This is a genomic window from Brachybacterium tyrofermentans, assembly GCF_014897585.1.
GTDB classification, from domain to species: Bacteria; Actinomycetota; Actinomycetes; order Actinomycetales; family Dermabacteraceae; genus Brachybacterium; species Brachybacterium tyrofermentans.
In genome coordinates, this window is sequence record NZ_JABUXW010000001.1 from 115,343 (window position 1) to 173,013 (window position 57,671).

The 57,671-nt window shown below is 70.3% G+C and carries 50 protein-coding genes (2 of these 50 running past the window's edge); 14 read left to right on the forward strand and 36 right to left on the reverse strand.

Features of this window, described 5'->3' with window-relative positions:
• On the reverse strand, positions 1-385 hold the 5' end (the start) of the coding sequence (locus tag INT49_RS00445; protein WP_193115765.1) for a PHP domain-containing protein. The gene continues 467 nt to the left of window position 1, outside the view; the window shows 385 of its 852 coding nt (coding positions 1-385); it begins with the start codon at positions 383-385; its stop codon lies off the left edge, out of view.
• A gap of 429 nt (positions 386-814) precedes the next feature.
• On the opposite strand from INT49_RS00445, the gene INT49_RS00450 reads away from it, so the two are divergent.
• Positions 815-1,759, forward strand: coding sequence for an endonuclease domain-containing protein (locus tag INT49_RS00450; RefSeq protein WP_226849563.1), 945 nt, complete (start codon positions 815-817; stop codon positions 1,757-1,759).
• 288 nt (positions 1,760-2,047) lie between these two features.
• Here INT49_RS00450 and metE read toward each other — a convergent pair whose 3' ends face one another.
• Both metE and INT49_RS00460 read right to left on the reverse strand, forming a co-directional pair.
• Positions 2,048-4,381, reverse strand: a complete 2,334-nt coding sequence (gene metE, locus INT49_RS00455; protein ID WP_193115766.1) for a 5-methyltetrahydropteroyltriglutamate--homocysteine S-methyltransferase — start codon at positions 4,379-4,381, stop codon at positions 2,048-2,050.
• Complete coding sequence (locus INT49_RS00460; protein ID WP_193115767.1) at positions 4,378-5,316, reverse strand: methylenetetrahydrofolate reductase; 939 nt, start codon at positions 5,314-5,316, stop codon at positions 4,378-4,380. The genes metE and INT49_RS00460 overlap by 4 nt, the downstream gene beginning before the upstream one ends.
• A 279-nt stretch (positions 5,317-5,595) precedes the next feature.
• On the opposite strand from INT49_RS00460, the gene INT49_RS00465 reads away from it, so the two are divergent.
• Positions 5,596-6,042 (forward strand): adenylyltransferase/cytidyltransferase family protein, encoded by a 447-nt coding sequence (locus INT49_RS00465; protein ID WP_193115768.1) that lies wholly within the window; start codon positions 5,596-5,598, stop codon positions 6,040-6,042.
• A gap of 225 nt (positions 6,043-6,267) precedes the next feature.
• Here the strand turns inward: INT49_RS00465 and INT49_RS00470 are convergent, their stop codons facing one another.
• The 7 genes from INT49_RS00470 to INT49_RS00500 form a co-directional block, all read right to left on the reverse strand.
• Positions 6,268-7,791: a sugar transferase gene (locus INT49_RS00470; protein WP_319021458.1), complete on the reverse strand. Its 1,524-nt coding sequence runs from the start codon at positions 7,789-7,791 to the stop codon at positions 6,268-6,270.
• Between the two features lie 322 nt (positions 7,792-8,113).
• Positions 8,114-9,190: a transglycosylase family protein gene (locus INT49_RS00475; protein ID WP_193115769.1), complete on the reverse strand. Its 1,077-nt coding sequence runs from the start codon at positions 9,188-9,190 to the stop codon at positions 8,114-8,116.
• A 184-nt stretch (positions 9,191-9,374) separates the two neighbouring features.
• Positions 9,375-10,166: an ATP-binding cassette domain-containing protein gene (locus INT49_RS00480; protein ID WP_441446241.1), complete on the reverse strand. Its 792-nt coding sequence runs from the start codon at positions 10,164-10,166 to the stop codon at positions 9,375-9,377.
• 4 nt (positions 10,167-10,170) lie between these two features.
• Positions 10,171-12,117 (reverse strand): SIP domain-containing protein, encoded by a 1,947-nt coding sequence (locus INT49_RS20945; protein ID WP_319021459.1) that lies wholly within the window; start codon positions 12,115-12,117, stop codon positions 10,171-10,173.
• Between the two features lie 74 nt (positions 12,118-12,191).
• Complete coding sequence (locus INT49_RS00490) at positions 12,192-13,265, reverse strand: FecCD family ABC transporter permease (protein WP_319021460.1); 1,074 nt, start codon at positions 13,263-13,265, stop codon at positions 12,192-12,194.
• The gene (locus INT49_RS00495) at positions 13,262-14,341 is read right to left on the reverse strand and encodes a FecCD family ABC transporter permease (RefSeq protein ID WP_193115771.1); all 1,080 of its coding nucleotides are present in this window, start codon (positions 14,339-14,341) and stop codon (positions 13,262-13,264) included. The genes INT49_RS00490 and INT49_RS00495 overlap by 4 nt, the downstream gene beginning before the upstream one ends.
• Positions 14,338-15,408 (reverse strand): ABC transporter substrate-binding protein, encoded by a 1,071-nt coding sequence (locus INT49_RS00500; protein ID WP_193115772.1) that lies wholly within the window; start codon positions 15,406-15,408, stop codon positions 14,338-14,340. Before INT49_RS00500 ends, INT49_RS00495 begins: the two co-directional genes overlap by 4 nt.
• A 164-nt stretch (positions 15,409-15,572) precedes the next feature.
• Here INT49_RS00500 and INT49_RS21490 point away from each other — a divergent pair, with 164 nt between their 5' ends.
• From INT49_RS21490 to INT49_RS00520, 4 genes are read left to right on the forward strand one after another with little or no spacing between them, the layout of a single operon-like run.
• Positions 15,573-16,796, forward strand: a complete 1,224-nt coding sequence (locus tag INT49_RS21490) for an AraC family transcriptional regulator (protein WP_193115773.1) — start codon at positions 15,573-15,575, stop codon at positions 16,794-16,796.
• Complete coding sequence (locus INT49_RS00510; RefSeq protein WP_193115774.1) at positions 16,793-18,085, forward strand: alpha/beta hydrolase-fold protein; 1,293 nt, start codon at positions 16,793-16,795, stop codon at positions 18,083-18,085. The genes INT49_RS21490 and INT49_RS00510 overlap by 4 nt, the downstream gene beginning before the upstream one ends.
• Before the next feature lie 31 nt (positions 18,086-18,116).
• Positions 18,117-18,569 carry a hypothetical protein gene (locus tag INT49_RS00515; RefSeq protein WP_193115775.1) on the forward strand — a complete coding sequence of 151 codons (453 nt, stop codon included), beginning with the start codon at positions 18,117-18,119 and terminating at the stop codon, positions 18,567-18,569.
• Positions 18,566-19,483, forward strand: coding sequence for an HTTM domain-containing protein (locus INT49_RS00520; RefSeq protein WP_193115776.1), 918 nt, complete (start codon positions 18,566-18,568; stop codon positions 19,481-19,483). Before INT49_RS00515 ends, INT49_RS00520 begins: the two co-directional genes overlap by 4 nt.
• A gap of 15 nt (positions 19,484-19,498) precedes the next feature.
• On the opposite strand, the gene INT49_RS00525 is transcribed toward INT49_RS00520, so the two are convergent.
• The 6 genes from INT49_RS00525 to INT49_RS00550 all read right to left on the reverse strand — a co-directional run bounded on the left by INT49_RS00525 (position 19,499) and on the right by INT49_RS00550 (position 26,222).
• Positions 19,499-20,818 (reverse strand): hypothetical protein, encoded by a 1,320-nt coding sequence (locus INT49_RS00525; RefSeq protein ID WP_193115777.1) that lies wholly within the window; start codon positions 20,816-20,818, stop codon positions 19,499-19,501.
• Between the two features lie 130 nt (positions 20,819-20,948).
• Positions 20,949-21,335, reverse strand: a complete 387-nt coding sequence (locus INT49_RS00530; protein ID WP_193115778.1) for a hypothetical protein — start codon at positions 21,333-21,335, stop codon at positions 20,949-20,951.
• Positions 21,271-22,302, reverse strand: a complete 1,032-nt coding sequence (locus INT49_RS00535) for a hypothetical protein (RefSeq protein ID WP_193115779.1) — start codon at positions 22,300-22,302, stop codon at positions 21,271-21,273. Before INT49_RS00535 ends, INT49_RS00530 begins: the two co-directional genes overlap by 65 nt.
• 130 nt (positions 22,303-22,432) lie before the next feature.
• Positions 22,433-23,731: a hypothetical protein gene (locus INT49_RS00540; protein WP_193115780.1), complete on the reverse strand. Its 1,299-nt coding sequence runs from the start codon at positions 23,729-23,731 to the stop codon at positions 22,433-22,435.
• A 40-nt stretch (positions 23,732-23,771) separates the two neighbouring features.
• Complete coding sequence (locus INT49_RS00545; protein WP_193115781.1) at positions 23,772-25,202, reverse strand: MFS transporter; 1,431 nt, start codon at positions 25,200-25,202, stop codon at positions 23,772-23,774.
• A gap of 78 nt (positions 25,203-25,280) precedes the next feature.
• Positions 25,281-26,222, reverse strand: coding sequence for an NAD-dependent epimerase/dehydratase family protein (locus tag INT49_RS00550; protein WP_193115782.1), 942 nt, complete (start codon positions 26,220-26,222; stop codon positions 25,281-25,283).
• Positions 26,223-26,287: 65 nt separating this feature from the next.
• Here INT49_RS00550 and INT49_RS00555 point away from each other — a divergent pair, with 65 nt between their 5' ends.
• Positions 26,288-27,028, forward strand: a complete 741-nt coding sequence (locus tag INT49_RS00555) for a TetR/AcrR family transcriptional regulator C-terminal domain-containing protein (protein WP_193115783.1) — start codon at positions 26,288-26,290, stop codon at positions 27,026-27,028.
• 75 nt (positions 27,029-27,103) lie between these two features.
• Here the strand turns inward: INT49_RS00555 and INT49_RS00560 are convergent, their stop codons facing one another.
• Entirely contained in the window at positions 27,104-28,411 is a 1,308-nt protein-coding gene (locus tag INT49_RS00560) for a M48 family metallopeptidase (protein WP_193115784.1), read from the reverse strand.
• Between the two features lie 230 nt (positions 28,412-28,641).
• A complete protein-coding gene (locus INT49_RS00565; protein WP_193115785.1) occupies positions 28,642-30,117 on the reverse strand; it encodes an aldehyde dehydrogenase family protein in 1,476 nt (491 codons plus the stop codon).
• Positions 30,118-30,319: 202 nt separating this feature from the next.
• Between INT49_RS00565 and INT49_RS00570 the strand changes: the two genes are divergently transcribed.
• Both INT49_RS00570 and INT49_RS21350 read left to right on the forward strand, forming a co-directional pair.
• The gene (locus tag INT49_RS00570; RefSeq protein WP_193115786.1) at positions 30,320-30,949 is read left to right on the forward strand and encodes a hypothetical protein; all 630 of its coding nucleotides are present in this window, start codon (positions 30,320-30,322) and stop codon (positions 30,947-30,949) included.
• 46 nt (positions 30,950-30,995) lie between these two features.
• Positions 30,996-32,141 carry a MauE/DoxX family redox-associated membrane protein gene (locus tag INT49_RS21350; protein WP_193115787.1) on the forward strand — a complete coding sequence of 382 codons (1,146 nt, stop codon included), beginning with the start codon at positions 30,996-30,998 and terminating at the stop codon, positions 32,139-32,141.
• A gap of 68 nt (positions 32,142-32,209) precedes the next feature.
• Here the strand turns inward: INT49_RS21350 and INT49_RS00580 are convergent, their stop codons facing one another.
• The 4 genes from INT49_RS00580 to INT49_RS00595 form a co-directional block, all read right to left on the reverse strand.
• Positions 32,210-33,607 carry a sugar nucleotide-binding protein gene (locus INT49_RS00580; protein ID WP_193115788.1) on the reverse strand — a complete coding sequence of 466 codons (1,398 nt, stop codon included), beginning with the start codon at positions 33,605-33,607 and terminating at the stop codon, positions 32,210-32,212.
• A gap of 64 nt (positions 33,608-33,671) precedes the next feature.
• A complete protein-coding gene (gene rfbB, locus INT49_RS00585; RefSeq protein WP_193115789.1) occupies positions 33,672-34,673 on the reverse strand; it encodes a dTDP-glucose 4,6-dehydratase in 1,002 nt (333 codons plus the stop codon).
• Between the two features lie 31 nt (positions 34,674-34,704).
• Complete coding sequence (gene rfbA, locus INT49_RS00590) at positions 34,705-35,589, reverse strand: glucose-1-phosphate thymidylyltransferase RfbA (RefSeq protein ID WP_114383118.1); 885 nt, start codon at positions 35,587-35,589, stop codon at positions 34,705-34,707.
• Positions 35,590-35,751: 162 nt separating this feature from the next.
• Entirely contained in the window at positions 35,752-37,473 is a 1,722-nt protein-coding gene (locus tag INT49_RS00595) for a choice-of-anchor G family protein (protein WP_193115790.1), read from the reverse strand.
• Between the two features lie 269 nt (positions 37,474-37,742).
• Between INT49_RS00595 and INT49_RS00600 the strand changes: the two genes are divergently transcribed.
• Positions 37,743-38,312, forward strand: coding sequence for an arsenate reductase/protein-tyrosine-phosphatase family protein (locus tag INT49_RS00600; protein WP_114383087.1), 570 nt, complete (start codon positions 37,743-37,745; stop codon positions 38,310-38,312).
• On the opposite strand, the gene INT49_RS00605 is transcribed toward INT49_RS00600, so the two are convergent.
• The 3 genes from INT49_RS00605 to manA form a co-directional block, all read right to left on the reverse strand.
• Positions 38,299-39,270, reverse strand: a complete 972-nt coding sequence (locus tag INT49_RS00605) for a hypothetical protein (RefSeq protein ID WP_147273461.1) — start codon at positions 39,268-39,270, stop codon at positions 38,299-38,301. The two genes, INT49_RS00600 and INT49_RS00605, sit on opposite strands and share 14 nt — an antisense overlap.
• A gap of 152 nt (positions 39,271-39,422) precedes the next feature.
• Positions 39,423-39,704: a hypothetical protein gene (locus INT49_RS00610; protein WP_193115791.1), complete on the reverse strand. Its 282-nt coding sequence runs from the start codon at positions 39,702-39,704 to the stop codon at positions 39,423-39,425.
• A 47-nt stretch (positions 39,705-39,751) separates the two neighbouring features.
• Positions 39,752-40,954: a mannose-6-phosphate isomerase, class I gene (gene manA, locus INT49_RS00615; RefSeq protein ID WP_114383081.1), complete on the reverse strand. Its 1,203-nt coding sequence runs from the start codon at positions 40,952-40,954 to the stop codon at positions 39,752-39,754.
• A 67-nt stretch (positions 40,955-41,021) separates the two neighbouring features.
• On the opposite strand from manA, the gene INT49_RS00620 reads away from it, so the two are divergent.
• Positions 41,022-41,855 carry a nucleotidyltransferase family protein gene (locus INT49_RS00620; protein WP_114383079.1) on the forward strand — a complete coding sequence of 278 codons (834 nt, stop codon included), beginning with the start codon at positions 41,022-41,024 and terminating at the stop codon, positions 41,853-41,855.
• On the opposite strand, the gene INT49_RS00625 is transcribed toward INT49_RS00620, so the two are convergent.
• Both INT49_RS00625 and INT49_RS00630 read right to left on the reverse strand, forming a co-directional pair.
• On the reverse strand, positions 41,755-42,297 hold the full coding sequence (locus INT49_RS00625; RefSeq protein WP_096196844.1) for a VanZ family protein: 543 nt from the start codon (positions 42,295-42,297) through the stop codon (positions 41,755-41,757). The two genes, INT49_RS00620 and INT49_RS00625, sit on opposite strands and share 101 nt — an antisense overlap.
• 2 nt (positions 42,298-42,299) lie before the next feature.
• The gene (locus INT49_RS00630) at positions 42,300-43,802 is read right to left on the reverse strand and encodes a sugar transferase (protein WP_179303765.1); all 1,503 of its coding nucleotides are present in this window, start codon (positions 43,800-43,802) and stop codon (positions 42,300-42,302) included.
• A gap of 265 nt (positions 43,803-44,067) precedes the next feature.
• On the opposite strand from INT49_RS00630, the gene INT49_RS00635 reads away from it, so the two are divergent.
• From INT49_RS00635 to INT49_RS00645, 3 genes are read left to right on the forward strand one after another with little or no spacing between them, the layout of a single operon-like run.
• Entirely contained in the window at positions 44,068-45,036 is a 969-nt protein-coding gene (locus INT49_RS00635) for a glycosyltransferase family 2 protein (RefSeq protein WP_096196842.1), read from the forward strand.
• A gap of 59 nt (positions 45,037-45,095) precedes the next feature.
• A complete protein-coding gene (locus INT49_RS00640) occupies positions 45,096-45,875 on the forward strand; it encodes an alpha-1,2-fucosyltransferase (protein ID WP_179303764.1) in 780 nt (259 codons plus the stop codon).
• Positions 45,875-46,843 carry a glycosyltransferase family 2 protein gene (locus INT49_RS00645; protein WP_114306145.1) on the forward strand — a complete coding sequence of 323 codons (969 nt, stop codon included), beginning with the start codon at positions 45,875-45,877 and terminating at the stop codon, positions 46,841-46,843. Before INT49_RS00640 ends, INT49_RS00645 begins: the two co-directional genes overlap by 1 nt.
• Before the next feature lie 4 nt (positions 46,844-46,847).
• On the opposite strand, the gene INT49_RS00650 is transcribed toward INT49_RS00645, so the two are convergent.
• The 9 genes in view from INT49_RS00650 to INT49_RS00690 are tightly spaced (each overlapping or abutting the next) and all read right to left on the reverse strand, a layout consistent with a single transcriptional unit that may run on beyond the window.
• Positions 46,848-47,978: a glycosyltransferase gene (locus tag INT49_RS00650; protein ID WP_193115792.1), complete on the reverse strand. Its 1,131-nt coding sequence runs from the start codon at positions 47,976-47,978 to the stop codon at positions 46,848-46,850.
• Positions 47,971-49,854: an ABC transporter ATP-binding protein gene (locus INT49_RS21495; RefSeq protein ID WP_114306144.1), complete on the reverse strand. Its 1,884-nt coding sequence runs from the start codon at positions 49,852-49,854 to the stop codon at positions 47,971-47,973. The genes INT49_RS00650 and INT49_RS21495 overlap by 8 nt, the downstream gene beginning before the upstream one ends.
• Positions 49,851-50,984, reverse strand: a complete 1,134-nt coding sequence (locus INT49_RS00660) for a glycosyltransferase (RefSeq protein ID WP_114306143.1) — start codon at positions 50,982-50,984, stop codon at positions 49,851-49,853. The genes INT49_RS21495 and INT49_RS00660 overlap by 4 nt, the downstream gene beginning before the upstream one ends.
• Positions 50,984-51,937, reverse strand: coding sequence for a glycosyltransferase family 2 protein (locus INT49_RS00665; protein ID WP_181868807.1), 954 nt, complete (start codon positions 51,935-51,937; stop codon positions 50,984-50,986). Before INT49_RS00665 ends, INT49_RS00660 begins: the two co-directional genes overlap by 1 nt.
• A complete protein-coding gene (locus INT49_RS00670) occupies positions 51,934-52,995 on the reverse strand; it encodes a glycosyltransferase family 4 protein (protein ID WP_114306141.1) in 1,062 nt (353 codons plus the stop codon). The genes INT49_RS00665 and INT49_RS00670 overlap by 4 nt, the downstream gene beginning before the upstream one ends.
• Complete coding sequence (locus INT49_RS00675; RefSeq protein ID WP_114306140.1) at positions 52,992-54,227, reverse strand: ABC transporter permease; 1,236 nt, start codon at positions 54,225-54,227, stop codon at positions 52,992-52,994. Before INT49_RS00675 ends, INT49_RS00670 begins: the two co-directional genes overlap by 4 nt.
• A complete protein-coding gene (locus INT49_RS00680) occupies positions 54,224-55,327 on the reverse strand; it encodes a glycosyltransferase (RefSeq protein WP_114359444.1) in 1,104 nt (367 codons plus the stop codon). Before INT49_RS00680 ends, INT49_RS00675 begins: the two co-directional genes overlap by 4 nt.
• Positions 55,318-57,567, reverse strand: a complete 2,250-nt coding sequence (locus INT49_RS00685; RefSeq protein ID WP_114306138.1) for an N-acetylneuraminate synthase family protein — start codon at positions 57,565-57,567, stop codon at positions 55,318-55,320. The genes INT49_RS00680 and INT49_RS00685 overlap by 10 nt, the downstream gene beginning before the upstream one ends.
• Positions 57,564-57,671, reverse strand: the 3' portion of a protein-coding gene (locus tag INT49_RS00690) for an acylneuraminate cytidylyltransferase family protein (protein ID WP_193115793.1). The gene runs 600 nt beyond the window's last position; 108 of the gene's 708 nt are visible here — the last part of the coding sequence; its start codon lies off the right edge, out of view — the gene reads right to left on this strand; it ends in the stop codon at positions 57,564-57,566. Before INT49_RS00690 ends, INT49_RS00685 begins: the two co-directional genes overlap by 4 nt.

Consider the following 57,671-nt stretch of genomic DNA (forward strand, 5'->3'; position numbering starts at 1 on the left):
GATCGAAGCGGCTGAGGTCGAGCTGCTGGCGCGCGGCCCCGGTGCGCAGGTGCGGCTGGCCGAACTCCAGTCCTGTCCCGATGCGCAGCTGCGGGAACGTCGCGCGGCACCGGTCGATGCTCTCGAAGTAGCCGTCGACGTCGAAGCGCGGGATGGCGACGATCCCGTCGTCCCCCAGCAGGTGCGACTCATGATCGCCGAAGTCCTCGGGATCGCTGAACCAGGCGTCCTCGAGGTCGAGGTGCTCCGTGAAGAACAGCGCCGGCAGGCCGATCCGCACCGCACGGGCACAGGTCGCCTCCATCGTGCCGCGGGCAGAGGAGGTGGGGCCGCCGGTGTCCCAGGAGAACTCGCTGTGCACGTGGCTGTCTGCGGGGAGGGTCATGCGCCCAGCCTGCCACGGTCGCGAAGGCGGGGCCAGTGCCGCCGGGGCGCCTGACCGTGCCCTGCCCACGCCCTTGCCCCTTCCCCTTCCCCTTCCCCTTCCCCTTCCCCTGAGAGGCTGGCGTCGCAGGAACCCATGACCGGACAGTGGACTCTATGGATCGGCGAACCGCCAGACGGAGTTGACCGATCCATAGAGTCCCCTGCCCCCTCGGCACCCCTCCGGCACCTGGACCGTCACCGGCCTGCGCGTCCCCTGGCCTGTAAAGTCGCCGCCACGTGCGCCCGCGGCCAACGCCACCGCCCCGCCGCCATCACCATCGCCATTGCCACCGCGTCGACCTTCCTCCCCATTCGGCGTCGGCCGCCACTGTCCACAATCGAACGACCGCTCCGGCGGCGCTGTGCCCCGCGATGTTCGGATCTCCTCATGCGCATCCGCGGGATCATCCATCGCACCGACCTGCCCGGGCACGACATCAGCCAGAAGCAGCTCGCGGAGTGGCTCCGATCCGGCGCCGTGCAGAGCATGCAGCCCTGGTATCTGACCTCGGAGGCACCGGCGGATCTGGTGAGCATTCTCCGCACAGGCACACGTCCCACGTGCCTCGACGCCGCTGCACTGCATGGGCTCTGGGTGCCTCCGAGCCTGAAGTCCGTCCACGTGTTCCGCCCTCGTCAGGGCCGCGGACGGCGGAGCGCAGGGCGAGGGAGGACCACCGCGCCGGAGGCCGTGCCCGTACCGAAGGCAACGCCGGTCCGTCGGCGGAAGGGGAAGATCGTGTGGGGCCCGGAGAAGACGCTGCCGCTGTCGCATCACGGCCCTGCCCTGCGCACATGGCCCAGTGCGCATCCGGTCCCGGACCTCTCACTGGTGCTCCAGCATGCGGCCCGATGCCTGCCCCTCTCCCAGGCAGCGACCCTCTTCGAATCCGCCCTCGACAGGAAGGAGCTCGCACCGAGGGAGGCCGAGCGCGTCATCTCCGCCCTGCCGCAGAGGCTCCGGCGGGGGTTGGCGCGGATCCGTTCCGACGCGGGCTCCGGCACGGAGACGACCGTCAGGTGGTGGTTCGAATCGCTGGGCGTGGCCGTGAGCACGCAGGTCTCGATCGCGGGCGTGGGTCGTGTGGACCTGCTGCTCGGACAGAGCTGGGTCATCGAGTGCGACAGCCGCGAGTTCCACGACAACCCCGAGCAGTACGCACGGGACCGAGCGCGAGACCTCGCCCTGCAGGCCCTCGGCTATCGGGTCACGCGGTTGACGTGGAAGCAGGTCTTCGTGACCTGGGCCTCGACGCAGGAGCGACTGCTGAGCATCCTCCGACGGGCGGACCACCACCGCCCACCCGACTTCAGGCTCAGCCTCACCGCCTGACCCCCGGGAGAGCCGAGCATCACCAGGCCCAGGCACGAACACAGGCACGACGGCCCCTGCTCCGTCGAAGTCCTGGCGTAGAGAGCGAAGCCTGCGGCACCGGCACCGGCACCGGCACGACACCGGCACCGGGCCATCCGGGAGAGGGACTCTATGGATCCGCCAACCCGCATAGGCGGTTCGCGGATCCATAGAGTCCCGTGTTCTGGGGAGGCCGCCATCGGACAGGCCGGGCACGGACCCGGACAGCGGAGCGGGGCGCCGGCGAGACAGACCCGCCTGGCAGGGTCAGGCGCCGGTGGGGATTCCGGCCTCGGCGCGCACCTCTAGCGTGGCCTGGACGAGGTGGCGCAGGCTGGCCTCGGTCTCGGCGTAGCCGCGGGTCTTCAGGCCGCAGTCGGGGTTCACCCACAGCCGCTCCGGGCCCACGGCCGCGCGGGCGCGGCGCAGCTGGTCGGCGATCTCCTCGGCGCCGGGCACGCGCGGGGAGTGGATGTCCCAGACGCCCGGGCCGATGCCGCGGGGGAAGGCACCGGGATCGATCGCCTCGAGGATCTCGCCGCGGGAGCGGGCTGACTCGATCGAGGTGACGTCGGCGTTCAGGGCGTCGATCGCGCCGACCACCACGTTGAACTCGCTGTAGCAGAGGTGGGTATGGATCTGCGTGGCCGCCTCGACCCCGGAGGTGGCCAGGCGGAAGGAGCGCACCGACCAGTCGAGGTAGTCGTCGTGCTCGGCCGTGCGCAGGGGCAGCAGCTCGCGCAGGGCGGGCTCGTCGACCTGGACGATGCTGATCCCGGCGGCCTCGAGGTCGGTGACCTCGTCGCGCAGGGCGAGGCCCACCTGGGCGGCGGTGTCCCCGAGGGGCTGGTCATCGCGCACGAAGGACCAGGCCAGGATGGTGACGGGGCCGGTGAGCATGCCCTTGACGGGGCGCGGGGTGAGCGACTGGGCGTAGGTCGCCCAGCCCACCGTGATGGGCGCGGGACGGTGCACGTCGCCGAACAGGATCGAGGGGCGGGTGCAGCGGGAGCCGTAGGACTGCACCCAGCCGTGCTCGGTGGTCGCGAAGCCCTCGAGGTTCTCGGCGAAGTACTGCACCATGTCGTTGCGCTCGGGCTCGCCGTGCACCAGGACGTCCAGCCCCAGCTCCTCCTGAAGGGTGATCACGCGCGCGATCTCCTCCTTCATGGCCTGCTCATAGCCGGCATCGTCCAGAGTGCCCTTGCGGTGGGCGGCACGGGCGGCACGCACCTCCCCCACCTGCGGGAAGGAACCGATGGTGGTGGTGGGCAGGTCCGGCAGGCCGAGGGCCTGACGCTGGGCCTCGGCCCGCTCCTCGTAGGCGACGCGCTCGGTGTCCGCGGACGTGACGGCGGCGGCGCGCTCGCGCACGGAGGGCACCTGCACGCCGTCGAAGGCGCGCGGCACGGAGCGCGGCCCATCGACCGCTCCGGGCTCGATGCCGCCGGCGGCGAGGGTGACGATCTCGATGATCTTCTCGTCGGCGAAGGCAAGGGTGGCCACGAGCTCGGCAGACAGCGAGGTCTCGAGCTCGAGCGTGTGCGGGACGTGCTGGAGGGACACGGAGGTCGACACGGAGATCGCGTCGGCCGCTCCCCCGGCCTCGGTGACGCGGCGGCGCAGCTCGGCCAGGCGGGCAGCGGCCGTCGGCAGCTCGGTGCGCCACACGGAGCGTCCCTCGACGAGGCCCGCGACCAGCTGCGTGGAGCCGATCCCGGCAAGCTGCTGAGCGCTGGGCAGCTCTCCGCGGGTGAGGTCGAGGTGCACAGCTTCGGCGCCGGTGGCGAGCAGCGCGGGCAGCAGATCGCCGATGCCTCCGTAGGGGGTGGTGACCAGCAGCTGCGGACGCGGCACCGTCTCGACGAGGCGGCCGATGGAGCGCTGCAGCGCGTCGGCGAGCTCGGGCTGGGCCAGGCGCTGATCGGCGGCGAGGGCGGGCTCGTCGAGCTGCACCCAGCCGGCGCCGGCGGTGTGCAGCGCATTCAGGAGCTCGGCGTACACGGCGACGACATCGTCCAGGCGGTCCAGCGGGTCGAAGCCCTCGGGCGCGCCGTCCTGCGCCTTGGCCAGCAGGAGCAGGGTCAGCGGACCCACCAGCACGGGACGGGTGCCGGTGCCGTCCTCGAGGGACTCGGTGAACAGGTCGACGATCCGGGTGGAGGCGAGATGGAGGTCGGTATCGGGGCCGATCTCGGGCACCAGGTAGTGGTAGTTGGTGTCGAACCACTTGGTCATCTCCAGCGGCGGCTGCTCCGCGGTGCCACGGGCGAGGGCGAAGAGCCCGTCGTCGTCGATCGTGCCGTCCGCACCCAGCACGGAGGCGAAGCGGTCCGGGATGATCCCGACGGCGAGCGCGGCGTCGAGCACCTGGTCGTAGAGGGAGAACGACTCGGGCGCGGCGCCGGCGGCGTCGAGGCCCAGCTCGGCCAGGCGCGCGCGGGTGGCGCGGCGCAGCTCGCGGGTGCGGCGGGCGAACTCGGCGTGGTCGATGCGCCCTGCCCAGTAGGCCTCCTCGGCCTTCTTCAGCTCTCGGGCGGGGCCGATGCGGGGGTAGCCGACGGGGGTGGCGGCGGGCAGCGGGGCGATCTGAGCGGTCATCGGGTCTCTCCTTGGGTGGTGGACCAGCGGTCCAGGTCGAGGTGATCGAGCACGTCGAGCGCGTCGCCGTGCGAGTTGAAGGTGTAGAGGTGCACGCCGGGGGCCCCGGCGTCGAGCACCCGACGGGCGAGGTCGACGGTGAAGCGCACGCCGATGCGGCGTCGCTCGACCTCGTCGGAGGCGATCTCCAGCTGGTGGAGGAGGTCGCGGGGCGCTTCGACACCGCTGATCGCGGCGAGGCGCTCGAGGCGGCGCGGGTTGGTGGCGGGCACGAGGCCGGGCACGATCGGCATCCGGATCCCCGCCTCGCGCGCCCGGGCGAGCAGACCGCAGTAGACGGAGGCATCGAAGAACACCTGGGAGATGGCGAAGTCCGCGCCTGCCCGCTCTTTGGCGACCAGCACCTCGGTGTCGTGGCTGGTGGTGGGTGATTCGGGATGACGATGCGGATAGGCGGCCACGCCGATGCTCACGCGGCCGCCGGCGAGGGTGGCGGTGCGCTCGTGCTCGATGGTGCGGATCAGCTCCACCAGGGGCCGCGCGAAGGGGATCTCGTCGTCCTCGAGGCTGTGCCCCTCGGACTGGTCGCCGCGCAGTGCGAGGATGCCGCGCACGCCGCGGTCCAGCAGCGCGTGGATGATCGTGGAGAGCTGCGCCCGGGTGGAGCCGATCGAGGTGAGGTGCACCAGGGGCCGCAGGCTGGTCTCGGCCAGCACGTGCTCGGTGACTTCGATGACGCGCGCGAGATTGCCGTGACGAGCACGGCTGGTCACCGAGACGTAGTCGGGTCCCGTCGCCTCGAGCTGCGCGATGGTCTCGCGCAGCCGCTCGAAGGACACATCGCTCCGCGCCGGGAACAGCTCGTAGCTGAGCGCAGGACGATGGCGCACCGGGGCGGTGCGCTCGAGCTCGGGCAGCGTCGTGGTAGCGGACATGACCGGAAAGCTACGAGCCTCCCGCGATCGCGGGAAAGAAAGATGTGCGCCTATGAACATCCTCGGCGAGCTGGTTCTCGCAGAGTCGCGCGGGTTCATACAGGACGCCGCAGAGCGTCATCCGGAGACTCATTCAGCCGCGCTGGTGCTGCGTCCGGCATGCCAGACCTTCCCCACGAATCGCGATGTCCGATTTACCCCTTTTTCCCTTTATGCCGGGTAGACTTGGGGGATGACCGGCACCTCAGCAATGTCGGCGGGACGGACCGGGAGGTCACTATGCGGATCGGATACGCAGCAGGAGCGTTCGACCTCTTCCATGTGGGGCACCTGAATCTGCTCCGCCGTGCCAAGCAGCACTGCGATGTGCTGATCGCCGGCGTGGTGAGCGACGAAATGCTGCGCGAGGTCAAGGGCATCGAGCCCGTGATCCCCACCGGAGAGCGTGCCGAAATCGTGCGCAACCTGCGCTTCGTGGATCGGGTCTACGTGGAGACCACCCCGTCGAAGCTCGATGCCTGGCGAGACATGCGCTTCACGCACTTCTTCAAGGGCGACGACTGGCGCGGCACCCCCAAGGGGCTCCTGCTGGAGGAGCAGTTCGCCGAGGTGGGGGTCGAGGTGCGATACCTCCCCTACACCGTCCACACCTCCAGCACCGCCCTGCGGCGGGCGCTCGCCGCGATCACCGCCTCCGCTGAGCTCCAGTCAGCCGGAGTCAGCTGAATCCTCCGACCAGCACTCCGCAGCATCCGGGACCCCGGTGATGACATGTTCATCACCGGGGTCCCCTTCCTCCGCACATGAGACGCTCGAGCCCCTTCGGGAGCCGCCGGCACCGTCGCCCACTCCCCCCGGCCCAGCCCTGCTCAGGACAGCGGAACGCCCCCGCATGAGGGCTCAGCACTTCCCTCACGCGAGGGCGTCACCTCGCCCCGGGGAAAGCGTCGCTCAGTACGCCCCTCGGGAGGCCAGCACGGCGCGCGCAGTGCGCACCAGGATCAGGAGGTCCTGCATGAAGGACCAGTTGTCGACGTAGAACAGATCCAGTCGAACGGTGTCATCCCAGGAGAGGTCGCTGCGACCGGAGACCTGCCAGAGCCCGGTGATCCCGGGCCGCACGGCCAGGCGCCGGTGCGCGTCCCCGTCATACCCGCTGACCTCCTGGGGCAGGGCGGGCCGCGGGCCGACCAAGCTCATGTCACCCCGCAGCACGTTCCACAGCTGGGGCAGCTCGTCGAGGGAATAGCGGCGCAGCAGCTTGCCCACCCGGGTGATGCGGGGGTCATCGGACATCTTGAACAGCACGTCGTTGCCGCGGTCGCGCGCGAGCTGCTCGAGCTCGGCCCGGCGGGCCTCCGCATCGACCACCATGGAGCGGAACTTCAGGAACTCGAAGGGTTCGCCGGTGCGGCCCACGCGCTGCTGACGGAAGATGACCGCGCCGCCATCGCCGAGGTGCACGAAGAGTGCCACGATGAGGAGCACCGGCGCCAGGATCAGCAGCAGCAGAGCGCTCGCGGCGATGTCGAACAGCCGCTTGCTCCAGCGCAGCGCCTTGCGGGCGCGCGGCAGGTCCATGTGCACCAGCGGGAGTCCGGCCACAGGCCGCATCCGGATCCGGTCGCCCGAGATCTCGCTGATGCCCGGGACCACGATGACTCCGACCTCGATCCCTTCGAGCTCCCAGGCGACGCGACGGAACTCCTCGGCGCTCGCCGACGAGCCGGCGGTGAACAGCACGACGTCAGGCTGCTGCGCGCGCACCAGATCCAGCAGCTGGGACTCGTCGCCGAGGATCGGCACGCCGGCGCCCTCGCCGCGGCGCGCATCGCTGATCGGGGTGATGGCACCGACCACGTCGTAGCCCAGCCAGACCTCTCGGGTCAGGGTGCGCACGATGCCGCGCACATGCCCGGTGGAGCCGACCACGAGCACCTGCGAGCGCAGGTGCCCCCGGGCGCGGGCAACGTTCACGCAGCGCCGGGCCAACACCCGTACCAGCAGCAGGAGCAGGGGACCCACCAGGAACAGGGCGACGAAGTAGGGGCGGGAGAGCGGGATATCCGCAAGGAAGAGCACCGCACCGGTGAGCCCCACCGCTCCGAGGCTTCCCACCAGCACGTTGCGGTAGATCTCGGGTCCAGCGGACACCAGTCGGGGGTTCGACGCGCCGGAGATCAGAATGGCGAGCATCCAGGCGGTGGCGATCACCACCGATGTGCGCACCACGTAACCGGAGAGGTTCGGAGCGGAATCCAGGAACGCGAGGTTCTGCCGGATCAGGACCGCGATCACGCAGGCCACCGCGAGCGCCAGGAGGTCCGCCGCGACGATCATGGAGACGACCAGGCGGTCATCGCTGCGGTCCTTGCGGCGAGGACGCGCGGACCAGGTGGAGGCTCGCAGCGGAGATCGACCGCCGAGCAGAGGGACCGAGGGTCCAGCAGCTTTGACTGTCTGCGGTAATGCCACGTGCACCTCTCAGCGATCGGAGCCGGGATGGAGCGGTCAGGCCCAGCACCGGGAGCGGGTCCGTCCGCACCATCGCGACCCACACCCATCTGATGTCCGTTTTGCCCTGCTTGTCCGGCTTGTCTGAAATGCGACTATACCTCTCCTCGTGGAGGAATGGGAGATGCACTGCACTCTGCGCCGCGAGGAGACCCCTCGGAACGAGGGGTTACGGCCACAGGGACGTCCTGGAAAGAGACAGCACGACGCAGCGCGCCAACCCCGAAGGGTCGGCGCGCTGCGTCAGGTGTCGGAGCTGAGCGGGGCTCCCGCCTGCGGCGGCTCAGCCGTTGAGGTGCTCCTGCAGCGCCTTCACGGTGGAGTAGCTGGTGCGGAAGTCCCACACGCCGTTGCTGCCGTGGCCGATCGCGGCACGGAGCTTCGCCGTCGTCTCGGCGCCGATCTTCCCGTCGGCGGTGGCACCGATCTTGGACTGCAGGGCCTTGATGTCGGCGGTCGAGAGCGAGCCGTCCTGGCTCACGCCCACCCAGGCCTCGAGCGCACGGGTGGTGGCCGGACCGAACTTCCCGTCCACGACGAGTGCGCCGCTGCTCGGCGCCGAGGGAGCCGGGGCGGTCGGTGCCGAGGGCGCGGGGGCGCTCGCGGCCGGAGCTCCGCTGTTGAGGAAGGACTGGAGCGCCTTCACGGTCGCGTAGTTCGAGCGGAAGTCCCAGGCGCCGTTGCCGCTCAGGCCCATCGCCGCACGGAGCTTGGTGGTGGTCTCGGCGCCGATCTTCCCGTCGGCGGTGGCACCGACCTTGGACTGCAGCGCCTTGATGTCGGCGGTCGAGAGCGAGCCGTCCTGGCTCACGCCCACCCAGGCCTCGAGCGAGCGGGTGGTCGCCGCCCCGAACTTGCCGTCGACCGCGAGTGCGCCGGGGCTGGTGCGCACGTCGTCGCGGGAGGCCGAGTCCTCGCGGCCGCCGGGCTGGGCGTTCGCATCCGCGCCACCGTTGGACCTGGTGAGACCTGCCCGCTTGCCGCAGGTGGGCCACGCTCCGGGGCCCTGCTCATGCAGGGTGCGCTGGGCGATGGCGATCTGCTCGGACTTCGTGGCCTGGTTCGCCTGGCTCGCGAACTCGTGGCCGCCGAAGGCCTTCCAGGTGGAAGGGGAGAACTGGAGCCCTCCGTAGTAGCCGTTGCCCGTGCTGATCGACCAGTTGCCGCCGGACTCGCACTGGGCGACCTTGTCCCAGACACCGGTATCGGCGGTGGCGACCCCGGCCCCGGAGATGCCCAGGCCGGCCGCGATCACGGCGCCGCCGGTCGCGGCCGCCATCTTCGGGGCCACGCGGAGGCCGTGGAAGTACACCGCGGAGCCGTCGGCACGATGGGTGGGGACACGGGCGGGTGCAGGCATTCGGGGGCTCCTGAGGACGGCCACGGGGGAAGGGGCGGGGAAGAGTGCGGCCGACGACGGGCGTCGACCCTCCCCCACCGTGCCCGTCCCACCAGCACTTCCGGTCAGTTCGATGCCAAGTCCGAGCCATTGCTTGGTGAAACTTTTACCGAGAATGGCACCTCGGAGAATGACACCCGGGGAATTATCGAGTACAAACCGTCGGGACCACCATGGGGGTGCCGGAGGCGGGATCGGGCACCACGAGGCAGTCCAGCGAGAAGACGTCCCGCAGCAGCGCGGGGGTGACCACGTCCTGCGGTGCCCCGGTGGTCACCACCTCGCCCTCGTGCATCACCACCAGGTCGGTCGCGTAGCGCGCGGCCTGGTTGAGGTCGTGGAGGACCACGACGAGGGTGCGCCCGTGCTCGTGGAAGCCCCGCAGCAGCTCGAGCAGCTCGTACTGGTGGGCGATGTCGAGGAAGGTGGTCGGCTCGTCCAGCAGCATCAGCTCGGTCTCCTGTGCGAGCAGCATCGCCACCCAGACCCGCTGCCGCTGGCCACCGGAGAGCTCGTCCACGAGGCGGTCGGCGAGCTCGACGGTGCGGGTGGCGGCCAGGGCGCGCTCGACGGCGGCGTCGTCCTCGTCAGTCCAGCGGCGCACCAGGCTGCGATGCGGGAACCGACCCCGCGAGACGAGGTCGACGACGGTGATCCCGTCGGGGGCGAGCGCGGTCTGGGGCAGCAGACCCAGCCGGCGGGCGACGTCCCGGGCGCGCAGGCGGTGCAGATCCTTCCCGTCCAGCACGATGCGGCCCGCCGACGGGGTCAGCACCCGCGCGAGCGACCGCAGCAGCGTCGACTTGCCGCAGGCGTTGGGGCCGAGGATCACGGTGAAGGAGCCGGGCCGGATCTGCAGGTCGAGGTCGCGTGAGATCGCCCGCTCGCCGTAACCGAGGGTCACCTGCTCGACGCCGAGCACCGGGCGTTGCCCCACGGGTTCAGGCGAGGACGCGGACATCGAACCCCCATCCCACGCTCGAGGCCGAGACGACCTCGAGACCGGCCCGGCGCACCAGCTCGTCGCGCTCGGCGCGGGTGCGCAGCCCCGCTTCGCCCCGGGCGAACGCGAGCAGATCGTCCTCGCACTCGTGCTCGTCCAGCGCCTCGTCCTCGAGCGCCTCGCCCACCAGCACCACGCGCCCGCCGCCGCAGGCCGCCCTTGCGGCGCGCAGCACCGCGATCGCGGCATCGTCCGGATAGCGGTCCAGCAGGTCCACCAGGAGATGAGCGTCCGCCGGGCTCGGCGACGGGGCGAACAGCCCCTGCTCCTCGACGGTGACGGCGGCGCCGGCGAGCCGTTCGCGCATCGCCTCGGCGTCCGTCGGATCCACCAGCACCGACAGCTCTGCCGCAGGTCGCGCACGGCGCAGGGCAAGGGCGATCTCGTCGGCCCCACGCCCCGAGATCCGCAGCGCGGACCAGTCGGCGAGCGCCTCCGCCTCCGCGAGCGGGCCGGCCAGGAAGACGGCACGGTCGGCCTCCGCCCGCAGCCGGTCCTGCCGCCGCTGGTGCCGGGTCGACGCCTCGACGATGCCGAGCCCCTCCAGCACCTGCTCGACGTCGGCGCCGACTCCGGTGCGCACGGCACGCAGCAGGCCGAGGATCGCGAGCTGCTCGAGCCCGTGGGGGCCGTCCAGCCGCAGGCGGTCCTCGTACCATTCGTCGCTCATCTCGAGCCCGCGGGCGGTGAAGACCCAGCACCAGGTGCCGGATGCCTCCCTGTCACGCCTGTCACGCTGCACGATCCCGATGGCCTCGAGATAGCGCAGCAGATGCGACAGACCGCTCTCGGAGCAGCCGCTGCGTGCGGCGAGCTCGGCGGTGGTCGCCGGGCCGTCGGCGAGGTGGGAGCCGAGGCCGATCGTGGCGGCGATCCGCAGCGCCATCGGGCCCACCAGCTCGGCGGCGTGGAGCAGATCCTCGTCCTCCTGGGGCTCGGCCCCGGGGGCCGACTCCTCCGGACCGGTCGCGGCCGCCGCAGCCGTCGCGACCTTCTCGATGGAGCCGTCGCCCGACGGCTCGGCACCCCCGGGGAGGGCTCCGCCGGTGGCCTCCGCGGGGCCCGAGGAGTCCGCGGCGGCGGGCCGGCGCCAGTACCCGGTGACGTCGAGCTGCTCGGGGTCGAGCTGCTTCTCACGGCGCAGCCAGCGGCGGAGCGGGGCGAGGGTCAGAGCCTCCCCCGCCGCCCAGGCGAACACCGTGCCCGGCCACCAGGGGGCGGCGCGGACGGCGTCGAACAGGAGGCTGGTGGACCCCGCCGGGGCGCCCTCGCGCACCAGCCAGGTGAGCTCCACCCCCTCCGGCACCGTCAGCTCCTGACGGTGCGAGTCCTCCCCCACCTCGACGAACACCTGCGCCCGTGCCCCCTCGGGGAACTCCTCGAGCCAGCGGCCGATCGCCGGCAGCGCGGTCTCGTCGCCCACGATCAGCGACCAGTCCGCCCCGCGGGGATGGGTGCCGGACATCTTCGGGCCGGCGATCTGCACGCTGTCCCCGACCTGCACCGTGCGCGCCCAGGCCGCTGCGGGCCCGTCCCCGTGCAGCACCAGGTCCACGTCCAGCTCCTGAGCGCCCTGGTCCCAGCGCCGAGCGGTGTAGGTGCGGGAGATCAGGTGAGGGTGGCGCGGCCAGTCGAGCACGCCGTCGAGCTGCGCGGGCACCAGGGCGACGGGCTCCTCGGGATGGCGCAGGAACAGCTTGAACTCGTCGTCGAAGCCGTCGGAGCGGAAGGCCTGCACGCGGTGGCCGGAGGGGGCGGTGTGCGCCGCCAGGCCGGGGCCGCCCAGGGTGACGCGGCGCATCGCCGGGGTCACGTCGACGGCGGCGCGCACCACCAGCTCGCGGGTGGTGATGGGGTAGAAGGTCCAGTCTCGCAGGGAGCGCACAGGGGTTCCTCTCGAACGGGGCGGGGTCAGGGATCGGCAGGGGCAGGGCGGGAAGGGAGGCGCAGGGGCGGGGGTCAGGGGCGCCGTCGGCGCCTCTCGCGCAGGATCAGATGGAGCAGGTAGCAGCCGCCGACCACGACGGTCACCAGGCCCACGGGCACCGGCTGGGGCAGGGCGTGCTGGCCCACCAGGTCGGCGGCGCCCAGCAGCACCGCGCCCAGCAGGGCGGTGGGCACGAGCGGGGCATCGCCCTGTCCCGCGAGGCGCCGGACGATCTGGGGCGCCACCAGGGACACGAAGGCGATCGGCCCGCAGGCCGCAGTGACCACGGCGGTCAGCGCCACGCCCGCGACCACGGCGACGGCCCAGACGCGCCGCCTCACCACCCCGTGAGCGAGGGCGACATCGTCGCCCAGCTCGAGCTCCCGCAGGGCCGGGGCGACGGTCGCGACGAGGGCGAGCAGCAGGCCGATGGCGAGCGTGCCCCACCGCAGCATGGTCGTGTCGACGCTCGCGAGGGACCCGGCTCCCCAGATCGCGGCGCCGAGGGCGATCTCGCGCCGCGCGACCAGCAGCAGATAGGAGTTCAGCGCGCCGAGCATGGAGGAGACCGCGATGCCGACGATGATCAGGCGGAAGCCCTGCATCCCGCGGCGGTGGGCGAGCACATAGATCACCAGCGCCGTGGCGATGCCGCCGGTGATCGCCCCGGCCGCGACCTGCAGGTAGCCACCGCCGAGCACGAGCAGCACCAGCAGCGCCCCGGTGTACGAGCCGGTGGAGAAGCCGATGATGTCGGGGCTGGCCAGGGGATTGCGGGTGAGGGACTGGAACACGGCGCCGGAGACGGCGAGCGCGGCGCCGAACACGAGGGCGGCGAGGGCTCGCGGGAGGCGCCAGTCCCGGACGATGACCGTGGTGATCTCGTCGCCCCGCCCGGCGAGCGCAGCGAACACCTGCTGCCCGGAGAGGCGGTAGTCCCCGAGCATCAGGGCGAGCAGGCTCACCACGGCCCCCGTCAGCAGCAGCACGGCGGACAGGCGCAGCGCCCGGCGCTCGAGGCGGAGCCGCACCGGGCCCAGGGCGAGGTGGAGGAAGCGGTCCCGGTGCGCCGAGAGCACGGCCGGGCGGCGGTCGAGGTCGGTCACAGCCCGCTCAGCCTCCTGCGCGCGCGCACCAGCACGATCAGCACCGGGGCGCCGACGAAGGCGGTGACCACCCCGGCGGGCATCTCCGCGGGCGCCACCAGGACACGTCCGAGCACGTCCGCGGCCAGCAGCAGCACGGCACCGCCGAGGGCGCTCAGCGGCAGCAGCCGCACCTGGTCCGGGCCCACGCACCAGCGGATCACGTGCGGCACCATCAGCCCCACGAAGCCGATCGGGCCGCAGATCGCCACCGCGCTCCCGGCCAGCAGGGTGATCGCCGCGATCACCGCGACGCGCACGGCGCGCACGGGCACGCCGTGGGCGATGGCCACCTCGTCCCCGAGCGCGAGGGCGTTCAGCGAGCCGGCGCAGGCCAGGGCCAGCAGCCCTCCGAGGCCGAGATACGGGAGCATCGGCAGCAGGTGGGCGGTGCCGCGGTTCTCGAGGGTGCCCACCGTCCAGGAGCGCATGGCGTCGAAGGTGTCGGGATCGGCGAGGGTCACCATCCCGGTGATGCCGCTGAGCACGGCGCCGAGGGCGAGGCCCGCCAGCACCAGGCGCAGCGGGTCGGGGCCGGAGCGGCCGGTCGCGCCGATGAGGTGCACCGCGACGGTGGTGAGCAGCGCGCCGGCGAAGGCGAACCAGGCATAGCCGCTGATGCCCACCACGCCCGTGAGGGCGATGCCGAGGGTGACGGAGAAGGCGGCGCCCGCGTCGACCCCGAGGATGCCGGTGTCGGCGAGAGGGTTGCGGGTCAGGGCCTGCACGAGCGCCCCCGCGACACCGAGGGCGGCGCCGACGGCGAGGGCGGTCAGGCTGCGCGGCACCCGCATGGACAGCACGATGTAGCGCTCGTCGGGATCCACGACGAGTTCCACCCCCAGCTCAGCGCGCAGCACGTCCAGGACGGCCACCTCCCGCGCCCCGACCGCGATCGAGCAGGCCACAGCCAGCAGCAGCAGGACGACCAGCGCCGCTGCGGTGAGGCCGACGGCCCGCCGACCGCGGCGGCGGGCCGGCCGAGCTGGGGCACCGCGGTGCGGCCGTCCCGGCGCCGCCGTGGTCGCCGTGCTCACCCGAGGACCGGCGCGACGGCCTCGGAGAACTTCGCGACCGTCCAGGGGGTCGAGAGCGCATTGGGGTAGTCGAAGCCCCAGGCGATGGGGAGGGTGCCGTCCTCGTCGGGCTCGATGATCGCGACCCGTCCCTCCTGCACGGCCGGCAGGGACTGGTACAGCTGGTTGGCCTCGAGCCACGCCTGTGCCTCCTCGGGCGTGCCGTGGCCTCCATGCTGGGCGATCACCACGAGATCCGCCTCGATCATGTCCAGGTTCTCGAGGCTGACGTCGCCCTGGGCGGCGGCGAGGGCGTCGGCCTGCGGCTGCGGGGCGAAGCCCCAGGACGTGGCGACCTCCTCGACGACGGAGCCGGTGTAGTTCGAGACGGAGATGCCGGCCTGCTCGCCGCGGTTGAGCACGAAGGAGAGGGTGGTGCCCTGCCATTCGGGGTGGGCGGCAGCGGTGTCCACGGCGAGCTGCTCGGTCTCCTCGACGACGCGCTCGGCGGTCTGCGCGAGGTCGAGGGCGAGGCCGACCCGACGGATCACGTCCCGCCAGTCGTACTCCCAGGACTCCTGGTCCTCGTAGGACTCCATGGTCAGGACCGGGGCGATCTGCGCGAGCCGCTCGAAGTCCTGGTCGAGGCTGCCGTAGGTGGTCGCGACGATGAGATCGGGGGCGGCGGCGAGGAGCTGCTCGAGGGGCAGGCCGGCATCGGCCCAGATGTCGTACTCCTCGACCTCGTGGCCCTCCATCGCCTCGCGCTGCCACGGGGTCAAGATCTCATCGGTGATCACCGGGAAGGCGCCGAGGGCGAGCACGGCCTCGAGGTCCTGGATGCCGGAGACGACCGCGATCCGGGAGGGACGCTCCTCGAGGGTGGTGGTGCCGAAGGGGGAGACCAGCTCGAGCGGGTAGGTGGTGGCGCCCTCACCGGCGGGCACGCGCGAGGCGTCCGGGGCGGCGGCGTCCTCCGCGGCCGCGGCGTCTCCGTCGGCGCCGGTGCCGCAGGCGGCGGCGAGGCCGCCGAGTCCGGCGGCGCCGAGGGCGGTGAGGGCATGACGGCGGGTGAGGTGCAGGGGCACGATGGGTCCTTCGCTCGAGAGGGTGCGCTGGGCGGCGGTCGACGCGCAGCCCCTAGTAAGGTAAGCCTCAGCTACATCGGTGGGACCACACGGAGGAGGCCATCACGTATCCGATCGCGACACCGGACCGCGGCGGCGCAGCGGCGACCACCCTGCCGCGCACCGTGCGCCTCCGCCCGCGCGTGCACGCCGAGGCCGATCTGGTGCTGTGGTGCCGCACCGGGTGCGCGCGCGTCGGAGTGTCCGACGCAGTGCCCGGTGCAGAGGAGGCACGCCCTCTCGCGGTGCCTGCCGACAGCGCCCTGCTGCTCCGCGCGGGGCAGCGGCACACCGTCGAGGTCCCCGCCGGGACGCTCCTGCATCCCGTCTTCCTGCCGCCGCGCGGCGCGCCCGGGACCGGTTCGCCGACAGGGAGCCCGGTGGTCGAGGTGGACCGGGGCCTCGCGGCCGCGCTGCTGGCGCTCTCCGTGGCGGGCACGACGGATCTGCGCCCCGCGGAGTCCCGCCTGCGGGCACTCGGAGAGGCGGTCCGCTCGCGGATGGCCGGCGGGGCCTCGCACCGGATGCGCCCTCCTCCCACCTCGCACATCGAATGGGTCACCAACCGGGACGAGCACGTGCTGGTGATCGCCGCCTTCGGGCCGGCCACCGTGATGGTCCGCGATGTGGCCGGGGGCTGCGCCGCGGTGGACCTGGCCGAGCACATGGCGCTCGCGGTGCCGCCGGGGGTGCCGCACCGGATCCTCACCCGGGAGGCGGGTGTCGCTCTGCCCGTGTTCCATCACGGGACCGGGCTCTCCCTCGACGGGGCGGAGGGGCGCATCGAGCTCATGTACCTGCCGGCGCGGACGCGGCTGCGCGCGGAGCATCATGCGGTCGCCGGCTCTTCGGCGCTGCGACCTCCGGGCTTCGACGAGACCGCGCTGCCGCGAGCGCTGGCCGGCCTCGTGCAGCGCACCGGCGTGCTGCGCCTCGACGGCGGCGCCCCGGCACCGGTGGACCTGCTGCGCGAGCGGGTGATCCGGGACCCGGCCGGGAGCTGGTCGCCGGCGACCTGGGAGCGTCTGGAGGGCGGCGCGACCGCGCCCTGCCCCCACCGTCGCACGCTCGAGCGCGCCGTCCGGGAGGCGACCGGCACCGGGTTCGTGAGCTGGCGGAACCAGGTGCGGGCGGAGCAGGCGGAGGATCTGCTCGCCGCCGGGATGCCGGTGAAGACGGTGGCCCGACGCATGGGCTTCGCCCACGCCAGCGGCTTCTCCCGCGCCTTCCGCCAGGTCACGGGTGCCGCCCCGGAATCGGTGACCCGCAGGACCGTCCCCGGGGATCTCGCACCGCCCCTCCCCCCTCCCGTCCCGCCCTGGCGGGCCCAGACCAGGAGCCGCCCATGACCCCCGCGACCGAGGACCAGCTGTTCCCCGCCGAGCTGTGGGAGCCGCTGCCCCGTCCTCCCGGACGCGAGGAGCCGACGCCGATCCGTCGGCGCGACGACACCGCGCACGGCAGCGCGCACGGCAGCGCGCACGACGCCGCTGACGGGGCGGGTCCGCACCTGCTCCGGCGCGAGGGCGAGGGCGCCCTGGTGCGCATCCGCCACACCGCAGAGGCGGCGAGCGCGGTGGCGCTGCAGGCGAGCGGCTGGTGGCACCCTTCCCCGGCGGATGCCTGCGAGCTGCGGCCGCAGGGGAACGGCCGCTGGGAGGGCGTGTTCGAGGTCCCCGCGGACTGGCGTGCGAGCTATGGGTTCGCAGTGCACCGCGGGCCCGGCGAGCCGCCGTGGCGCAGCGCCGGCATGAAGGCACCCGGCGTGGAGGTGGTGCCCGACCCGGGGAACCCGCGCCGGCACCGGGCCGGACGCGGCGGGGCGGCGCGCTCGGTCATCGCGCTCCCCGACGACGCACCCTTCGCGCCGAGCGCCGCGGAGACGGAGGGTCCCGGCCCCCGGGTGCTCCCGCTCGCCTCCCCGAGCGACGGGCCGCGCACCCGGTGGTGGGCCTCGCGCCCGGGGGACGCGGGCTGCGAGGGCCTCGACCCCGAAGCTCCGCTGCCCCTGCTCATCCTCACCGACGGCGCGCAGCACGTGGAGCATCTGGACACGCCGACGCTGCTCGCCCGAGGCGTCGCCGCCGGGGTGCTGCCGCCGCTGGCTGCGGTGTTCGTGGACTCCGGACCACAGCGCGGCGAGGTGCTCGGGGTACCCGGCGGGCATGCCCGGTGGATCGCGGAGCAGCTGGTGCCCTCCCTGCGTGCGTACGGTCTCGGCACGGGCCGGGGACGCGCGCGCGTGCTCGTCACCGCCGATCCCGCACGCACGATCGTCACCGGCTCCAGCTTCGGCGGCCTCACCGCACTCTTCGCCGTGGCCCGCGCCCCGCAGCTGATCGGGGCGGTGATCGCGCAGTCGGTCTCGCTGTGGCGCTATCCCGCGGGCGCCCTGACCGCGCCGCTGCTGCGCGCAGCCGCGCGCAGCACGTCGGGACCGCTGCGGCTGCGGCTCCAGGTGGGCCGGTACGAGGGGGACATGCCCGCCCGCTCCCGAGCGCTGCACGAGGGACTCGTCACCGGCGCCGCGCAGCACGGCACCGCCCTGGACGTCACCCTGGACGCACACAGCGGCGGCCATGACTGGGCCTGGTGGCAGCCGACGATGCTCCATGAGGTCGCCGCGCTGCTGCGCTGAGCACGCCGGGCCTTCCCGATATCCTCGACACGTGCCGCCCCCCGTCCGCCTCGCCCCCGCCGCCATGGCCTGGCGGCTGCTGGCGGTGCTGCTGTGCGTGGGGGTGCTGACGGTGGGCGGGCTGACCCGCTCGAACGATCTGTTCCCCTTCGGGGTCCTGGACCAGTTCTCCTCCGGCACCGACCCCGACGGAGAGGTGGTCAACACCTGCCTGCAGGGCATCCGCGGCGACGGAGAGCCCTTCGACATCCGCTTCGGACCGCGGAGCGTGGGCATCGAGCGGGCCGACGTGGAGAACAATCTCCCGGCGATCGAGTCCGACCCGCAGCTGCTGGCCCCGCTGGCCGCCGAGTACGACCGGCGTCACCCCGAGCAGGAGCCGCTGGATGCGCTGGTGCTGTGCCAGCGGATCACGTCCCTGCAGGGCGGCACCGCCCATGGCGAGGAGGAGCTCGTCGAGGTGGTCCGTTGGAAGGCCCCATGAGCACCACCTCTGCTGCGGCCTCCCGACCCTCGGGGGGCACCCGGCCCCGGTTGCGGTCGATCCTGTTCCCGGCCCTGCCCCTGGCCCGGATCAGGGTGCTGCGGGTGATCATCTACGCCTTCGTGGTGCTGGATGTGCTGACCTTCTCGCGCGATGTCCTCTCCCACGCGAACAACGCCGGGTTCTACACGCCGCTCGCGCTCGCGCGGCTGCTGCACCTGCCGGCGGTGACCACGCCGCTGGCGTACACCCTGCTGGTGCTGATCCTCGCCGGGTGCGCGGCGGCGATCGCGGGCCGGCGGCCGCGGCTGTCCGGCGCCGTGGTCGCACTCGCCTTCTGGCTGTGGATGCTCTACAGCAACTCCTACGGCTACATCGCCCACGACCACATGGCGCTGATGGTCGCGGTGGCGGTGCTGCCCACCGTCGCGGGGGCCGAGAGCACCGGCCCCGCGGGCACGCTTCCCCCGGCTGCCAGTACCAGTACCAGTACCAGTGAAGCGGCAGGCTGGGCGCTGCGCGCGATCCAGCTCGCGGTGATCGCGACCTACTTCTTCTCGGTGGTCCCCAAGCTCCTGTACTCCGGATCGCTCGCGAACTGGGGCAACAGTGCGATCCTCACCTGGGCCTCGATCCGTCGCGGCAGCGCCCTGGCGCACTGGCTGGTGGAGGTGACCCCGTGGGTGTTCGTGCCTGCGCAGTGGGCCGGGCTCGCCCTCGAGGCGCTCTCCCCGGTGGTGCTGTTCCTGCGCGGGAGGGCCCTCTACATCGCCGTCGCGCTCTACCTCGGCTTCCATCTGTCCACGCTGGTGCTCCTGGGGATCCACTTCCTGCCCACCGCGATCTGCTGGGCGGCGTTCCTGCCGCTCGAGCGGCTGCGATGGCCGGGACGCAGAGCACAGCACTCCCGCTGAGCCCTGGCCGCCCGGTCACTCTCCGTCCTGGCAGACCGCGACCGACTCCCCCTCGAGGGGCCACGTGACGGTCTCGCGACTCCCGTCGTCCACGTCGATGCAGGTGACGATGTTCAGGAGGAGGCCCTGGGACAGCGCGATGTGCAGCTCCCCCGAGGGATCGAGCACGACGATCCCGTCGATGACGAAGGGAACGATCTGCGACGTCCCCGCGCTGCCGTCGGCGCCCGGCGCGGAGGTGAACACCGCGTACCCGGTGTCGCTCGTGATGTTCCAGGACGCGCTGATCCAGCGATCGATCTGGTAGCTCGACGGAGAGGTGACCTGCCAGGTCCCCGGCACTGCGGAGGGCTCCTCGGCATCCATGACCCCAGCGCTCCCGACGGGTCCATCGGGGCGGTCGTCGGTGAAGGCGAAGAAGGGGCACTCCGGCGGGGCCGCCACCGTGGCGGCCGCGCATTTCTCGAGGGTCGCCTCGACCTGTGCGGTGACCTCCTCGAAGCCCTGCGTGGAGAGCTCATAGCCCAGCACCGCCCCGGCTCGGCGCAGCTGCTCCCTCTGCATCGGGATGGAGACCTTCTCGACGACCGGGAACAGGCGCTCGCTGCGTGCGGGCAGCCCCAGTTCGTAGCTGCCCGGCAGCAGGCGCAGGATCAGGAGCTGCTGGCCGTACATGCCCTCCCGGCTCGGCTGCCCCGACAGCGGGATCGGGACCGCGTTGATCAGCAGCTCCCGGACCCCCTCCGGCACGGTAACCACGAACTCCGTCGCCACCACCGGTACGAGCTCCCACGTCGCCGGGGCGAAGGAGCTGGTGGCCTGGGAGCGCACGGTGAAGCTGGCCTGCTCGACACTCGTCCCCGAGCTCAGCGACGCGGTGACCGTGGCCTGCCCACCGCCGGTCTCGACGGCATCGATCGTGTAGGAGGTGATCCTGTCGGTCGCGGCACGCAGCACCTCCTCCGTGAGGGCGATATCGCTCGTCTCCGCGGAGTCCGCGAGGTGCTCGCGCACGGTCGCGACATCGCCGGCCACGAGCGCATCGAGAAATGCCCTCACCGGATCCTCCGGCGAGGCACCACCGATCAGCAGCCGCGGCAGCACCAGCACGAGGACGAGCACCGCGCAGATCGCACCGGCGAGCGCGACTCCGCGGCGGCGCGTTCGCCTACCGGAGCCAGGATCGGCGGCGCTGACACGTCCTGTGCCACCGCCGGTCCCGGTGGCGGGAATCTCGCCGGTGCCAGGCCCGCGCAGCGCGGCCGGCTCCCCCTCGGGCCGGGTCCAGCCCAGCGGGAGGGTCCGCCCGGTGGGGGCAGATTTCGACTCTTTCACGGTGCTCCCGGCTCTGGCTGTCGGACGGCTCCGGCCGACAGCGGGATGGGCACTGCCGGCGAGCGGTCCTCGATCGCGCAGCAGAATGTCCCAGGATACTCGGCCCGTTCATCGAGGGTTCCCGGAGACTTCACCGGGGCAGAGGTCGGTTCCCGGCGTAGCTCCAGGCCGAGAGCTCATATCCGCCGTCCACTCGGCGGATGCTCGCGCCGAAGAGCGCGGAGGTGGCGTGGACCGAACCCGGCATCGGCTCCGACGGCGTCGCCGCGCCGCCGTCCGGGGCGACGGCCGGCACGGCCAGGGACGGCGCTGACGGAAGCAGTGAAGTGGACGGCGTGGACGGCGTGGCGGGCGGTGAGGACGATGGTGAGGAGGCCGGTGCTGCCCGGACCGTCGGCGGCGGCGCAGAGCGGTCGGCGGGCGTGCTGACGGTGAACTCCGCGACCAGGTGCTCACCGCGGAACTTGAAGCTGTCCCCCAGCATGTTCACATAGTCGATCTCGGGCTGCCGGGTCACGCTCCAGGAGCCGACCGTCCCCTCCGGCAGGTCCACCGCGATCGGGCATCCCGCCGGCCGCGGGGAGGTGCTCTCGGTGCACTGCGCGATCTCGCTGCGGATCACAGATCTCACGCGCCTCGGCGGGCAGGCTGAGCCCGTAGTCGATGTCGATCATGCCGGTCTGCCACTGGCCGAGGACGGGCGGCACATAGATCACGCGGGGACGGGAGGTCAGGGGCGGCTGCGGCGGGGGCAGCTCGATCGCGTAGCTGCCGGGCAGGACATGCAGGACCACGCCGATCCGGTTCGCGCCGCGCTCGCTGAACAGCACCTCGGGGATCTCGAACTGCTGGCCGTTCAGCAGGAGGGAATCGGTCCCGGTCAGCGGGCTGACGGTCAGGATCGGCAGGTGGATGGGCTCCAGCTCCCAGGTGACCGGGGAGAAGGGCCCCGCGCTGGTCGCGTGCAGAGCCAGCACGGTGCGGTGCTCCTCGCGGCGGTTGCGGAGGGTGGCGGTGACCTCGGCCGAGGTGCCGTGGAGGTCGACCCGGTCGATCACATAGCCGGCGATGCCGCCCGCGGTGGCCCGGTGGACCGCGGCGCTGATCGCGATATCGAGGGTCCCCTCCACCGGGCGCACGTGGCGGCGCACCGTCTCCATGTCACCGGAGATCACGGCGTCGAGGTACTCCCGTGTGACGTCGTCGGGGCCCTCAAGTCGCAGCAGCAGCCAGGGCAGGGCGATGGGGAGGAGCCCGATCACGGTGATCGTCGCGATCGTGGTGCGCAGCCGGGACCTCGTGCGGATCCTCCGGCGGCGCGGCACACTGCCCTGGTGGCGGAGCGAGATCTCCGCACCGAGCCGCTCATCGGCGCTCCCCGGGCGGGGCGGGGTGGTCTGTGAAGCGGCCGCATCGATGCTGCCGGCAACGGGCCATCCCGTACGGATGATCCGGCCGGGCGTCTGCTTCCGCTCCGGGATCACATCGCGCTCCGAGGCCAATCTCTCGCGTGGAGGAAGAGTACCGCGAAGGCCTCCCGAGCGCACCGGGCACATCGGATCAGTACGGGCGCATCGGGTCAGTGCGGGCCAAGCCGGGTCAGCTCGATGAGGCTCAACCGCAGGCGTCCCAGGAGCTGGAGGTGACCTCGGCATCGTCGATGACGACGACCCCGTCGAAGTGACCGGTCTCCTCGTCGACGCAGTAGGCGTAGCTGAACGAGGCCGTGCTGCGCAGGGCCACGGCGAGCTCTCCGTCACCGTCGATGGTGACCGTGCCATCGACCTCGAAGGGCACCGTGATCGCAGCCGCCGCCCCGGCCTCATCCTGCACACCCCGGTCGGTCGCTGGATCCTCGGCCGACAGATCATCCGGAGTGAACTGGGCCGTCCCCTCCCCGTGCACCATCCATAAGAAGGAGTCCCCCGGGTGCACCTCGACGCGGGGCGGGTCCGTGAGGGTCCAGGTGCCCTGCGAGGCGGTGTTCGTGGAGGGTCCTTCCGGACCATCGGGCTCCGAGGCTGCGGGCTCTGGCGCAGCGGGCTTCGAGGGATCGGGCACCGCGAACGGACAGCCCTCGGGCGCCGACGAGGTGTCGGTCGCGCACTCCTCGAGCGCCGCGTCGATCTGGTGCTGCACCTCCTGCAGCCCGTCCTCGGCGAGGGTGTGCTGCAGGCCGTGGACGGGCTTGCGCCAGGTCCGGAAGGCGGGTGGGGCCTCGAGGGCGATCGGCTCTGCCTCCAGCCAGCGCCGCGACTCGGGCAGGGAGATCTCGTAGGTCCCGGGCAGGAGCTGCACCGTGATCCGTGACTCGTACGGAACGCCGGTGAGGCCGAGCTCGGCGACTGGGAAGGAGACGCCGTTGATCCCGACCTCCTGTGCCCCGAACGGCACGTCGATCACGAACTCGGGAAGTGCCACCGGCGCCAGCTCCCAGGCCAGAGGCGAGAAGGGGCCGGCGTCGGTGGCGGTCAGGGTGAAGGTGACCTCGCTGCGGGCCGCTGGGGTGTGGAGCGAGGCGGTGACGGTCGCGGTGTCGGCCGCGACCTCGACCTGCTGGATCTCGAACGACTCGAGGCGGTCGCGGGCCTCGCCGAGGACCTGCGCGGTGAGTGCTGCGGCGCTGGCGTCCGGGGCATCCTCCGTCTGTGCAAGCACGGTCTCCAGGTCGCCGTCGACCACGGCCTGGAGGAATTCGCTGATCACCCGCTCCGGCCCTGCGGTGCTGCTGAGCAGCCGCGGCAGGCCGACGAACAGGGCGACCACCAGCGCGAGCACGCAGCCGATCGCGAGCAGCCGCCGTGTACGGCGGGACCGGACTCGGAGGGCGGAACCCGACGGGCCAGCCATCGCCGCCCCATCGCCCCAGCCGAGCGGCAGCGCACGCCCCACCGCACGCTTACGTCCTCGCACCCCCATGCAATCCTCCCCGCGGGCCGCTTCCGGCGGCCTGCTACAGCGCGCCCTTGCCCGCCTTCTCCCGGGCGCGGTCGGCGAAGCTCACACCCATCGCGGCCAGGGTGAGCGCCATGATAATCACCAGCGCGATGGTGAACGCCTCGAGCCAGGAAGTGCCGCCCAGGGTGAGGGAGAAGATGATCCCGGGGATCATCGCGGTGCCGATCGCGGCGCCGGTGCGCTGGCCCAGCTGCAGGATGCCACCGGCGACGCCGCCGAAGCGCGGGTCCACGGAGTTCAGGGTGAGGGTCTGGTTCGGGGAGATGGTCATGCCCTGGCTGAGGCCCATCAGCATCAGCGGTGCGGCGAGCCACCAGAAGGGCACCGATCCGTTCTCCACGAACCCGGCCAGCAGGCCGGTGCCCAGCAGGCCGCAGAAGGCGACGCCGAAGCCCACGATGACCATCCGTCGGCCGAAGGTGAGCACATAGCGCCCGGCGATCTGCGACGAGATCGCCGCCGCGATCGAGGAGGGCAGGCCCATCAGCGAGGCCTCGAAGGCGGTGTGCCCGAGGTGCATCTGCAGGTAGAGCGGCACGATGATCCACACGCTGGTGGCGCCGAGGAAGTACACCGAGACCACGAGGATGCCGTTGCGGAACGCCTGGTTGGAGAAGATCGCGGTGTCCACCATCGGGGGCCGGCCCCCGCGCTTGTAGCGCTTCTCCCACGCCCACCACAGGCCCAGCACGAGCAGCCCCGCCGGGAACGACAGCCACACCAGGGCTCCGGCCCCGCGCTCGAGGAAGGGCAGCATCACGCCCAGGATCGCCAGGCACAGCAGGACCGTGCCGATGGGGTCGAGGTCCGGCCTGGACTTCCCCCGGGCCTTGTCGTCGGGGATGTACTTGAAGGCGCCGAGGATCGCGACCAGACCGATCGGGATGTTCATGAGGAACATCCAGCGCCAGCCCTGGTCGGGACCGAGGATCTGGATCAGCAGGCCACCGATCACGGGGCCGATCGCGGTCGCGACGGCGACCGTGGTGGCCAGCAGTGCGAAGGCGCGGGCACGGTCCTGGCCGCGGAAGTGCTGCTGGATGAGGGCGACCGTCTGCGGGTTCAGCAGACCGGACCCGAGGCCCTGCAGGATGCGGGCGATGTTGAGCGTCTCGACCGACGGGGCGAGGCCGCTGAGCAGGGAGCCGAGCGTGAAGATCCCGACGCCGATCACGAACATGCGGCGCCTGCCGGTGGCGTCCCCCGCACGACCGGCGGGCACGAGGAGCATGCCGAAGGCGAGCGCGTAGCCCGAGATCACCCACTGCAGGCCCCCGGAATCGGCGTCGAGGCTCTCGCCGATGGCGGTGAGCGCGACGTTGATGACGCTCACGGCGATCAGCGCCATGAACAGAGGAGCGAGGAGGACGGCGAGCAGGGGCTTGCGACGCACCGGAGGAGTCGGCGCGCTGGGGTCGGGAATCACCGCACCAGCCTATGCAGTGACTGCAGATTTGAGGAGGGAGAGGTGAGCAGAGGGACAGCGCACCAGCTCCGACCACGCTCAGTCCGGGACGACGACGGCGCGCGAGCGACCTGTGTGCGCCCACGCCTCCTCGATGCTGCCGAACGGGTAGACGGTGTACGGCACCGGCAGGGTGCCGTCGGCGATGTGCGCCAGGAGGCGGGGCAGCTCGGCGTGAAGTCGCTCCGTCGAGAACGACCCCAGGCCGCTGCCGCTGAGGCGCAGGCGCCGGCTGCGCAGCAGCGAGGCCGGGACGGATGCCTCCGCCCCGGCGAGCGACCCGATCTGCACGTAGGAGATGTCTGCGGCGCCCTGCCCCGAGCCACCGCGGCCCAGCGCGGCGAAGGCGGCCTCGGCGACCGGGCCCCAGACGTAATCGAGCACAAGATCCGGCACCCCGGCGGCGAGGGTCTGCTCGAGTGCACGGGGGTCGGCGAGGTCGGCGGTCTCCACCCCGGCCTCACGCAGCGACTCCAGGGATCCCGCATCGCGTCCCGCACCGATGACTCGCTGCGCACCGAGCGTGAGGGCGGCCTGCGCGGCCATGCTCCCTGCCATTCCGGTGGCGCCGAGCACGAGGACCGTGCCCAGCGCGCCCCGCTCGTCACGATGGACCGTGAGCGGTATCCACCCGGACATCCCCGGGTTCATCCCGGCGGCGACGGCCAGCGGGTCGGCGTCCGTCGGCAGATCGAGGGTGATCGAGGGGGCGAGTCGCTGCGCCATGGTGCCCCAGGGCGACCGCGTCCCGGCGGCGTACACGAGGTGGCCGCCGCCTGTGCGTGCGACGGCGTCGACGCCCGGCACGAGGGGGTACTCGTGGGAGCTGCCGTAGTGCGCGCCGGTCGCGAGCGCCCGGACCACCTGGTGCAGGCCCGCTCCGACGAGCTCGAGGGTCTCGTGACCGGAGTGCGGATCGGGGTCCGGGAAGTCGGTGCTGACGGGCAGGGAATCGGCCGACGCGAGAGTGATGGCACGCATGAATTGCTCCTTAACTAAGTTCAATAGGTCGTCAGTGTGCGCTTAACGTTGTTAAGGTGTCAAGCATGGCCAAGGGAATCACTCGTGAACGACTGGTGGCGGCGGCCCTCGACGTGCTCGACGACGGCGGCATCGACGCGGTGACCGTGCGCGCCGTCGCGCAGCGCCTCGACGTCAAGGCGCCCGCCCTGTACTGGCACGTGCGCAACAAGCAGGCGCTGCTCGATGAGATGGGCACCGAGATCCAGCGCCGGGTGCAGACCTCCCTGCGAGGACTCATCCCCTCCAGGAGCTGGCTCGACGACCTCGACCGGTACGCCCGCGTGCTGCGCGCCGAGTACCTCGCCCATCGCGACGGGGCCCGCAGCTTCAGCGGTACGCGCCTGACCGATCCCGGTGTGCTGCGTGAGCAGGAGCCCTGGCTGGAGGGCTGGACCCGCGGAGGCCTGGCCCTCGAGGACGCCCTCGACGCCGTCCAGACCATCACGGCCTTCGTGGTCGGCTTCGTGATCGAGGAGCAGGAGCGCGCGCAGTCCGACGTCTCCGACCCGACCCGCTACGACCCCGAACGCCGGGACTCGGCCGTCGGCGACGATGCCCCGTTGGTGCGCGCCGGCGGCCACGTGCGGGGAACGCCGGACGAGCAGTTCGACCGCCAGCTGGCGATCGTGCGCGCCGGGCTGGTCGCGGCGATCGGAACCGTGGATCCCGTCGGCGCACCGGAGACGGAGTCGTCGCAGGCAGAGTCGTCGCAGACGGAGTCGTCGCAGGCAGCGCCCCCACCCCGGCGCCGCTCCGAGAGATGACGACGACGGGGCGGGGCCATCGGCCCCGCCCCGTCGGCTCAGTGCGCGCGCCGGATCAGCAGCGCATGGATCGGATCAGTGCTGAGGGGGCTGCTCGCCCGTCCAGCTCTGGGACTCTGCCGCGGCAGGGCGCGGTGCCCTGCGGGCGTCGTCGCGGTACGGACCGGCCGGGATCACGTAGCTGGTGCGGCCGGAGAGCTGCGGCGGAGCCAGCTGGAGATCACGGGTGGCGGGGCGCGCCGAATAATCGGCACCCGGGAAGCGGCCGAACTGGTCGGTGCTGCCGGCGGGGCGGCTGCGATCGGCGTCGTCCAGCATCGCAAGCGCATCGCCCGGGGTCGGGAAGCGCGAGGACCACACGTGCCCCGGGGGCAGCGGCGACTGGAACGCGGTGCCGGTGGGACGGATCCACATCGAGCCGGGCTTGGAGCGGTCGCGCAGGGCGTGGGCGCGCCAGGTGTTCACCGGGTGGGAGGACAGCAGGTTCACCCAGTGCACGAAGAAGCTGGGATCGGTGGCGGCGCGGTCGGCCAGTTCGTGCACGTTGACCTCGGCGTTCAGGTACTTGCCGCCGGAGAGCACGGCCACCACGCCGGGAGAGCCGGCCGGGGCGTAGGAGTAGCCGAAGTTGTCCGCCGTGTACTCCTGGGAGCGGGAGAGCGCCGGGCCCAGGATCGGGATCATGTTGATGATCGTGGTGAACACGAGACGGAAGTAGGAGACGTGGCCGGCGGCGAGATGGCCCACCTCGTGGCCGATCACGAAGCGCAGCGCCTCGGGGTCGCGCACCTTCCCCCCGATCTCGAACAGGTCGGAGTAGACCACCACGAAGCGGCGGAAGCCGTGACCGGAGGCGAAGGCGTTGATCGTGCCGTTGCCCAGCTGCACGTACGCATCGGGCACGCGCCGCATCCCGTACTGCTGAGCGGCCTCGACCACCATCCGGTAGCCCTCGGGGAACTGGGTGGGGCTCATCCGCACCGCGTTCGTGCGCAGCTGCGCGTACATCGTGGCGCGCACCCACCAGAAGATCAGCGGCGCGAGAGGAAGGATCAGCACGAGCTGCGCGACGAACGGCACGAAGTCGACGTACTTCCACAGCTCGTCGACGGTCCGCTGGCCCTCGGCGAAGTACAGGTAGCCCGTGGTGACCAGCAGTGCGGTCCACAGGAGGTAGCCGAGGATCGTCAGCGCCACTCCGAGCACCAGCAGACGCATCTCCCAGGGGTGACGGATCGCCTTCTTGCCGAGGACGCCGTGGACGGTGGAGCCGTTGACGAGGGTGGGATCGCCCGGGTGCAACGGGTCGGGCGCCTCGCTGCGGGGCGCTCCGTGCTCCTCGGCACCAGGGTGCTGCGGAGCTCCTGGGGACGGGATCGTCATGGTGGTGGGGTCCTTCCGTCGGCCGGCCCGCGGTGGGTCGCTGCACCCGACGGTAGAACTCCAGTCTGGGCGGCGCCACCTCGGGACCCCTGTTTGCGCTGATCATGGCCGCACGGTGGAACAGGTCGAGTCGAAGGGCGGGGACAGGGTCCACCGCACGGCGGACCCTTCTCCGCCGTACGGCGGATCCCCTGCACGGCGGATCCCCTGTGCTCGGTGGAGCAGGCTGATCAGCGGAACAGCCGGCCCAGCAGGGCCTTCTTCGCGCCCTTGTACGGCGGGTAGACGAGTTTCAGCGTGTCCGGGGTGAGCGGCTTGCGGGCGATCGGCTTGGCGTGGGTGAACGTCTCGAGCCCGGCCCGGCCGTGGTACTGGCCCATGCCGGACTCCCCCACGCCGCCGAAGGGCAGGCTCGGGGTGCCGATGTGGGCGAGGGTCAGGCCGATCGCGAGGGACCCCGAGGACGTCTGGGTCGCGAAGCGCTCCTCGATCGTCCGATGGGAGGTGAAGACGTAGGCGGTCAGCGGCTTCTCGCGCTCGCGGATCCGGGCGATCGCCTCGTCGGCCCCGGAGACGGCGAGGATCGGCAGCACGGGGCCGAAGATCTCCTCGTCCATCACCGGATCGTCCCAGTCCACGCCGGTGAGGATCGTGGGCGGCAGGTAGCGGTTGCGGCGGTCCGCCGTGCCGGTGCCGCCGATGATCGCCCGGTCGTCGTCGATGAGGGCGCGCACGCGGTCGAAGTGCTTGCGGTTGACCATGCGGCCGTAGTCGCGGGCCCGCTCCGGACGGGTTCCGTACATCGCCCGCACCGCCTTGCGCAGCTGCGGCACGAGGCGCTCGATGGTGCGCGGGGTGGCCATCAGATAGTCCGGGGCGATGCAGGTCTGGCCGGCGTTGGTGAACTTGCCCCACACGATGCGTCGCGCCGCGACGGCGAGGTCCGCCCCGTCGTCCACGAACACCGGGGACTTCCCGCCCAGCTCGAGCACGGTGGGCGTGAGATGCTCGGCGGCGGCGCGGGCCACGATGCGGCCCACGGTGGCGTTGCCGGTGTAGAAGATCAGGTCGAAGCGCTGCTCGAGGAGGAGCGTGGTCTCCTCCACGCCGCCCTCGACCACCCGCACCCACTCGGGGTCGAGATGGGTCGCGACCAGGTACGCGATCGCGGAGGAGGTCGCCGGGGCCACCTCGCTGGGCTTCAGCAGCACCGTGTTCCCGCCAGCGATCGCCGCGACGACGGGCGCGAGGGTGAGGTTCACCGGGTAGTTCCACGGGGCGATGATCAAGGTGGTGCCCAGCGGTTCGCGCTGCAGCTCACCGGTCGCGGGCGCGAGCAGCAGGCCCATCGAGAACTTCTCGGGTCGCAGCCAGCTCTTGAGGTGCTTGGAGACGTACGAGATCTCCTCGCTGACCACGCCGAGCTCCGTGATCGCGCTCTCGAGGCGGGACTTGCCCAGATCCTGCGCGAGCGCCTTGGTCAGCCGACCGCGCTCGGCGCGCAAGCCCTTCTGCAGCGCCGCGAGCTGGGCGAGGCGCGCCGGGATGCTGCGCGTGGTGCCGGCGTCGAAGGAGGCTCGCAGGGCGGCGACATCCTCGAGGATCCGTTCGCGCCGGACAGCGGCTGCGGGATCAGCGGAGTCAGCAGAGCCTGTGGAGTCTGTGGAATCCGTGGCGGCGGTCGAGGGGTGCGCGTCGGTCGACATGGCTCCAGCGTACGACTCTCACCTGCGACCGACGTGGGGATGAACACCTGGTCCATGATCTGGCGACGCACCGTCGTTGCCAGTTAGTATTCTTGCGCGTGTCCGTTTTCCATCGCCTGTCGGACTCTCACTGGAGGCTCTCGTGCACACCCCGCCCCTCGGCCGCCGCGCGCTGGCGAAGGGCGCTCTCTGGACTGCACCCATGGTGCTGTTGAGTGTCGCTGCCCCCGCGATCGCCGCGAGCGCCATGCCCGCGACGATGCTGTGGACGGACTTCCCGAGAGGCAGCGGAAACCGCATCGCCACGACGGCCTCTCAGACCGTCGGAGGTGCCAAGATCACGACCTCGTTGACTCGAAGCGGACTCGCCCATGTCGGCAGCAACTGGACACCAACTGCAGACGGCCGGCTCGAGATGAGCAGCAATCGCCTCACCCTCGGCGACTCCGCCCAGACCGTCGCTCTCAGCTTTTCCAAGCCGGTCACCGACGTCTCCCTCACCATCCAGGACCTGGACCGCGACCGCGATCGCGGGCTACTCGACCCTCGCGATTTCCAGGACGAGATCTACATCCCCCCGGGAGCAGTGATGTTCTCGCAGCATGCCCCTGGTTCGAAGGTCGTGGGCCGGGGGACGCCGGGGGATCCCTTCCGCGCAGCGGACACCGTCTTCGGGGACCTCAGCGGTCCTGACTACGCGGTGACCTTGACCTGGAAGGGCCCGGTATCTGCCATCGCCGTCGCGTACCGGCAAGGCGTCCAGGCGAAGCTCACGACCACGCCCACGGTCTGGTTCTCTCCCGTGTCCTTCATTCCACCGGCAGGCTCCTGACGTCCACGGTCATCGGCGACAATAGCGTGGTCGAAAGAGAGAACTCATGACCACCCTGCTGATCGCTGCACCGATCCTGCTCTCCCTGACACTGCTGACCTCCGGGTTGGCTAAGCTCGGGGCACGTCAGGGCACCGAGGACGCGATGACGTCGCTGCGGATCCCGCTGCGCCCGTTCCACCGGTCCGTCGCGTCGGTGCTGCCGGTCGTGGAGATCGTGCTGGCTCTGGTTCTCTGGGTGCCGTCGGTCCCGCTGCAGATCATGACCTCCCTCCTGGTCGCCGCGTTGATGCTCACCTATCTGGTGATCATCGCTCGCGCGCTGACCTGGGACGAGACCGTGGAATGCTCCTGCTTCGGCACGCTCGCCTCGCCGACGGTCTCCCGCGTCACGCTGGGCCGCAACGTGCTGCTCACGGTGCTCGCGCTGCTGGCGGTCCTCACCGCGGCCTCCGGGGCGATGACGGCGGTGCTCGTGCAGCAGCCGCTCTCACTGGTGAGCCTCGGCGTCGTCCTGCTGCTGGCCGTGGTGCTGACCGTGCTGTCCCTCGGGGGCGTGACGCCCGGGGGCGATGAGGGCTCCCCCACCACCGACGCCCGGCAGCCGACCGGAAGGCAGGCCCCCGCCGCCGGCGCGGACGCAGGTTCAGGCGCGAGCACAGGTGCCGGTGCCGATGCCGGTGCCGGCGGTACCTCCCAGGACGAGGCGGAAATCGATGACGAGGGAGAGCTGCTCGACTACGAGCGCGATGCCGTGCCCGCAGGCGTGCTGCAACGGCCCGACGGCTCACTGGTCACCCTGCGCGTGCTGAGCGCCCAGCAGGCGGCCCTGCTGGTGTTCGTGAGCGAGGGCTGCGGCCCCTGCGAGCGGGTGCTCGACGAGGTCCCGGGATGGATCACGACGCTCTCCCCGTTCATGCAGGTGAAGACGGTGTTCTCCAAGCCCCTGGAGAAGCTGCGCGAGCGCACGCTCACCCGGGTGGGCGACCACGCCCTGCACGATCCGGTGTTCAGCGCCCGTGAGGCGCTCGGGAGCCGCGGCGCCCCCAGCGCCGTCCTGCTCGGGGCCGACGGCATGCTCGCCGGCGGCCCCGTGACCGGCGGCAGCGATGTCATCGCCTTCGTCCAGGAGATCCAGGAGCAGCTGCAGGCGGCGCAGGCGGACGGCGAGCTGCCGGTGGCGGAGGACTGACCACGCCGTGGCACCGCGGGTCGCCCCGTCCGCCGACCAAGCCCAGCCCAGCCCGGGGCTGCCTCGGATCAGGCCTGCAGGTGTTCGCGCAGCGCTGCGATCTGCTCGCGGGGCATGAATCCGGTGGCCGTGATCTTCGCGAGGTCGAGGGCGGAGTGGGCGGGGCGGGGTGCGATGCCGTCCTTGCCGGCGTAGTAGGCCGCTGTGCTCACCGGCGTGATACGCGCAGGATCGTGACCGGTCAGGGCGAACACCTCGGCGGCGATCTGCGCCCAGCTCCGCGGCTCCCCGGCACTGGTGACGTTGTAGATGCCGGGGACGGGACGGGTCGCGAGCAGATGGTCGATCGCTTCGGCGAGATCCTGGGTGAAGGTGAGCCGGCCGATCTGATCGTCTACCACGGACGGGTCGATACCGCGCTCGGCGAGGCTCGCCATGGTGCCCACGAAGTTCACGCCCTCGCCGGTCACCCAGCTGGTGCGCACGATGTAGTGGTCCGGCAGCGTCGCGACCACCTGATCGCCCGCGGCCTTGGTCTGCCCGTAGACCCCGAGCGGGCTCGGCGGCTCCTCTTCGGAGTGCATCGGGACCGACCCGTCGAAGACGTAGTCGCTGGAGACGTGCACGAGCGTGGCACGCTGCGCGCGGGCCGCCCCGACCAGGCGTCCCACACCGGTCGTGTTCACGGCCCAAGCCTCCCGCCTCCCCTCGTCCGTCTCGGCGGCATCGACGGCGGTGTGCGCCGCGGCGTTCACGATCGCGCCGTACGGGGCGAAGTCGAAGGCGTCGACGCTCTGCGGATCGGCGATGTCGAGCTGAGCGCGGGTCACGACGTCCACCTCCGCCCGGCTCTCCCAGAGCTCAGCGAGGGCCCGGCCCAGCTGGCCTCCCCCGCCGACGACGAGGGTGCGGCGCGGCGGCACCGGGGTGACGTCGACCAGGCGCGGATGCGCCGTGTCCTTCGCGGAGAGCTCCGCGTCGGCGAGCGGGATGGGCCACGGGATCGCAGCAGTCTCGTCGGCGAGGTTCAGGAAGGTGTACCGAGCCTGGGCCGCGGCGGACCAGTGGTCGTTGACCAGGTAGGTGTAGGCGGCCGGTGCCTCGAGGGTCTGGAACGCGTTGCCCACGCCGCGCGGCACGAAGACGGCCACGCCGGGCGTGATCTCGTGCCAGTAGGTCGCTCCGAAGCTGTCGCCCTCACGCAGGTCCACCCAGGCGCCGAACACCCGCCCGGTGGCCACCGAGATGTACTTGTCCCACGGTTCGGCGTGGATCCCGCGGGTCACGCCGACGGCCTGGTTGTAGGAGATGTTGTTCTGCACCGGGCCGAAGTCCGGCAGGCCCGCGGCGACCATCTTCTGGCGCTGCCAGTTCTCCTTGAACCAGCCGCGACTATCTCCGGGCAGCGGCAGGTCGAGGACCAGCAGTCCGGGGATCGCGGTGGTGTGCACGGTCAGATCGGTCATCGACGGCTCCTCGGGGACGGTGTGGTGCAGCTCCTGCGGCGGGCCGTGGCAAGGAGGCGCGAGGTCACTGGCCGCTCTTGGCGTACTTGGCCTCGGTGGCGGCCTTCTGCGGGCGCCACCAGGCCTCGTGGGCGCGATACCAGTCGATCGTCGCGGCGAGGCCCGCCTCGAAGTCGTCGTAGGACGGCTCCCATCCGAGCTCCGTGCGCAAGCGGCTGGGGTCGATCGCGTACCGGAGGTCGTGGCCGGGGCGGTCGGCGACGTGCTCGTAGTCGTCCTCGGCGTGGCCCATCAGCCGCAGCAGCAGCTCGACGACCTCCTTGTTGTTCTTCTCCCCGTCGGCCCCGATCAGGTAGGTCTCCCCGATGGTGCCCCGATCCAGGATGGTGAGCACGGCGCTGGAATGGTCGTCGGCATGGATCCAGTCGCGCACGTTCAGCCCTGCGCCGTAGAGACGGGGCCGGATCCCGTCGATCAGGTTCGTGATCTGGCGGGGGATGAACTTCTCCACGTGCTGGCGCGGCCCGTAGTTGTTCGAGCAGTTCGAGATCGTGGCCTGCACGTCGAAGGACCGCACCCATGCCCGCACCAGCAGATCGCTGCCGGCCTTGGTGGCGGAGTACGGGCTGGAGGGGTTGTACGGAGTGGCCTCCGTGAAGCGGTCCGGCACATCGAGCTCGAGGTCGCCGTAGACCTCGTCGGTCGAGATGTGGTGGAAGCGGGTGCCGTGACGGCGCGCAGCTTCCAGCAGGGTGAACGTGCCGATCAAGTTGGTCTGCAGGAACGGGCTGGGGTCCTCGAGCGAGTTGTCGTTGTGCGATTCGGCGGCGTAGTGCACGACGGCGTCGGCCTCAGCCACCAGCGGGTCGACCGTCGCGGCATCGGCGATGTCGCCCTTCACGATGCGCAGTCGGTTCGCCGGGAGGCCGTCCAGGGAAGACGTGTTGCCGGCGTAGGTGAAGCTGTCCAGCACCGTCACGGTGTCGTCCGTCTGCGCGAGGACATGGTGGACGAAGTTCGAGCCGATGAAGCCGGCTCCGCCGGTGACGAGCAGGTGACGTGGCATGGAAGCCCTCCAAGAGGTCGCAGGGGTCAGGTCAGACGGGACGGTCCGCGCGTTCGCGCTCCAGCATGTCGAGGAGGTTGCGGCCGTAGCCGGACTTCACCAGGGGCTCGGCGCGCTCGCGCAGCTCCTCGTCGTCGAGATAGCCCCTGCGCCAGGCCACCTCCTCCGGGGAACCGATCAGCAGGCCCTGGCGCTGCTGCACGGTGCGGATGAACTCCCCGGCGGCGGCGAGGTCGTCGAAGGTGCCGGTGTCCAGCCAGGCCGTTCCGCGGGTGAGCACCTCGACCTGCAGAGCATCGTCCTCGAGATACGTGCGGTTGAGGTCGGTGATCTCGAGTTCGCCTCGCGGTGAGGGGCGCAGGGCCTTCGCCCGCTCCACCACCGTGTCGTCGTAGAAGTACAGGCCGGGCACGGCGAGATTGGAGCGGGGCTGGGCCGGCTTCTCCTCGAGGGAGACCGCTTTGCCGTCCGCCCCCATCTCGACGACGCCGTAGGCGCTGGGATCCTTCACCCAGTAGCCGAACACCGCTGCTCCCTCAAGGTCGCGGAAGCGCGTGAGCTGAGCACCCATGCCGTGGCCGTAGAACAGGTTGTCGCCGAGCACCAGCGCGGCGGGCTCACCGGCCAGGAACTCCTCTGCGAGCACGAACGCCTGCGCGAGGCCATCGGGCGAGGGCTGGACCGTGTAGCTGAGGTTCACCCCGAAGCGGGATCCGTCGCCGAGCACACGCTGGAAGGCGGACTGGTCCTCGGCGGTGGTGATGATCAGGATGTCCCGGATCCCCGCGAGCATGAGGGTGCTCAGCGGGTAGTAGATCATCGGCTTGTCGTAGACAGGCATGAGCTGCTTCGAGACGCCGATGGTCAGGGGATGCAGGCGGGAGCCTGTGCCGCCTGCCAGGATGATGCCTCGCATGGTGGTCATGATGTCAGGGCGCGCTCGTCAGCCGCGTCGCTTGGACGAGAAGTTGGCGTCACGAACATAGTGCTCGAACCTCGCGAGGTCGGTCGTCGAAACAGATACTCAAGAGGCCCCGGTACGCGCCCGAGGGCGCGAACCGGGGCCCTGTACACCCGATCAGGCTCGGAAATCGTTCTGGCCGACGGACCCGCGAGCCACCGCGAGGTTCAGCAGGTTGAGCATGCCCAGCACCTCCAGGTGCAGGGCGGATACGTCGTAACGACGCTCCGGGGTGATGGCCGCGTAGTAGTTCGGCATCGAGCCCGATGCATTGTTCTGCGCGTTCACGGTGAGGGCGAGCACCCCGCTGAGCACGTCGAACAGGACGGAGAGAAGCCCGTTGATGCCTGTCAGTGCCGTCTGCAGTACACCGGAATCGTTGAGCAGAGTGCTCAACGTGGTCTCGACCAGGTCACCGATGCCGCCGAGGAGCGGGTTGAGGAGCGCACCGAGATTGACGGGGATTCCTGCCAGGACGAATCGTGCCGTCGCGCCGCCCTCCAGGAAGTCGCGCAGCGACCCCTCGATCAGAAGACCCGTCGGCAGAATTCCACTCACACTGCCCGCGCGGACCGTCACAGTGACGAGGTCCTTGAGACGTTCGATCAGATCATCGACCAGCGTATCCACCAGGGACGCGGCGGCATTGGTCGGCAGGGGGGCATCGACGAACAGGCGCGTGTTCGGCGAGAGTTCGTTGAGGAACGGCGAGATGGCCCCGGTGTAGGCACCGCCGAGCAACGAGGCAACGTCGATGGTGATGGTGCCGGCCGCGAGGTCAGCCTGCAGTGCAGCGTTCTCGGTGTTCGGGATCGGCAGGGCCGTCAACTGGCTGACATCTACAGTTGCCGTGACGTCAAGCGCACCCTGTCCGAGCGCGGACAGCAACAGCAAGGGGCCGAGAAGCGGAACAGCCTCAAGGAGATCCCATACGGCATCGGTCGAGATGGTGAGCGACGGCAACACCACGTTGAGCGCCGACACGAGGTCGCCCACGAGGTTCGACTCGATGATGAGGTTGAGGTAGGCAAGCAGGTAGTCGCGATCCACCGTCTCTTCGGTGACCCCTCGCGCGGTGTCGCACACGTAATCGAGGCGTGCAAGGCCTGCGACAGCGCCAATGTCGAGGTTCAGTCCTGCAATCAGATCGACGAGCTGTGCGACGCCCGGGCCGGTGGCCTGCTCGAGGATCGAGTACAGATTGATCGTGCCGAGAGCGGGCGGGTTCGGATCGTCGACGGACAGGGCGATCGTGCCGTCGTTGCCTACTGCCCCGGCCCCACCCACCTCAGGCGCGTCCGGGTTGTTCGCGGACTGGGCATTCTCGTTGGCATACGCGTACTCGTTCAGCACACCCGCATCCTGCGCGGTGGCGAAGTCGAGGATCGTCGTCAGCGCGCCGCTGAGACCGCCCAGGTTGAGGTTGATGGCGCTCAGCGCCTCGACCGTCAACGGATTCGTCTTGAGGTCCTGGGAGATGCTGTCTGCGCCGTCGGCGATCGGGTCGAATGCCTGGGCATGAACCCCATTGACCTCAGCGATCACGTCGAGATCGGCGCCACCGATCTGACCGCTCAGCATGCGAGCCCGCGCCTGCGAATCAAGCAGCGAGTCATCCGTGCACGACGGCGAGAACGCCAGAGCCGGCGCACCGACTGAGAAGGCTGCCACCGGGGCTGCCCAGGCAGCACCCTTCACCACTGCTCGACGGGAGGGACGGATACGACGCTGCGGGGCGGACTCAACACTGGCAGAACTGCTCACAAGACCTCTTTCAACAGCCCCGCCGTGGAAGCCGATGAGGAGCTCGGCCTCGACGAGCAGGGAAAAACCCAGCAAGAACTGCGTGTCCGGTGCCCAGAGCTGACTCGGGTGTGTGCACGCACGCGGCTAGAAACGCGCATGCTCCTGGCGCGTCGTAGCCACGCTCATCCTTACACGGTAGAAGGCCTCAAGGTCACAAGAAGGGGTGAGCGTCATCGATCCGTCACCGGCCCGTGACGTTACCGATGGGTATGAGATCGCATGGCGCCCGTCCCGGAGAGCAGTGGCCAGAGACCGGTGGTCAGCACGACGCTTCTGGGCCCTTCACGACGTAGCCTGCCCGGGTGGTCACCTCGAAACTTCCCGCGGAGCAGTCGTCCCGCCCCGTTCTCTCGGTGCTGTTCGTCTGCACCGGCAATGTCTGTCGGTCTCCTTTCGCGGAACGTCTTCTCGCGCGCCGTTCCCCCGAGCTGAAGGTGTCAAGCAGGGGAATCTTCGCGCTCGAGGGGAATCCCATCGACCCCCCGATGGCCGTGGAGCTCGAGGCACGTCACGGCGACCCGTCGAACTTCCATGCCCAGCAGGTCTCCCCGGCTGACCTGCAGGCAGATCTGGTGCTCACCATGTCTCGGCGCCAACGCATCCATCTCCTGGAGGACTATCCGCATGCGGTGCGGAAGATCGGGCTGCTCGGCGGCGTCCCTGAGCTCGCAGCCATCCGTCACCGCCACCCGGAGTCGCCGCTTCGCGACGTGATCTCCGACTGGAGTCGGACCACTGTCCCGGGTGATCGCGATGTTCCGGATCCGTACCGGCAGGGAGCCCCTGCTGCGGCGACGAGCGCGGCATTGATCTCCGACCTCATCGACCAGCTGGTCCCCGTACTCCGCTCCGCTCGGGTCAGGCCCGGATGACCCACCCTCCGCTGATAAGCCTGTCCGCCGCTGAGCGAACACGGCGAGCGGCATCCGGGTGAGGACCGATCTCTTCGGCAACCAGATCTTGCAGGAGATCCAGGGACAGGCCCCCGTGGACTCGCAGCAGTTCCCAGATGACTCCCAGCAGCCCTTCGAGATGCCCGGCTTCACGTCGTGCCAGCACAAGCACTCCCGTCTCCAGCGCGAGAGCCTGGTCGAAGGGGGCGAGCATCAGGTCTCGGGGCTGGACGTCATGGCTTGGCCGGCACGCCTCGACCTCTGCCCACCACTCGGAGATCGGGGCAGGGGCGTGATCGAGAAGCTCCGCCAGTTCGGAGGCTTCGTGATAACGGGCGCGGAGCGCGCCGCCCGCAGAGTCGATGAGGCGCGCGAGCGCAGCGAGGCCACCGGGAACACGGTTGAGCGACGACGTCTGACCGATCAAGCGCAGCAGTGCGCTTGCGAGTGGCATGCGCTCGAGACCTGGCGGGCCATTCTCGGATCCGTTCCCACGATCACGATGGAGAAGGACGATCAGGTCTGGCGAGCCGCCAGCGCAAGCGGGCATCAAGTGAAGCGACGGCAAGGACACGTCACGCTTGGCCCTCGAGCCTGGTATCGATCGAGAGACGGGCTTCGGGTACCCGGTGACCTCGAAGGTGTCAGGGTCGATGATCGTGAGCTCATCGCTCAGGTATGCGCCCTCAGCGCCGAGCCGAGCTGTCGCAGTCGACTTCCCGGCTCCCGAGGGCCCCACCAGGACGACGACGCCGAGTCGTGGGGTATCGATCGTGCCGGCGTGCAGGAGGAGCCGCCGACCGATGAGCGATGTCAGAACTGCGCGGGTGATGGCTCCCGAGAGGGCGTACGTCTCGGTCGGCGAGGGCGCCACGACCGTGGCTCCCGGTGGGACGGGCCCCTCTCCGGTCACGAACGTGAGCTCGACGTCCGGCACGGCAGGAGGGTCCGGAGCGACGAGATGGCGCCAGAGCTCGAAGGCCTCCGCAGCCAGGCCCTCCCTCCCGGGCCCGAAAGACATAGCGATCGACAAACCCGCCACCCGCACGGACAGCGATCGCGTCGCCGGAGCACCGAGGCCTGGCCCTGTCATGAGCCTCCGTCTTCCACGCGTTCGACGATGCCGCTCGCACGCAGGCCGTCGAAGAAGCCCGCCAGAACATCCTCGGCGTCGTCCGGCATCCGGGGGATCTCTTCACGCAGTGCCATCACGATCTCGTGAAGCGTACGACCCTGGACGCCCGCCGGGTCCTCTGCAGTCTGCGACTCGGTGATGCACGGGGGGCTGTCCACCATCAACATGTCCAAGGCGATGGCCCCCACTCCCCCGATCCAGGTGATGGGCCCGTCCGGCAGGGCGGCTGCCCACATCTCACCGCCGTCCCATTCGCTGACCGCCGGTCGCAGTCTGTAGCGGGTCACGGGACGCTCGCCTGCACGAATCGTCCCGCGCCACCCGCCCGCAGCGTGCCGGCGGACGCCGGCACGAACAGGGACTTCCCGGCGGTGAGCACATGGCGGCCAGCGTCCGTCTGCACGAGCATCTCCCCGTCGAGGCCGAGCAGAGTGCGGGGCCCGGTGCCGGGGATCAGGTGCTGCCCTCGGAAGGTCCCGGGTGGGTCCGCCAGGTGCGTCAGCGATAGCTCGAAGTCATCCACCGGGGCGTAGTAGGCGACGGTCGTCTCGTTCTGGTGCTCGGGGGCGACACGCAGCGGAGGTGCGGCGGCGACACTGACGCACTGCAGCATCTCGTCCGCGTCGACCTTCTTCGGCGTGAGGCCGGCGCGCAGCACGTTGTCGCTCGCCGCCATGATCTCCAGGCCCACGCCCTGAAGGTACGCATGGAGGGTGCCTGCGGGCACGAACATCGCTTCGCCGGGCTGGAGGGTGACGGGGTTCAGCAGCAATGCGGCGACCACGCCAGGATCGCCCGGGTGGTGCTCGGCCAGCAGGAGGACGGTGTGGTCGATGCGGGGAGACGGGGAGTTGCCGGCCTCGTAGCGCACGCGACAGGCCTCGACCACTTCGGCGACAGCCTCCGTGGCGGGGCGCATCGACGCGGAGACGAGAGTCCGGAACGCGGCGCGCATGCCGTGGGCGGTGGGGCTGGTGAGCAGCAGGTGGTGGAGTCGGTCGGTGAGGTCAGTGCCGAGGCCCTCCAGGATCGCGGCGGCTCGGCGCGGGGTGCGGAATCCGCACAGCGCCGTGAAGAGCGTGAGCGCGACCAGCATCTCGGGCTTGTGGTTGTCGTCGCGGTAGTTGCGCAGCGGCGAGTCCAGCGGGAGGCCGGCGGCGGTCTCCGCCGCGAAGGATTCGGCGGCATGCTCCCGATCGGGATGCACCTGGAGCGAGAGCGGCCGTTCTGGCGCGATGACCTTCAGCAGGTAGGGCAGGCGGTCACCGAAGGCACGGCTCACTCCATCGCCGAGCATGCGGCGCGGGTCCGCCGAGATCGCGGCGTCGAGGGGCTGACCGGTCGCGAGGAGCGAGGGCGCCAGCGGATGCGCGCCGAACCAGGCCTCGGCCCACGGTTCACCATCGGAGCTGCGGCCCAGGAAGTCAGGGATCGCTGTCTCGGATCCCCAGGCATAGTGCTGGAGGTGGCTCTCAAGCTCCCACATGCCGCGTCCCCCTCCCTCGATCCGCTCTCATCCGCGCCGGCCGCGCGGAACTTCTACACTCGATCTCATGAATGCTCCCGTGCAGGTTCCCGCACAGACGCGGCTTCGCCTCGCACACGGCTGCCTCGACCATCTTGCCCGAGAAGCAGGGGTCAGGATCCTGCATCTCAAGGGAGTGAGCCTGCATCCGTCGCTCGCCGAGGGCCGCTCCCCCTCCACGGACTGCGACGTGCTGGTCGACCCGGCCCAGGTGGGCCTCTACTGCCAGGTGCTCGCTGCGCACGACTGGCAGCAGATCACCACGTTCGAGCACGGCAGCGTGTTCACCCATGCCGCGACCTTCCACCATCAGGTGTGGGGCACGGTGGACGTGCACCGCACCTTCCCGGGCCTCGAGCACGATCCGGCCGTGACGTTCGAGCGGCTCTGGGACGCTCATGAACTGGTCGACCTGGGTGGCATCGCCTGTGCGGTCCCGGATCTGACCGCGCAGCGCCTGCTGCTGCTGGTGCATGCCGCCCGTGATGCGATGGGCAGGGCCCGGCACGACGTGCGGGTGTCCTGGACGGAGGTCGACGCCGACGGCCGCGCCCGTATCGACGCCCTCGCGATGGAGCTCGGCGCAGTCGTGCCGCTCGCGCTGGTGACGGATAGACCGGAACTCGCGGTCGGACAGCCCGACGAGCACCTGTGGCGTGCGGTGCATCGCCGGGCGAATCCCACCGAGGTGTGGATGGCCCGGCTGCGCGACGCCCGCGGACCACGCCGTCGGGCGCGGATCCTCGTGGAGGCGGTGCGGGTCAACCGCGATCATCTGGGCCTCCGACTGGGCCGGGTGCCGACTCGGCAGGAGGTGCGCCGGGAGTGGTGGGCCCGCTGGGGGCGCTTCGTGCGCCGTTGAGCGCACGACGGCGTACGCCGAGGCCTATCGCCACCCCGATCGCCGCTCCGAGCGTGTTGGTGACGATGTCCCACGGATCCTGGATGCGAGAGCCGATCGATCCTTGGTAGAGCTCCACGCAGGTAGACAGCGCGGTCCCCAGCAGCACCCACCACCAGGAGGGGCGCAGCACCGCGAGCGCTGTGAAGAAGGGTACGAACAGCACCACGTTCGCGATCATGGCGAAGCCCTCCGGGGAGATCTGCTCGCGCAGACCCACCATGCCCGTCACGACGTACCAGACCTGCACATTCGCACGGTTCACGGCCCATCCGTCGCTGGTCAGCAGCAGAACACCGGCGGCGAGCGGGTACAGCAGGAGCACGCAGATCGCAACGATCCGGAACGCTCTGGGCAGCCGAGCTCTCGGAGGGTGCCCGGTATCGGGTGCGGCAGCGGCCATCGTCAGTATGCGCCGGAGGAGGCGAGCACTGCGCGCACGGTGCGCAGAAGGATCTGCAGGTCCTGGATGAAGGACCAGTTGTCCACGTAGTAGAGGTCCAGCCGCACGGTGTCCTCCCAGGAGAGGTCGCTGCGGCCGGAGACCTGCCACAGCCCGGTGATGCCCGGGCGCACGCTGAGCCGGCGGCGGGCATCCTCGTCGTACGCGGAGGCTTCGCGGGGCAGGGCGGGTCGCGGGCCCACCAGGCTCATGTCGCCGCGCAGCACGTTCCACAGCTGCGGCAGCTCATCGAGCGAATAGCGACGCAGGAAGCGGCCGGGCCTCGTGATCCGCGGATCCTCGCGCATCTTGAACATCACGGCGTTGCCGCGGTCCTGCACCGCGCGCTCGGTCATCTCCACCAGCACGGCTTCGGCGTCGGTGACCATCGTGCGGAACTTGAGGAACTCGAAGTGGTGACCCTCGCGGCCCACGCGGTCCTGGCGGAACACCACGGGCCCTCCGTCGTGCAGCCGGATCCGCACCGCGATCATGGCGAGCACCGGGGAGAGCACGGCGAGCAGCACGGCAGAGGCCACGATGTCGAAGAGGCGTTTGGTCCATTTCAGCGCCGCACGGGCCCGCGGGAGGTCCATGTGCACCAACGGGAGCCCGGCCACCGGTCGCATGCGCAGGCGGTCGGCGGAGATCTCGGTGAGGCCGGGCACCACGATCACGCTGACGTCCTCGTGCTCGAGCTTCCAAGCGGTGCGACGGAACTCCTCGGCGCTCGCGGTCGCACCTGCGGTGAACAGGAGGATGCCCGGGCGCAGGTCCTCGGCGATGCGCAGCAGGTCCTGTTCCGGTCCGAGCACGGGGATCCCGAGCTCGGAGGTGGACGCGCTGCCCGTGGGTGTCACGGCGCCCACGATGTCGTAGCCGAGCCAGCGCTCGCGGTGGATGGTGCGGGCGATGCCGTCCACGTGGGCGAGGGAGCCCACGGCGATCACCCCCTGACGGAACCTGCCGCGTGTGCGCGCGGAGTTCAGGGTGCGCCGGATCAGCACTCGGTCCAGCAGGAGCAGGGGCGGGCCCAGCAGGAAGAAGGCGAGGAAGAACGCGCGGGAGAGTTCGATGTCGGCGAGGTAGACGACGGTGCCGATGATGCCGGCGGCGGCGAGGGTGGCGTGCAGCAGGTTCCTGAACAGCTCGGTGCCTGATGGCACCAGACGCGGGTCGTAGCCGTTGAACAAGGTGATCGCGAGCAACCAGCCGAGCGCGATCACGGCGGCGCTGTCGAAGATGTGCTCGGAGAGATCGCCGGCCGCGCCGAGCGCCGCTTGTCGCACCAGATAGGCGCCGCCCATCGCGAGGATGATCGCGAAGACGTCCAGCACCACCATGAGGAGGATCGACTGACGTCGCAGTCGGGTCAGGCTGCCGATGCCTTCGAGAGTCCGGCGAACATCAGCACGCGCTGCGCCGGCGCTGCGACGAACTCGCAGCGCATCTTCTGACAACGACATGATCCCCCGACCGCATCTCATGCCGGAGGCCGCTCGTGCGCCGAGCCCCGCCGGTCCTGCTCAGTTTTCGGCCACACGTCCAGGGCCCTATCGCCACTGTAGTGCGCGTTCCACGAGTTTCCGGCGAGTAAGGTGCCGGGCTTCATAGCCCCGTCGGGCCGCACGCCGAACCCGCAGGCCACCGGCGATCAACGCTCAGTACCATCTCTGTAACGGCGGCACTCCGGCCAGTGTCGTCCACAGCTTCGAGGGAAGGCATCCTGCCATGGCACCCGCACCAGATTCCGGCGCCGACGTAACTGTGCTGGTGGTCGCGTACCGACATGCCGAGTACGTCGTCGAGTGCCTGGAGAGCATCCGGCAGCAGACTGCCGTGCCCGGGCGGGTGATCATCGCGGATGACAACTCTCCGGACGACACCTCCGCCGTCATCACCGCCTATCTCGATGCTCATCCCGGCTTCGGGGAGTTTCGACGGAACGACGAGAACATCGGTCTCAACAGAACGCTGAACAAGAATCTCGCGACCGTCACCAGCAGGTATTTCACCTATATCTCGGCGGACGACGTGATGAGGCCTCAGCGCATCGAGCGGCATCTCGCTCTGATGGAGAAGGCTCCGGACGCCGCACTCGCCTACAGCGACGCCGTGGTCATCGACGGGGAGTCCGCCGTCCTGCACGAGACGTCGCAGACAGAGTTCCCCTGGCCTGCAGGCCCCGAGGACCGCGAGAGGCCTTTCGCTGCGCTTCTGCACACCAACTGGATGCCTGCGGCGTCGCTGTTCCTGCGCACCGAGGTGCTGCAGGATGCCGGTGGCTATCGGGCGGACCTCTTCTACGAGGACTTCGAGCTCCTCGTCCGGCTGTCCAAGCATCATCGGTTCGTCTGGACGGACGAAGCACTCGTCGGCGTGCGCCGGCTGGAGACCTCCTTGGGGGCGACCGGCTTCGCCTCGACGAACCCGTCCTTCCTGGTAGCGCTGGATGCCGCGCTGCGGCACTATGCCGATGCCGAGGAACCGCTGCGGGGGCAGGCGGCCTCGACGCGGTGGGAACTGGCGAAGCGTGCGTACCGTTCGACGATGCGGCCCCGAGAGTCGTTGTCGCTGCTCTGGAACGCACGCAAGGGCGCGTCCCGCCGAGCGGCCGTCCTGCGGCACTTGGTGGCCTGGGCGCTTGAGGCCGGCCGCTCGTTCGCAGCACCTCACGTCATCTCGAGGGCACGCTCATGATCACTGGGACCGCACGGCGCTTGCTGGAGGCCGCCCGAGCGCGCCCAGGAGCTCCGACGGTGCAGTTCACGCCCGATGCCGTGCGGGGTGGGAACATCCTCTACTACTGGCAGTGGGCCTACCTCGGGCAGCTCGCCGGGGACCGCCGCTCGGTGCTGCGCACGGACCACATGGATGCGTGGCTCGAGGAGTTCCCCGTTCTGGAGAGCCTCACCGTGTCGCGCGCGGACGTCTCCCCTCTCGACCAGCGAGCGTTCGCGACGCGGCATCACTTCGGATCCAGCTTCACGGCAGAGGAGAATCGGCTGTTCAGCCGGTGGCTTCTCGACGGGTCGCCGTCCTTCGAGTCCCGCGTCGAAGCGGCGCGCCGCGTCATCACGGATCGGACATGCGTGATCAACGTGCGCCGCGGCGACTACTACCGCGTCCCGGAGTTCCGTGCCGAGTTCGGCATGGACATCCGCGCCCACGTGTCGCAAGCAGTCGAGATCCTCGTACGATCCGGCCGAGCCCCGGAGGACGTGCTGATCGTCTCCGACGACCTGGGGTGGTGCCGCGACAATCTCCAGGACACGCTCCCGGGTGGATACCGCTCCCTCCCGCACCGGACGAGCCTGTTCGACGACCTCGCCGCACTTGTCGCGTCCCGCACGCTGGTGCTCGCCAATTCGACGTTCTCCTACTGGGGGAGCCATCTCGCTGCCGCGCTGCGCGACGACCACGTGGCGGTGGCTCCGCCCTACCATCAACGCGTCGCTGCCGGGCCGCCGGTGGATGATCTGTTCGACCCACGGTGGGAGCGCACGTCGCTCCCCGCCGATTCGGAGGGGCCCGCGTGATGTCGTCCGCTCCTGCGATCAGCGTGATCATCCCGTGCCACCAGGCCGCGGGGACTCTTCCGCTCCAGCTGCGCGCACTCGCCTCTCAGCTGGATGTTCCGCCGTTCGAGCTGCTCATCGTCGACAATCGCTCGACCGACGGGCTGGCCGCAGTGGTCGTAGAGCATCGATCCGCGCTTCTGGCTGCGGGTGCCACGGCGGTCCGTCTTCTCGACGCCCATGTCGAGTCCGGCGCGTCCTATGCGCGCAACGTGGGTGCCTCCCATGCGTCGACCGACTTCCTGGTGTTCTGCGACGCGGACGATTGTGTGTCGGCGAGGTGGCTCGCCGATGCCTGGGCTCTCTTCGAACAGGCCGACGCCTTCTCGGGCAGCGCGCTGCCGATCCCTGACCCGGAGTTCGGGACGGACATCAGCGCGCTCCGTGATCGGATCGCGCCGGCGGCCCTCCCGGCACCGGAGGTGCGGCATCAGCAGGAGCTCGCGATCCCGATCCTCATGGGCGGCGATTTCGGGATGCGTCGGTCCCTCTATCTGCAGCTCGGCGGGTTCGACCAGGCGTTGCCGTCCGCCGGCGAGGACAACGATCTCGCCATCCGCCTCCGTGCTGCGGGGCGCCCCGTGCTGGACTCGTACGCCATGCGCATCGCCTACCGGACTCGGGAGACAGGACGAGCCCGTCGCCTCATCGCCCGCCGTGCGGCCTCGACCCATGTGCTGCTCTGCCAGCGGTACGGCGTCTATCGTTCCTCTGCGTTCGTGGGCCGCGGACGCCTACTGATCGCGACCGTCAAGCTTCCGGCGGCCGCTCTGACGATGCTGCTGAAGCCCGGGCCGCGCGACCTCGACGGGTTCCTCGCCCGGGCTGCAGGCGTCCAGGGCTTCTGGACGGGAGTGCTGCGCTACCGCGTGTTACGTCGCGTCCCCCGCGCCCGCCTCGGGGTCGGGCTCGAGGAGAGCGTCCGGTGAGCCCTCAGACCTGCGCCACGTCCCGGAGGTGGGCGACCCGGGCGGCGAACTCGTCCTCCGACGCGTGGCAGCGCATGAAGTCGAGCGCATTCGTGCCCGCCGCTGTGAGCATCTGAGGAGTCGCGCCCAGCTCCTGCACGGTATCGGCGAGGGCCGCCGTGTCGCCGACCGGGACCTCCCAGCCGGCTCCGTGATCGCGAGCGAACGGGGAGAACGCCTCGTGCGCGAATCCGAGCACGGGAACGCCCAGCGCGAAAGACTCCAGGTAGGTGCCGGCCGGATCCGCCTGGGGATAGGGCAGCACCATCAGGTCGACGTTCTCCCGCACCGAGGGGATCCATTCCTCCGCGAAAGGCAGGGCTCCGGCGAGGGTGACGCCGGGTCCCGCGGCGCGCTCGATCTCCGGCCGGAGGGCGCCGTCGCCGTACATGGTCATCGTGGCGTCGAGGCCGCGAGCACGCAGTTCCGCGACCAGCCGTACGGCGTGATGCGGTCCCTTGATCGGGATGTGTCGTCCGGAGAACCCCAGACGGATCGGCGCCTCCGTGGAGGGCTCGACGGCCCGTGAAGCAGCGATCACCTCACCGGGGACACGGTGATCGAAGAAGAGCATCGGGGAGCGGCTGAGGTGCCGGTGCGCCGACCAGGAGGCGTAGCCGTTGCACTGGGCCCCTGCCGCTCGACGGATGGACCGGTGGAAGGCCGGGGCTCGGCGCACGATGCCCGCCGTGATCCGGGCGCGGGACAGGGCCGAGCGTGCCTGGAGCAGTTCGACGCGCAACCGCTGACGCAATCCGTTCTCGAGCGTGAAGACCGTTCTGGTCGGGTCCCAGGCGCTCAACGCGTAGTTCGCCGGAGCGTGCAACGCCAGGACGACGGCCGGGTCCACTAGGGCCGCGGCGTCCGAGGGCGCACGGTCCAGGAGCAGGTCGAACTCCAACTCGTCGCTCGGGACCGCTTCGCCCAGGGCCGTTCCACCGCCGGAGGACGACGGAGCGGAGACGACGATCCGCCCGGGCCACCCCTGCGCGAACATCCTCAGGCCGCTGATCGTCTTGCGGTCGAACCAGCGCGTGCGGCCGTCCACGCCGACGGGATCGGAGAGGACGAGCAGCAGGACCGGTTCCTCACTCATCAGGGTCCCCGTCGAGGCCGTGCCCGAGAGGCTCTTCGCGGATCGTGTCGTCCGTGGCCACCGGTCGCCCACCGAGGTCCCCCAATCGCACCAGGTGCGCGAAGTCCTCGTTGGTGCGCTGCAGCTCGGCGAAGGTGCCTCGGCCGGCGACCGTCCCGTCCTGCAGATAGACGATCTCGTCGACGTTCTTCACGGTGGAGAGCCTGTGCGCGACGACGATCACGGTCACGTCACCGCTGAGGGCGCTGATGGTCTCCGTGATCTTCCGTTCGGTCTCGTTGTCCAGAGCGGAGGTCGCCTCGTCGAGGACCAGCAGCTTGGGCTCCCGGTACAGCGCCCGGGCGATACCCACCCGCTGCCGCTGACCACCGGAGAGCCTGGCGCCCCACTCGCCCGCGCTCGTTCCCAGCCCTTCAGGCATCTCCGAGATGACGTCGGTGAGCTGCGCCTGTTCGATCGCTCTTCCCAGGCGCTCCTGGTCCGCCTGGTCCGGCGAGAGGTCCATGAGGATGTTCTGGACGATGGAGTCCTCCGTGAGGAAGACGTCCTGGGCGACCATCGAGACATTCGCCTGCCAGGCGCGCTCTTTCCCCGTCATCTCCGTGCCATCGATCAGCACGCGCCCGGCAGACGGCGAAAGCAGGCCGAGCACGACGTCCACGAGCGTCGTCTTGCCGGCACCGGAGCCGCCCACCAGGGCGATCGATCGGCCGAACGGGATGTCGAGGTCGATCCCGCGCAGCACCTCCTCCTCCGCCCCCGGGTACCGGAAGTGCAGTCCCTCCAGTCGGACACTGTGCCTGAAGGGCAGAGCCTCTGCCTCGAATTCGGTCGCGGTGCCGGTATCCGAATCCAGCAGTTCCTCGTGCACGATCTCGAGCGACTTCCGGCCCATCCGGAATCCGTTGACGGCCCCGACGAGCATGGAGATGTTGGGCAGCAGCCGGAACCCGGCGGCCACAAACAGGGCCAGCGATCCCACGGCCGACTGCGCCGATCCGGTCGAGAAACTGACTGCGAGCAACACTCCGATACCGAGGATGAACAGGATCTCGAGAAGATACTTGGTGATCCCGCTGTAGAAGTTCCCCTCGCGAGCCGCCTGCTCCGTGTCGGTGATGCCGGCTTCGAAGCGACGCACGAAATGCTCCGCGGAATGCCGGATCTTCGTCTCCTTGAAACCGTTGAGCCCCTGGAGCCCAGCGATCGTCGACTCGACGGAGCCGGACATCATGAGGTCGCCGGCGCGAGCGATGCGGGGCCGCACGATCCGCAGATAGGCGAGGGATGCTGCCACGAAGTACAACAGCGCCAGGAGAGCCTGGACGGGCGTTGCGACCAGCAGCGCGATCACGATCGCGATCACCGTGAGCCCACCGCTGATCATGGTGATGAGACCGCTGACCATCGCGTTGAACGTCTGACCCACGGCAGCGGTCATGGTCCGGAAGGTCTCCCCGGTCGAGCGCCGTCGGAACTCGACGTACGGCGATTGCATGACGTTGCGGAAGATGCGCACGGACAGCCACACGCGCTCCCGCGCCACGAAGCCCGTCTGCCACCAGGTGAACGCCATCGTGCAGACGTCCTTGACGATGAACAGCAGGACGACCGCGAGCACGAGGGCGAGGCCGAACGTCGAGCGATCCAGTGATCCGGTCGATCGCCAGACGATGCCGAGCGCGCCCTCATCGAGCGGGGCTCCGGTCGCGATGCTGACGAGCGGCAGCACAGTGATGATCGCAGCCGTCTCGAGCAGCGCGAGGATGCCGGAGACCACAGCAGCCATCAGCAGCTTCACCTTGGTGCGCCGGTCGAGGACGTCCCGGAGCAGCTGCCACGTGGTGAGAGCGCCCTCCGACGTGCGTGCGCTCACCGGGACCCCGCGATGCGGCCGACGATCTGGTGCAGGTCCGCGATGAATTTCTCCTCGGAGAACTGCCCGGCTCGGTGCGTGACCGACCTCGTGTCCCACGGCCCGTGATCGTCCATCACGCCCACCCCTGCCCGGATCGATTCCGCGGTCGCCTCCTCGAAGAACGTCCCGTTGGTCTGGTCCTCGATCGTATCCATATAGCCTCCGGCCCGGAGCGCGAGCGTCGGCGCCCCGTGCGCCCCTGCTTCGAGGGGCGTGAGGCCGAAGTCTTCATGGCTGGCGGCGATCAGTGCCGCGGCGTTGGCGTAGGCCCAGCGCATCTGGGCATCGGTCAGCCCCTCGACGAGCCGTACATTGCTCGGTGCGCTCGCGAGGAGGCGCTCCCTCTCCGGTCCCTTGCCGATGACCAGCAGGCGACGGTCCGGCAGCTCACGGAAGGCCTCGATCACCCGGTCCACGTGCTTGTACGGCTGCAGACGCGAGACCACGAGGTAGTGGCCACCCTCGGAACCGTCTGCCCCCGCCCAGCCGGCGAGTTCGGGGATCGGCTCCTGAGGGCCCTCTGCGACATCCGGGCTGAACGGCGGGAACAGCGTCGGGGCGTCGATCCCGTACACCCGGCGGATCCGCTTGCTCACCACCGTGGAGTTGCCCAGGTAGTGGTGCGCGGTCATTGCGGCGCGGCGATCCCAGTGCTTCAGGAACGGAGTGAGGCCGGCGAGCGCGAGTCGCTTCGGGTCGAAGCGTCCGGCCTCGCCCAGATAGTCCTCCGGGAGGTACAACCACCGCGCCGGGGAGTGGCAGTAGACGACCTTCTTCCCCTGCGTGGGGAAGGCGTGCGCCCATCCGGACGAGCTGGCGATCACGACGTCCGCATCGATCCGCTGCCGGGAGGCGGCGGCCGCGAGCAGCGGCAGCGCCTTGCGCGGATCCCTCCGGAAAGCCCCGATGCGGTTCAGGCCGCTGGTGTGGATCACCTTGTCCCGGTATTCGGGGTAGGTCTGGTCGGGCTCGTAGAAGAGGGTGTGGATCTCGGCGTCCGGGAAGGCGCGGCAGATCGATAGGACGAGCCTCTCGGCTCCCCCGCGCTGAGTCAGGTAGTCATGAGCGATCGCGATGCGGGGTGCCATCAATGCTGTCCTTCCGGGGTCGAGGGGATCCGGCTTCCGGCCAGTCCGGCTCCTTCTACAGCCAAGGCGACCAGCTTTCGCCCGACAGGGCGCGGGACCACGGGCAGCAATCTGTCGACAAAGGCTCCCCCTCGGGTCACTGCCAGTCGGGCGCTTAGGAGGTGCGCCGAGGCACCCACCGCCAGTCCCCAGGGCCCGTGCCCCGCCGAAGGCTCACCAACCGGAGCGTCCGGATGCAGGCGACGGAATGTCGTTCGTGCTCGGCCCGCCTCGAAGGCTTTCACGGCACGTGCTCGGGCTGAGCATGCTGGCCCATGATGCTCTGCCAGCGCCTCTTCAACCACGACGATCGGAATTCCCGCCGCATGAAGGCGGTATCCGTAGTCGACGTCTTCCCAGCCGTAGCCTCGATAGCGCGCGTCGTATGGGCCGATCTTCTCCCAGGTGTCTCGCGTGATCGAGCAGCTCGCCGCCCACAGCCTCCAGCGCTCTTTGGGTGGCCTGCTCAGTGCGTGCGCGAGTGAACGCCGAGCCGCGTCCTCTCCGTACGCACGGGTATAGGGGCCGTCCGTGTGGATATCACGGGTGAGCCCGACAGCGCCGACGGAGCCGTCGTCTGAGTGCGCCGTCGAATGAGCACTGATATAGCCGCGCGGAACGACGAGGTCGTCATCGCACCGGATCAGCACCCGCCCGCGCGAGGCGTCGAAACCGGCATTGAGTGCAGCCGCTCGACCACGGTTCTCCGGGAAGAGGATGCTTCGTGCAGTCAACCGTGACTCCGCACGCACGAGTGCCGAGGTTCCGTCGTCGACGCCGTCGACGACCACGATGATCTCGAAAGACGGTGCGCCGTCCAGCTGCGCGGCAAACGCATCGAAGAGGGCCGGCAGTCGCTCCACCCCGCGATAGGACGGCACGACGACACTGACCTCGGGACTCGTATTCGTCACGGACTGCCCCGCTCTCTGCTCGTCGCTCCGAGATCGCTGAGCAGCCCCGCCACACGCTCCATCCCGGCCGCCGGCGAATAGCGCCGCTCCCATCGTGCGCGCGCCGCTGCGGACCGTTCGTGGTCCCCCCGCTCGATATCGGCGAGAGCCTGCTCGATGACGTGAGCGAGGTCATCGGAATCCCCACGCCGGGCGATCCACGGATGATCCACCCCTGCTACCTCCGGCAGAGCACCCGACTCCGAGATGACGAACGGGATCCCGGCCGCCATGGCCTCTGCGGCGACGAGACCGAACGACTCCTCGACCACGGATGGGAAGACGGCGAGGTCGACCGCCTCGAAGAAATCCTCTCTGTCCACCCAACCCAACTGTTCCACTCGATCTCGAATGGGAGCCAGAGAGCTCTCGAGCGCAGAACGGTCGGAATCGTTCCCGAAGCGGTTCTCGCCGGCCAGCACCAGGCGAACGTCGCGTCCTGTGCGCTGCATGAGGCTGCTGGCTGCCTCTGCGAGCAGTACGGCCCCCTTCTCCGCAGTGAGGCGGCCAAGGATGCCGATTCTCACCGGACCACGCCTGTCGGACATCGCGCCCCGATACCGAATCTGCTCAGTCCAGTTCTCGAAGATGGTGGTTCCGTGCAACCGGTCCGCCACAAACCCGGAGGGGACCAGCACGACGCTCGACCTGTTACGTGCCAACCGCTCAAGGGCCGCGTGGGCACCTACAGGGAGTCGATGCAGATGGACGATCCGTGGACCGATGCCCGTCGTCGCGAGAGACGGAACGAGTCCGTTGCACCAGAGCGGGAGACCGCGGTTCCGGAGCCGCCAGCGCCACAGCGCTGCTATGTACCCCCCGCGGTCCTTGGCACGCAGTGCCACGGTGCGGAAGCCTTGTTCGTGCGCGCGCTCGATGAGCTCTGCAGGGCTGCTGGGCGCAAGCACCAGGACGTCAAGCCCCAGCCTGCGGAGTGCTTCGGCGATGTTGAGCAGCATCACCTCGCCGCCCCCGATATCGCCATTGTTCGTGGCGATCGCGATCGTCGGAGTCCTCATGCCGCACCCGTCGGTATGCCGCCAGCTGTCGGTGTGCGCTTCTCCGCCTCAGCTCGACTCGCACGCAGGTAGATGGCGAAGGCGATCACCACGGCCCACTGGATCGTGAAGAGCACCTCGCCGAGACGCCATGCGCAGATCAGCAGTGCGACCGTGGTCGCTTGGACGGCGAGCTCCTGGCGGTTGAGATCTCGCGTGAACGGTCGCAGCGCGAAGACGACGGTGATTCCGAGAATCAGCAGAAGCCAGGGCCATCCGCCCTCGACCAATGCGCTCCAATAGGAGTTATGGAAGAACCACACCTTCATCGGGTCATCCGGGAAGACGATGTAGGCCTCACCGAGGCCGGAGCCGAAGAACCCCGCACCGTCCACCTTGATCTCGGAGGCCGCATCGATCCGGCTGCGTAGAGCATCTGAGCCATCACGATCGGAGAACATGCCGATCTGGGAGAAATCCTCAGCGAGCAGTCTGACTCCGAGATAGACAGCCAGTCCGAGAGCCCAGCGCCCGACGACGCCCAGCCGCGGCGCGAGCACGACCCAGAGCACTCCGGCACTGAGCGCCGAGATCGAGGTACGTGATCCGGTCTTCCAGACGAGGACCGCGAACGCGAGGAGCAGGACGACCTTCAGCCATCGTTTGTCGATCACGGCCAGCATCAGGACGCCGAACACCGCATAGGCCATGCCGGCCACGTTCTTGTCCATGAAGTAACCGGAGAGGGCGCCGCCATAGTTGTCCGGTGCCAGGCCCACGTAGAAGGCAACGGCGTTGAAGAGCATACCGATGCCGAGGCCGGCGATCGCCGAACGGAAGTCGATGCGGCCGGTGGCCAGGATCAGAACCAGTACGGCGGTCAGGGTGAGCCTGATCAGACGGCGTTTCCAATCCGAGGCCAGGTCGGTCGGGTCCGCGAACATCGAGATCATCGCGATGTAGAACAGAGCGATCGCGAAGATCGGCACGATGAGCTGGAGGCGGCCGAGGTCGGCCTGCGGGCGGCGCGTCAGACCGAGCCCGATGATCGCCATCATCACCAGCTGGTTGAACGGCAGAGGCAGACCGAACAGCGCTCCCTCGAAGATCAGACCGAAGAAGAGGATCAGCTCGGGGATCCGCCAGCGCCCGATCGCAGAGAACACGTCCGCGGTCTCCGTGCGCACACGCGCGCCCATCGCCGTCGCGACGGCGGCAGGATCCGCGGTCCGGTCCGTGGTGCGTGCGCTCACGCCGTCACCTCCCCGTAGACGTTCGCGATGGCGCTGCACATGCCGGCGACGTCCATGCGCCCTGAGGCAGGGGGACGTGCGGCCACCTCGGTGCCCTGCGCAGTGATCGCGCGGGCCACGGCAGGCAGGTCCTCCGCCGGCACCAGGCACTGCTGCGGGACGATCTCGCGGTTCCCGCCCACGTCCGTCGCGACGACGCCCACCCGGTGGGCCACGGCGTCGAGGAGGGTGTACGAGAGGTTCTCCCACACCGACAGCTGCACCACCACGTCGTGACCGCGCAGCGCGCTCCCCGCGTCGATGTGGCCGGGGAAGTCCACGCGGCCGGTCAGGTCGAGGCTCGCCACCAGCCGGCGCAACGAGTGGCCCTCCGGCCCGGTGCCGGCGATCGTCAGGCTGGCCGCGGGATGCTCGGCGGCGACCAGAGCGAACGCCCGCACCAGCTGGTCGATCCTCTTCTCCGGTGCGAGGCGGGACAGGGACAGCACGCGCAGCCCTGTCGTCGGGCGCTGCGCCGGGTCCACGTCATCGACCCCATTGCGGATCACGGTGACCTTCCTCCCGCTCCCCCATTGCGCCGCGACCTGCTGCGCGGTGGAGGCGCTGACGGCGATCACGCGGTCGGTGCGCAGCAGTCGAGTGCGGTGGGCAACCGCCTTGACCTGAGCTCGGAGAGCGTCGGCCTGGTAGTACCCGCGCACCCCGGAGATCCCGTGCTCGGTGGAGACCACACGGATGCGACGCCCTGCCCCGGAGCGCAGTCCGGTCACCGCTGCGATCCCGGCGAGGTCTGCGAAGGCGAGGTGGGTGTGCAGCACGTCAGGTCGCAGGCGCTTGAGCGTGCGCCGTATCGCCCGCGTCGCCGCTGCCGCACCGTCGGTCGGGGAGACCGGGCCCGTGAGTACTGGTGCACCCTGCGCTCGCAACTGCTCGGCGAGCGCCCCCTCCGGGCAGAGCACGACGATGCGCCACCCGGTTATTCCGTGACGCAGCGCGTCGAGAACGTGGCGTGCCACGCCGCCGAGGTCGGCGACGGGGACGCACCACAGCACGAGCCGCGGCAGCGCCCGCTCCGCCGCGTCGGCCCCTGTCAGAACCATTCCCGCAGCCGATCCAGGGCCGTGAAGAACCCTTCGCCGTTGTTGACGTGGCCCATCCAGATCTCGGGGATGAACGGAGCGGTCGGTGCGAGGCGGTCCATGCGCTCGGCGAGGTCCTTGAAGTCGACCTCTCCCTCCCCCACCTGCACGCCCTCGCCGTCCACACCCACGGAGTCCACGATGTGCAGGTGCTCGGTGTGCGAGCCCATCGCCTCGAGATACTCGCTGAAGGGGCGCTGGTAGAAGTTCGCGGCGAGCTTGGAGTGGGACACGTCCAGGGTGAGCCGGCGGTCGTAGGTCTCGCAGAACCACACCGTGTCCTCGGGCTCCACGAACAGGTTGTGGAACTGCTGGCCGCCCATCAGCCACGGGAACGGCGGCAGGGTCTGCGCGGTCAGGCGCACGCCCTCCTCGTCCACGCGCTCCAAGCCCTGCTGCACCCGCTCGTACAGCGGGTAGCGCTCCTCGGGCCGCAGGTGCCGGTCCGGCAGGAAGCCGCCCATGGTGATGATGACGATCGGGTCCTCATCGCAGGTGAAGTGCTTGCGCAGGTCGCGGGTAAGGTCCACCACGCGCTGCACCTCACGGATCGAGCGCTCCCAGATCTCCTCGTCCGGGGAGGCGAGGTCGATGAGGAAATCCCCGGGATAGAGGTCCGGGGCGTGCACGGTGAAGAACTGGTCGAGCTTCTCACCGGAGTCGAAGAACTGGCCCAGATCGAGCTCCATGTCCTTCGCGCTCTGATGGAACTCGAGGAAGTCCGGCTCGGAGACCTCCAGCAGCGCCCGGAAGTCATGGAACCGCACCGGCAGCCCCCAGGGGCGATGGAAGCTGTAGTCGCTGCGGGCCTGGGGGCGTCCGGCGAGATCCCCGGCGTAGAAGAAGTCTCCGCTGGGCACGTCGCGATGCAGGGTGACCCCGAGAAGGGCATCGCGCTGGTGGGGCTGCAGGCCGCGGCCCGGGCTCTTGACCTCGACGTCCGCCGCGGTCACCGTCTCCCCGGAACGCAGATCGCGAGTGGCCACGAGGGACTTCGCGAGATTGACGCGGTTCATGAGCTCCCCGGTGGACAGCTCGCGCGGACGATCGCTCCCGAGGGCCTCCTCGACCTCACGGATCTGCCGCACCATGGCGCTGAGCTCCTCGGGCAGCAGCGACACCTTGTGGTCGTTCCCCTCGAGGGTCTTGTCGAGCGTCACGTGCTTCTCGATGATGCGCGCGCCGCGGGCCACCGCCGCGACCGGCACGTGCCAGCCGCGCTCGTGGCCGGAGTAGCCCACCAGGCAGTCGCCGAGCTCGGCGAGCCGGTCCATGTACCGCAGGTTCACGTCCTTGTAGGGCGCGGGATAGGTGGACTGCGTCTGCAGCAGCGCGAAGGGAGCACCCTGGCTGCGCAGCACGTCCACGGCGCCGGTGATCTCCTGCTCGGTGCTCATGCCGGTGGAGACGATCATCGGCGCGCCGAACCCGGCCACCCGGGTCAGCAGGTCGTGATGGGTGAGATCCGCCGAGGCGATCTTGTAGCCGGGCATCCCGTAGCTGTTCAGCGCATCGGCCGAGGGAAGGTCCCACGGCGTGCAGATCACGTTCACCTCGCGCGCCGCGCAGTGATCGAACACGCGGTACATGTCCTCGACCGACAGCGAGTACTTGGCCAGGAGGTTCATCGTGTACTGGGCGCCGAGGTCCTCCCCCGCGCTCGCGGAGCTGCCGGAGCGGTACAGCGCGGCCATGTCCCGCAGCTGGAACTTCACGGTGTCCACCCCGGCGCTCACGCACTCGTCCACGAGGCGCTTGGCGAGGTCCACATCGCCCTGATGGTTGTTGCCGATCTCGCCGATGATCAGTGACGGGCTGCCCTCGCCCACGGTGCGCGACCCGATCGTGAGGGTGCGGGCGCCGGGGGTCGCCACGGCCACCAGGCGGCCGCGGTCGTCCACCACCGGGATCCGGTCGATGCCGCGACCGAACAGCTCGGCGATCTCCGCGACCGGGGTCCCCTCGGCGACCGAGACGAAGTCCGTGTTCGCGGCGTCGAGCGCGAGCGCGCCGAGATCCGGGGAGGGCTGGGCGACCAGCCAACGGCGCACGTCGCCGTCGCTCAAGGTGCCGCGCACGGTGCCGTGCTCGTCCACGAGGAAGGCCACGCGGGCCTGGTTCTCGCTGATGCGGCGCAGCGCTTCCAGCACGGTGGCCTGCACGTCGACCGCGAACGGTGCGGTGTGGCGATCCAGGATCACGAGGTCCTCCAACCAAGTCGGGTCAGCATGCTCTCGGCGGCGGCGACGTCGGTGAGCGTGTCGATGTCCACGCCCTCCACCTCGTCGAGCACGAACAGGTCCGT

What these genes read in the sequence shown, in the direction of transcription:
- INT49_RS00625 (WP_096196844.1), bottom strand. Translation starts at nt 42,297, where the DNA reads ATGGCCGCTGCCGCACCCGATACCGGGCACCCTCCGAGAGCTCGGCTG.
- INT49_RS00645 (WP_114306145.1), top strand. Translation starts at nt 45,875, where the DNA reads ATGTCGTCCGCTCCTGCGATCAGCGTGATCATCCCGTGCCACCAGGCC.
- INT49_RS00510 (WP_193115774.1), top strand. Translation starts at nt 16,793, where the DNA reads ATGACCCCCGCGACCGAGGACCAGCTGTTCCCCGCCGAGCTGTGGGAG.
- INT49_RS00635 (WP_096196842.1), top strand. Translation starts at nt 44,068, where the DNA reads ATGGCACCCGCACCAGATTCCGGCGCCGACGTAACTGTGCTGGTGGTC.
- INT49_RS00610 (WP_193115791.1), bottom strand. Translation starts at nt 39,704, where the DNA reads ATGTGGGCAGCCGCCCTGCCGGACGGGCCCATCACCTGGATCGGGGGA.
- INT49_RS00560 (WP_193115784.1), bottom strand. Translation starts at nt 28,411, where the DNA reads ATGACGATCCCGTCCCCAGGAGCTCCGCAGCACCCTGGTGCCGAGGAG.
- INT49_RS00620 (WP_114383079.1), top strand. Translation starts at nt 41,022, where the DNA reads ATGAATGCTCCCGTGCAGGTTCCCGCACAGACGCGGCTTCGCCTCGCA.
- INT49_RS00450 (WP_226849563.1), top strand. Translation starts at nt 815, where the DNA reads ATGCGCATCCGCGGGATCATCCATCGCACCGACCTGCCCGGGCACGAC.
- INT49_RS00680 (WP_114359444.1), bottom strand. Translation starts at nt 55,327, where the DNA reads ATGGTTCTGACAGGGGCCGACGCGGCGGAGCGGGCGCTGCCGCGGCTC.
- INT49_RS00475 (WP_193115769.1), bottom strand. Translation starts at nt 9,190, where the DNA reads ATGCCTGCACCCGCCCGTGTCCCCACCCATCGTGCCGACGGCTCCGCG.
- INT49_RS00465 (WP_193115768.1), top strand. Translation starts at nt 5,596, where the DNA reads ATGCGGATCGGATACGCAGCAGGAGCGTTCGACCTCTTCCATGTGGGG.
- INT49_RS00550 (WP_193115782.1), bottom strand. Translation starts at nt 26,222, where the DNA reads ATGCGTGCCATCACTCTCGCGTCGGCCGATTCCCTGCCCGTCAGCACC.
- manA (WP_114383081.1), bottom strand. Translation starts at nt 40,954, where the DNA reads ATGTGGGAGCTTGAGAGCCACCTCCAGCACTATGCCTGGGGATCCGAG.
- INT49_RS00565 (WP_193115785.1), bottom strand. Translation starts at nt 30,117, where the DNA reads ATGTCGACCGACGCGCACCCCTCGACCGCCGCCACGGATTCCACAGAC.
- rfbA (WP_114383118.1), bottom strand. Translation starts at nt 35,589, where the DNA reads ATGCGAGGCATCATCCTGGCAGGCGGCACAGGCTCCCGCCTGCATCCC.
- INT49_RS00555 (WP_193115783.1), top strand. Translation starts at nt 26,288, where the DNA reads ATGGCCAAGGGAATCACTCGTGAACGACTGGTGGCGGCGGCCCTCGAC.
- INT49_RS00650 (WP_193115792.1), bottom strand. Translation starts at nt 47,978, where the DNA reads ATGAGTGAGGAACCGGTCCTGCTGCTCGTCCTCTCCGATCCCGTCGGC.
- INT49_RS00630 (WP_179303765.1), bottom strand. Translation starts at nt 43,802, where the DNA reads ATGTCGTTGTCAGAAGATGCGCTGCGAGTTCGTCGCAGCGCCGGCGCA.
- INT49_RS00520 (WP_193115776.1), top strand. Translation starts at nt 18,566, where the DNA reads ATGAGCACCACCTCTGCTGCGGCCTCCCGACCCTCGGGGGGCACCCGG.
- metE (WP_193115766.1), bottom strand. Translation starts at nt 4,381, where the DNA reads ATGACCGCTCAGATCGCCCCGCTGCCCGCCGCCACCCCCGTCGGCTAC.
- INT49_RS00580 (WP_193115788.1), bottom strand. Translation starts at nt 33,607, where the DNA reads ATGACCGATCTGACCGTGCACACCACCGCGATCCCCGGACTGCTGGTC.
- INT49_RS00660 (WP_114306143.1), bottom strand. Translation starts at nt 50,984, where the DNA reads ATGGCACCCCGCATCGCGATCGCTCATGACTACCTGACTCAGCGCGGG.
- INT49_RS21350 (WP_193115787.1), top strand. Translation starts at nt 30,996, where the DNA reads ATGACCACCCTGCTGATCGCTGCACCGATCCTGCTCTCCCTGACACTG.
- rfbB (WP_193115789.1), bottom strand. Translation starts at nt 34,673, where the DNA reads ATGCCACGTCACCTGCTCGTCACCGGCGGAGCCGGCTTCATCGGCTCG.
- INT49_RS00460 (WP_193115767.1), bottom strand. Translation starts at nt 5,316, where the DNA reads ATGTCCGCTACCACGACGCTGCCCGAGCTCGAGCGCACCGCCCCGGTG.
- INT49_RS00570 (WP_193115786.1), top strand. Translation starts at nt 30,320, where the DNA reads ATGGTGCTGTTGAGTGTCGCTGCCCCCGCGATCGCCGCGAGCGCCATG.
- INT49_RS00670 (WP_114306141.1), bottom strand. Translation starts at nt 52,995, where the DNA reads ATGAGGACTCCGACGATCGCGATCGCCACGAACAATGGCGATATCGGG.